The sequence below is a fragment of the Bdellovibrionota bacterium genome (genome assembly GCA_040386775.1).
In the GTDB taxonomy this organism is placed as follows: Bacteria; Bdellovibrionota; Bdellovibrionia; order Bdellovibrionales; family JAEYZS01; genus JAEYZS01.
Window position 1 is genome coordinate 71,472 of record JAZKEU010000016.1, and the last position, 56,772, is coordinate 128,243.

The 56,772-nt window shown below is 38.2% G+C and carries 64 protein-coding genes and 2 tRNA genes (2 of these 66 running past the window's edge); 28 read left to right on the forward strand and 38 right to left on the reverse strand.

Translation table 11 applies throughout. The features are described from left to right. Together uvrA and V4596_09745 are read left to right on the forward strand one after the other, a co-directional pair. Window positions 1–261, forward strand: partial view of an excinuclease ABC subunit UvrA gene (uvrA, locus tag V4596_09740; GenBank protein MES2769414.1) — the 3' end only. 2,553 nt of this gene lie to the left of the window's left edge; 261 of the gene's 2,814 nt are visible here — the last part of the coding sequence; its start codon lies beyond the left edge, outside the window; the stop codon is at window positions 259–261. A 71-nt stretch (window positions 262–332) separates the two neighbouring features. After that, window positions 333–2,051 (forward strand): ATP-binding cassette domain-containing protein, encoded by a 1,719-nt coding sequence (locus V4596_09745; GenBank protein MES2769415.1) that lies wholly within the window; start codon window positions 333–335, stop codon window positions 2,049–2,051. On the opposite strand, the gene V4596_09750 is transcribed toward V4596_09745, so the two are convergent. Next, entirely contained in the window at window positions 2,048–2,716 is a 669-nt protein-coding gene (locus tag V4596_09750; protein ID MES2769416.1) for a transposase, read from the reverse strand. The genes V4596_09745 and V4596_09750 overlap by 4 nt on opposite strands. Before the next feature lie 231 nt (window positions 2,717–2,947). Between V4596_09750 and V4596_09755 the strand changes: the two genes are divergently transcribed. The 4 genes from V4596_09755 (at window position 2,948) to V4596_09770 (ending at window position 7,833) form a co-directional block, all read left to right on the forward strand. Next, window positions 2,948–4,501: a sigma 54-interacting transcriptional regulator gene (locus V4596_09755; GenBank protein ID MES2769417.1), complete on the forward strand. Its 1,554-nt coding sequence runs from the start codon at window positions 2,948–2,950 to the stop codon at window positions 4,499–4,501. Between the two features lie 243 nt (window positions 4,502–4,744). Beyond that, the gene (locus V4596_09760; GenBank protein ID MES2769418.1) at window positions 4,745–5,659 is read left to right on the forward strand and encodes a hypothetical protein; all 915 of its coding nucleotides are present in this window, start codon (window positions 4,745–4,747) and stop codon (window positions 5,657–5,659) included. Between the two features lie 108 nt (window positions 5,660–5,767). Continuing rightward, entirely contained in the window at window positions 5,768–6,811 is a 1,044-nt protein-coding gene (locus V4596_09765) for a phosphotransferase (GenBank protein MES2769419.1), read from the forward strand. Between the two features lie 26 nt (window positions 6,812–6,837). Then, complete coding sequence (locus V4596_09770; protein ID MES2769420.1) at window positions 6,838–7,833, forward strand: NDP-sugar synthase; 996 nt, start codon at window positions 6,838–6,840, stop codon at window positions 7,831–7,833. On the opposite strand, the gene V4596_09775 is transcribed toward V4596_09770, so the two are convergent. The 7 genes from V4596_09775 to V4596_09805 all read right to left on the reverse strand — a co-directional run bounded on the left by V4596_09775 (window position 7,830) and on the right by V4596_09805 (window position 12,091). Next, window positions 7,830–8,852 carry a class I SAM-dependent methyltransferase gene (locus V4596_09775; protein ID MES2769421.1) on the reverse strand — a complete coding sequence of 341 codons (1,023 nt, stop codon included), beginning with the start codon at window positions 8,850–8,852 and terminating at the stop codon, window positions 7,830–7,832. The genes V4596_09770 and V4596_09775 overlap by 4 nt on opposite strands. 146 nt (window positions 8,853–8,998) lie before the next feature. Continuing rightward, the gene (locus V4596_09780; protein MES2769422.1) at window positions 8,999–9,568 is read right to left on the reverse strand and encodes a DUF6036 family nucleotidyltransferase; all 570 of its coding nucleotides are present in this window, start codon (window positions 9,566–9,568) and stop codon (window positions 8,999–9,001) included. Beyond that, complete coding sequence (locus tag V4596_09785) at window positions 9,561–10,175, reverse strand: hypothetical protein (GenBank protein ID MES2769423.1); 615 nt, start codon at window positions 10,173–10,175, stop codon at window positions 9,561–9,563. The genes V4596_09780 and V4596_09785 overlap by 8 nt, the downstream gene beginning before the upstream one ends. 154 nt (window positions 10,176–10,329) lie before the next feature. Then, on the reverse strand, window positions 10,330–10,527 hold the full coding sequence (locus V4596_09790) for a hypothetical protein (GenBank protein MES2769424.1): 198 nt from the start codon (window positions 10,525–10,527) through the stop codon (window positions 10,330–10,332). A gap of 298 nt (window positions 10,528–10,825) precedes the next feature. After that, on the reverse strand, window positions 10,826–11,092 hold the full coding sequence (locus V4596_09795; GenBank protein MES2769425.1) for a hypothetical protein: 267 nt from the start codon (window positions 11,090–11,092) through the stop codon (window positions 10,826–10,828). Between the two features lie 19 nt (window positions 11,093–11,111). Continuing rightward, window positions 11,112–11,432, reverse strand: coding sequence for a hypothetical protein (locus V4596_09800; protein ID MES2769426.1), 321 nt, complete (start codon window positions 11,430–11,432; stop codon window positions 11,112–11,114). Next, window positions 11,423–12,091 carry a hypothetical protein gene (locus V4596_09805; protein MES2769427.1) on the reverse strand — a complete coding sequence of 223 codons (669 nt, stop codon included), beginning with the start codon at window positions 12,089–12,091 and terminating at the stop codon, window positions 11,423–11,425. The genes V4596_09800 and V4596_09805 overlap by 10 nt, the downstream gene beginning before the upstream one ends. A gap of 423 nt (window positions 12,092–12,514) precedes the next feature. Here V4596_09805 and V4596_09810 point away from each other — a divergent pair, with 423 nt between their 5' ends. The 7 genes from V4596_09810 (at window position 12,515) to V4596_09840 (ending at window position 19,733) form a co-directional block, all read left to right on the forward strand. Next, window positions 12,515–12,745, forward strand: a complete 231-nt coding sequence (locus V4596_09810) for a hypothetical protein (GenBank protein MES2769428.1) — start codon at window positions 12,515–12,517, stop codon at window positions 12,743–12,745. A gap of 40 nt (window positions 12,746–12,785) precedes the next feature. Beyond that, window positions 12,786–14,225, forward strand: coding sequence for an ABC transporter substrate-binding protein (locus tag V4596_09815; protein MES2769429.1), 1,440 nt, complete (start codon window positions 12,786–12,788; stop codon window positions 14,223–14,225). Next, entirely contained in the window at window positions 14,218–15,147 is a 930-nt protein-coding gene (locus V4596_09820) for a hypothetical protein (protein MES2769430.1), read from the forward strand. Before V4596_09815 ends, V4596_09820 begins: the two co-directional genes overlap by 8 nt. Before the next feature lie 106 nt (window positions 15,148–15,253). Next, entirely contained in the window at window positions 15,254–16,477 is a 1,224-nt protein-coding gene (locus V4596_09825; protein ID MES2769431.1) for a HAMP domain-containing sensor histidine kinase, read from the forward strand. Between the two features lie 168 nt (window positions 16,478–16,645). Beyond that, window positions 16,646–17,323 (forward strand): hypothetical protein, encoded by a 678-nt coding sequence (locus tag V4596_09830; GenBank protein MES2769432.1) that lies wholly within the window; start codon window positions 16,646–16,648, stop codon window positions 17,321–17,323. Window positions 17,324–17,506: 183 nt separating this feature from the next. Further along, entirely contained in the window at window positions 17,507–18,874 is a 1,368-nt protein-coding gene (locus V4596_09835; protein MES2769433.1) for a hypothetical protein, read from the forward strand. Between the two features lie 10 nt (window positions 18,875–18,884). Beyond that, window positions 18,885–19,733 carry a hypothetical protein gene (locus V4596_09840; protein ID MES2769434.1) on the forward strand — a complete coding sequence of 283 codons (849 nt, stop codon included), beginning with the start codon at window positions 18,885–18,887 and terminating at the stop codon, window positions 19,731–19,733. 11 nt (window positions 19,734–19,744) lie between these two features. Here the strand turns inward: V4596_09840 and V4596_09845 are convergent, their stop codons facing one another. Next, window positions 19,745–21,748 carry a pilus assembly protein TadG-related protein gene (locus V4596_09845; protein MES2769435.1) on the reverse strand — a complete coding sequence of 668 codons (2,004 nt, stop codon included), beginning with the start codon at window positions 21,746–21,748 and terminating at the stop codon, window positions 19,745–19,747. Between the two features lie 202 nt (window positions 21,749–21,950). Here V4596_09845 and V4596_09850 point away from each other — a divergent pair, with 202 nt between their 5' ends. Further along, window positions 21,951–22,937, forward strand: coding sequence for a hypothetical protein (locus V4596_09850; GenBank protein MES2769436.1), 987 nt, complete (start codon window positions 21,951–21,953; stop codon window positions 22,935–22,937). 14 nt (window positions 22,938–22,951) lie between these two features. Here V4596_09850 and V4596_09855 read toward each other — a convergent pair whose 3' ends face one another. Together V4596_09855 and V4596_09860 are read right to left on the reverse strand one after the other, a co-directional pair. Then, window positions 22,952–23,239 (reverse strand): hypothetical protein, encoded by a 288-nt coding sequence (locus tag V4596_09855; protein ID MES2769437.1) that lies wholly within the window; start codon window positions 23,237–23,239, stop codon window positions 22,952–22,954. Then, window positions 23,211–23,507, reverse strand: a complete 297-nt coding sequence (locus tag V4596_09860; GenBank protein ID MES2769438.1) for a BrnT family toxin — start codon at window positions 23,505–23,507, stop codon at window positions 23,211–23,213. The genes V4596_09855 and V4596_09860 overlap by 29 nt, the downstream gene beginning before the upstream one ends. Window positions 23,508–23,681: 174 nt before the next feature. On the opposite strand from V4596_09860, the gene V4596_09865 reads away from it, so the two are divergent. From V4596_09865 to V4596_09905, 9 genes are read left to right on the forward strand one after another with little or no spacing between them, the layout of a single operon-like run. Then, complete coding sequence (locus V4596_09865) at window positions 23,682–24,596, forward strand: hypothetical protein (GenBank protein ID MES2769439.1); 915 nt, start codon at window positions 23,682–23,684, stop codon at window positions 24,594–24,596. Further along, window positions 24,596–25,516, forward strand: a complete 921-nt coding sequence (gene nikB, locus V4596_09870) for a nickel ABC transporter permease (GenBank protein ID MES2769440.1) — start codon at window positions 24,596–24,598, stop codon at window positions 25,514–25,516. Before V4596_09865 ends, nikB begins: the two co-directional genes overlap by 1 nt. Further along, complete coding sequence (locus V4596_09875; GenBank protein ID MES2769441.1) at window positions 25,513–26,349, forward strand: ABC transporter permease; 837 nt, start codon at window positions 25,513–25,515, stop codon at window positions 26,347–26,349. The genes nikB and V4596_09875 overlap by 4 nt, the downstream gene beginning before the upstream one ends. Before the next feature lie 47 nt (window positions 26,350–26,396). Beyond that, window positions 26,397–27,533 carry a beta-N-acetylhexosaminidase gene (nagZ, locus tag V4596_09880; protein MES2769442.1) on the forward strand — a complete coding sequence of 379 codons (1,137 nt, stop codon included), beginning with the start codon at window positions 26,397–26,399 and terminating at the stop codon, window positions 27,531–27,533. 36 nt (window positions 27,534–27,569) lie between these two features. Next, window positions 27,570–29,375, forward strand: coding sequence for a TonB-dependent receptor (locus V4596_09885; protein ID MES2769443.1), 1,806 nt, complete (start codon window positions 27,570–27,572; stop codon window positions 29,373–29,375). Continuing rightward, window positions 29,320–30,168 carry a helical backbone metal receptor gene (locus V4596_09890; protein MES2769444.1) on the forward strand — a complete coding sequence of 283 codons (849 nt, stop codon included), beginning with the start codon at window positions 29,320–29,322 and terminating at the stop codon, window positions 30,166–30,168. Before V4596_09885 ends, V4596_09890 begins: the two co-directional genes overlap by 56 nt. Then, window positions 30,165–31,160, forward strand: coding sequence for an iron ABC transporter permease (locus V4596_09895; GenBank protein MES2769445.1), 996 nt, complete (start codon window positions 30,165–30,167; stop codon window positions 31,158–31,160). Before V4596_09890 ends, V4596_09895 begins: the two co-directional genes overlap by 4 nt. Next, entirely contained in the window at window positions 31,153–31,848 is a 696-nt protein-coding gene (locus V4596_09900) for an ABC transporter ATP-binding protein (protein ID MES2769446.1), read from the forward strand. The genes V4596_09895 and V4596_09900 overlap by 8 nt, the downstream gene beginning before the upstream one ends. 6 nt (window positions 31,849–31,854) lie before the next feature. After that, window positions 31,855–32,715 carry an energy transducer TonB gene (locus V4596_09905; protein ID MES2769447.1) on the forward strand — a complete coding sequence of 287 codons (861 nt, stop codon included), beginning with the start codon at window positions 31,855–31,857 and terminating at the stop codon, window positions 32,713–32,715. Window positions 32,716–32,733: 18 nt separating this feature from the next. On the opposite strand, the gene V4596_09910 is transcribed toward V4596_09905, so the two are convergent. From V4596_09910 to V4596_09950, 9 genes are all read right to left on the reverse strand, one after another. Continuing rightward, window positions 32,734–32,865 (reverse strand): hypothetical protein, encoded by a 132-nt coding sequence (locus tag V4596_09910; GenBank protein ID MES2769448.1) that lies wholly within the window; start codon window positions 32,863–32,865, stop codon window positions 32,734–32,736. A 63-nt stretch (window positions 32,866–32,928) separates the two neighbouring features. Then, a complete protein-coding gene (locus V4596_09915; GenBank protein MES2769449.1) occupies window positions 32,929–33,783 on the reverse strand; it encodes a hypothetical protein in 855 nt (284 codons plus the stop codon). Continuing rightward, a complete protein-coding gene (locus V4596_09920) occupies window positions 33,784–36,366 on the reverse strand; it encodes a ribonucleoside-diphosphate reductase subunit alpha (GenBank protein ID MES2769450.1) in 2,583 nt (860 codons plus the stop codon). After that, the gene (locus V4596_09925; protein MES2769451.1) at window positions 36,367–37,338 is read right to left on the reverse strand and encodes a ribonucleoside-diphosphate reductase small subunit; all 972 of its coding nucleotides are present in this window, start codon (window positions 37,336–37,338) and stop codon (window positions 36,367–36,369) included. It lies immediately after the preceding gene. A gap of 568 nt (window positions 37,339–37,906) precedes the next feature. Further along, entirely contained in the window at window positions 37,907–38,335 is a 429-nt protein-coding gene (locus V4596_09930) for a hypothetical protein (protein ID MES2769452.1), read from the reverse strand. Between the two features lie 13 nt (window positions 38,336–38,348). Beyond that, entirely contained in the window at window positions 38,349–39,329 is a 981-nt protein-coding gene (locus V4596_09935; GenBank protein MES2769453.1) for a hypothetical protein, read from the reverse strand. Window positions 39,330–39,340: 11 nt separating this feature from the next. Continuing rightward, the gene (locus tag V4596_09940) at window positions 39,341–40,132 is read right to left on the reverse strand and encodes a TIGR02147 family protein (protein ID MES2769454.1); all 792 of its coding nucleotides are present in this window, start codon (window positions 40,130–40,132) and stop codon (window positions 39,341–39,343) included. A 93-nt stretch (window positions 40,133–40,225) separates the two neighbouring features. Further along, complete coding sequence (locus V4596_09945) at window positions 40,226–40,417, reverse strand: CPXCG motif-containing cysteine-rich protein (protein MES2769455.1); 192 nt, start codon at window positions 40,415–40,417, stop codon at window positions 40,226–40,228. A gap of 20 nt (window positions 40,418–40,437) precedes the next feature. After that, window positions 40,438–40,857, reverse strand: a complete 420-nt coding sequence (locus V4596_09950) for a GNAT family N-acetyltransferase (protein MES2769456.1) — start codon at window positions 40,855–40,857, stop codon at window positions 40,438–40,440. Window positions 40,858–40,953: 96 nt separating this feature from the next. Between V4596_09950 and V4596_09955 the strand changes: the two genes are divergently transcribed. Next, window positions 40,954–41,382 carry a VOC family protein gene (locus V4596_09955; protein ID MES2769457.1) on the forward strand — a complete coding sequence of 143 codons (429 nt, stop codon included), beginning with the start codon at window positions 40,954–40,956 and terminating at the stop codon, window positions 41,380–41,382. Window position 41,383: 1 nt separating this feature from the next. On the opposite strand, the gene V4596_09960 is transcribed toward V4596_09955, so the two are convergent. From V4596_09960 to V4596_09970, 3 genes are all read right to left on the reverse strand, one after another. Next, on the reverse strand, window positions 41,384–41,905 hold the full coding sequence (locus tag V4596_09960; protein MES2769458.1) for a hemerythrin domain-containing protein: 522 nt from the start codon (window positions 41,903–41,905) through the stop codon (window positions 41,384–41,386). After that, the gene (locus V4596_09965; GenBank protein MES2769459.1) at window positions 41,905–42,570 is read right to left on the reverse strand and encodes a DUF2959 family protein; all 666 of its coding nucleotides are present in this window, start codon (window positions 42,568–42,570) and stop codon (window positions 41,905–41,907) included. The genes V4596_09960 and V4596_09965 overlap by 1 nt, the downstream gene beginning before the upstream one ends. Before the next feature lie 45 nt (window positions 42,571–42,615). After that, window positions 42,616–42,692, reverse strand: a tRNA-Arg gene (locus V4596_09970). 87 nt (window positions 42,693–42,779) lie between these two features. Between V4596_09970 and gmhA the strand changes: the two genes are divergently transcribed. Together gmhA and V4596_09980 are read left to right on the forward strand one after the other, a co-directional pair. Beyond that, on the forward strand, window positions 42,780–43,376 hold the full coding sequence (gene gmhA / locus V4596_09975; protein ID MES2769460.1) for a D-sedoheptulose 7-phosphate isomerase: 597 nt from the start codon (window positions 42,780–42,782) through the stop codon (window positions 43,374–43,376). 80 nt (window positions 43,377–43,456) lie between these two features. Continuing rightward, window positions 43,457–43,549 (forward strand) — tRNA-Ser (locus V4596_09980). A 71-nt stretch (window positions 43,550–43,620) separates the two neighbouring features. Here the strand turns inward: V4596_09980 and V4596_09985 are convergent. The 3 genes from V4596_09985 to V4596_09995 form a co-directional block, all read right to left on the reverse strand. Then, window positions 43,621–43,926: a type II toxin-antitoxin system RelE/ParE family toxin gene (locus tag V4596_09985; protein ID MES2769461.1), complete on the reverse strand. Its 306-nt coding sequence runs from the start codon at window positions 43,924–43,926 to the stop codon at window positions 43,621–43,623. Then, entirely contained in the window at window positions 43,923–44,207 is a 285-nt protein-coding gene (locus V4596_09990; GenBank protein MES2769462.1) for a type II toxin-antitoxin system Phd/YefM family antitoxin, read from the reverse strand. Before V4596_09990 ends, V4596_09985 begins: the two co-directional genes overlap by 4 nt. A gap of 100 nt (window positions 44,208–44,307) precedes the next feature. After that, entirely contained in the window at window positions 44,308–44,613 is a 306-nt protein-coding gene (locus tag V4596_09995; GenBank protein ID MES2769463.1) for a hypothetical protein, read from the reverse strand. A 161-nt stretch (window positions 44,614–44,774) separates the two neighbouring features. Between V4596_09995 and V4596_10000 the strand changes: the two genes are divergently transcribed. Next, window positions 44,775–45,212 (forward strand): hypothetical protein, encoded by a 438-nt coding sequence (locus V4596_10000; protein ID MES2769464.1) that lies wholly within the window; start codon window positions 44,775–44,777, stop codon window positions 45,210–45,212. Between the two features lie 70 nt (window positions 45,213–45,282). Here the strand turns inward: V4596_10000 and V4596_10005 are convergent, their stop codons facing one another. The 7 genes from V4596_10005 to V4596_10035 all read right to left on the reverse strand — a co-directional run bounded on the left by V4596_10005 (window position 45,283) and on the right by V4596_10035 (window position 51,137). Further along, the gene (locus V4596_10005) at window positions 45,283–45,480 is read right to left on the reverse strand and encodes a hypothetical protein (protein ID MES2769465.1); all 198 of its coding nucleotides are present in this window, start codon (window positions 45,478–45,480) and stop codon (window positions 45,283–45,285) included. An 83-nt stretch (window positions 45,481–45,563) separates the two neighbouring features. After that, window positions 45,564–46,055, reverse strand: a complete 492-nt coding sequence (locus tag V4596_10010) for a hypothetical protein (GenBank protein MES2769466.1) — start codon at window positions 46,053–46,055, stop codon at window positions 45,564–45,566. Continuing rightward, window positions 46,052–47,332, reverse strand: a complete 1,281-nt coding sequence (serS, locus tag V4596_10015) for a serine--tRNA ligase (protein ID MES2769467.1) — start codon at window positions 47,330–47,332, stop codon at window positions 46,052–46,054. Before serS ends, V4596_10010 begins: the two co-directional genes overlap by 4 nt. A 56-nt stretch (window positions 47,333–47,388) precedes the next feature. Further along, entirely contained in the window at window positions 47,389–47,685 is a 297-nt protein-coding gene (locus V4596_10020; GenBank protein ID MES2769468.1) for a hypothetical protein, read from the reverse strand. Window position 47,686: 1 nt separating this feature from the next. Next, on the reverse strand, window positions 47,687–50,542 hold the full coding sequence (locus V4596_10025) for a tetratricopeptide repeat protein (GenBank protein MES2769469.1): 2,856 nt from the start codon (window positions 50,540–50,542) through the stop codon (window positions 47,687–47,689). Window positions 50,543–50,545: 3 nt separating this feature from the next. Next, entirely contained in the window at window positions 50,546–50,905 is a 360-nt protein-coding gene (locus V4596_10030; protein ID MES2769470.1) for a histidine triad nucleotide-binding protein, read from the reverse strand. Between the two features lie 106 nt (window positions 50,906–51,011). Then, window positions 51,012–51,137, reverse strand: coding sequence for a hypothetical protein (locus V4596_10035; protein ID MES2769471.1), 126 nt, complete (start codon window positions 51,135–51,137; stop codon window positions 51,012–51,014). Between the two features lie 45 nt (window positions 51,138–51,182). On the opposite strand from V4596_10035, the gene V4596_10040 reads away from it, so the two are divergent. Beyond that, window positions 51,183–51,911 (forward strand): hypothetical protein, encoded by a 729-nt coding sequence (locus V4596_10040; GenBank protein MES2769472.1) that lies wholly within the window; start codon window positions 51,183–51,185, stop codon window positions 51,909–51,911. Window positions 51,912–51,928: 17 nt separating this feature from the next. Here V4596_10040 and murA read toward each other — a convergent pair whose 3' ends face one another. The 5 genes from murA to rho form a co-directional block, all read right to left on the reverse strand. After that, complete coding sequence (gene murA / locus V4596_10045; protein ID MES2769473.1) at window positions 51,929–53,185, reverse strand: UDP-N-acetylglucosamine 1-carboxyvinyltransferase; 1,257 nt, start codon at window positions 53,183–53,185, stop codon at window positions 51,929–51,931. 63 nt (window positions 53,186–53,248) lie between these two features. Beyond that, window positions 53,249–54,157 (reverse strand): peptide chain release factor N(5)-glutamine methyltransferase, encoded by a 909-nt coding sequence (gene prmC, locus V4596_10050; protein MES2769474.1) that lies wholly within the window; start codon window positions 54,155–54,157, stop codon window positions 53,249–53,251. A 2-nt stretch (window positions 54,158–54,159) separates the two neighbouring features. Next, complete coding sequence (gene prfA, locus V4596_10055) at window positions 54,160–55,233, reverse strand: peptide chain release factor 1 (GenBank protein MES2769475.1); 1,074 nt, start codon at window positions 55,231–55,233, stop codon at window positions 54,160–54,162. 38 nt (window positions 55,234–55,271) lie between these two features. Then, window positions 55,272–55,487, reverse strand: coding sequence for a 50S ribosomal protein L31 (gene rpmE / locus V4596_10060; GenBank protein ID MES2769476.1), 216 nt, complete (start codon window positions 55,485–55,487; stop codon window positions 55,272–55,274). A gap of 219 nt (window positions 55,488–55,706) precedes the next feature. Then, window positions 55,707–56,772, reverse strand: the 3' portion of a protein-coding gene (rho, locus tag V4596_10065; protein ID MES2769477.1) for a transcription termination factor Rho. Its footprint extends 212 nt past the window's final position; only the last 1,066 of its 1,278 coding nucleotides appear in the window; the start codon falls outside the window, past its right edge; it ends in the stop codon at window positions 55,707–55,709.

Sequence of the window (56,772 nt, forward strand, 5' to 3'; positions counted from 1 at the left end):
GATGAACCCACAACGGGTTTGCATCCCAGAGAGATTGAATTTTTGCTTCAAGTGTTAAATAAACTCATAGATGCCGGCGGATCAGTCATCGTGATTGAACACAACATTGATGTAATCAAGCAAGCAGACTTTGTAATCGAGATTGGCCCACAAGGCGGAAAAAAAGGTGGAAAAATTCTCTTCGCCGGAGCTCCCGAGGATCTCTCTAAGAAGAAAAACTGCCCAACCGCCCCCTACTTAAAGCCCTACTTCGAAAGGTGAGCCGCACCTTTTCCAAAGGTTTGCGTTATAAGAATGGACTACTTAACATTTATTGAATATTTTGAGGACAGATGAACGAACTCAGGAAAATTTGGCCCTACATTAAACCTTATAGAAACGGTTACATTGTTGTGATCTTGCTCGGACTTATTATGTCTGCTTGTGATACGGCTGTCGCTGCCTTGATCAAGCCCCTTTTTGACGAAGTCTTTACTAATAAAAATAACCAATTAAAACTTTATCTGAGTGCTTCTATTGTTGGTGTTTATTTCGTTCATGGTATTGCAAGATTCTTTCATGCCACGCAGATCAAAATGATCGTGGAATACATTACTGCTAGCCTTAGAATGGCTCTTCAGAAAAAATTCATGCGCTTGAATCTAAATTATCATGCCGCCAATCCTCCAGCAGTTTCTCTGAGCAAAGCTTTTAACGATGTGGGTAACGTTCAATACGGTTTATGGAAGTTGGCGGATTTGGTAAGAGAGCCAATTTCTATTCTTTTCCTGCTTGCGTGGATTTTGTATATCGACTGGCAACTCACGATTATGATCTTTGTCGTAATTCCCATTATGATAAAATTCCTAAAGCAAGTTGGAAGAAGTGCGAGAAAGTACGGACATCTTCAACAAAAAGAATTTGAGAATGTGATGACCGCTTACAAGGAATCCTTGGACGGCTTAAGAATTGTTCAGTCTTATAACCTCGAAAAATTTACTGAAAAAAAACTTCTCACTACGATCACCAAATATTTAGATCTTAGAAAAATCATCTTGAACCGCGAAGAGATCGCAGGTCCTGTGACCGAACTTTTAGGCGCTCTCACTTTTGCAGCGGTACTTTATTATAAGGCTACTCAGGTGATCGAAGGCAAGGGAACCACGGGGGACTTTATGTCTTACCTAGCGGCTCTTGCCTTTATCCAAAAGCCCATCAAAAATTTGCAAGATGCTTATGTTAGATTCCAAAACATGATCGTTGCCGTCGGGCGCGTGGACGAAGTTTTAAGAGATACGAACGAAGTTCCGCAATCAGCAAATCCAAAACCTTTCCCGAAAGATTTTTCTCAAATCCAATTCAAAAACATCAGCTTTAACTACACAAAAGAACAAACGCTTTTAAAGGGCATTAATCTCAGCATTAAAAAGGGCGAGATCGTAGCGCTCGTAGGAGAAAGTGGATCTGGAAAATCAACTCTAGTGAACTTGCTAGAAAGATTTTATGACCCTACACAAGGAGAAATTTTTGTTGGAGATATTCCTCTGAATGAAATTGATCTTTCTGACCTTAGAAAAAACATTGCGCTTGTAACTCAAGATGTATTTCTTTTTGATGATACAGTTTCAGAAAACATTCGCACTGGGAACACCGAAGTTGAAAGCATCAGCGTAGAAGAATCTGCAAAAATGGCCAACGCTTTTGACTTTATTTCTAAATCCAATAACAAATTCGAAAGCAAAGCGGGCGACCGCGGATCAAGGTTTTCGGGTGGCGAAAAGCAAAGGCTCTCCATTGCCAGAGCAATATATAAAAACGCACCCGTCCTTATTCTAGATGAGGCCACTAGCGCTCTGGATTCCAAAAGTGAACAAGAAGTACAAAAAGGCCTAGAGCAACTTATGAAAGGCAGAACCGTATTTGTCATCGCCCATCGCCTTTCCACGATCATCAATGCCGACAGAATCGTAGTCATGAAAAATGGCGAGATCGCCGAAGTCGGAACCCACAGTGAACTCCTCACAAAAAAAGGCGCCTACTACAACTTCTACCAACTCCAAGCCATGTCCTAAAGGTGAGCCGCACCTTTTCCAAAGGTTTGCGTCAAATATGGATCTAAATTTATTAAGAAATCTTTTGAGTCTTTAGGGAATTTAAAGTTTCCGTTCTTTTTTAGACTCTTCCCTATTTTTTCTTCTAGTTCTGCTGGGGATGGTTGGTTTAACCAAGCTATTAGTTCTTTAGAAGTTTCAGGAATATGCTGCTCGTGACTTACCTTCTTTTCCAAGCGGTATTTAAAGTTTACATTTGTGAGCGTGCTCCACTTGTAATCCAAAACATTTTTTGTAATTCCGGCCTTCACTGGATTTCTATATAGATACTTATACAGAATAGCGTAAACATCCGTCCTATCTGCGATTGTCCAGCCGTAGGGCCCACCATAGACGTGGTTTATTCTCTCACTAGCCAGGCCAATTCCCTTACTTGTTTGAGTCATAAAATATCCCATCGCCTTATCTAGATTAGAATTCGGCGTAGAAATCAGCGCATGAAAATGATTATTCATTAATACAAATGAATGAATCTTGATATCGTATCGGATAGTTATCTCATTCAAATAATGATTAAATATATTCCAACAATCTGCGATCGGCAGAGGGAAGGAGTCTTTATTATTAGCTCTCGCCCATACATGATAAGCGTGCACATCTGATTTTATAATTTTTTTTCTAGCCATGCCCCTCTACTAAAGCAAAAATGGAACTTCGCTTAGACCTGCGTAATTTTCATCTGAGCATTTTCTGCTACCGAAATCCGTATTTTTGACTGGATTCTGAAGGAAAGGTGCGGCTCACCTTTTCTTGTCTCAAGGTGAGACGCATTCAAAAAATTTTAAAGTTGTATATTATTTTGACGATAAGTTTTTAGACAGTCTTGTTTACTAATTATTCACTTTGGGAGAGATCGAATGATCAATTGGGATGAGTTTGAACATATACACGTAATTAAAAAACTAAAACACATTCTTAGTGCTTGGTGGAATGTGGATACTGTTTTTACGGATGATCGTGGCGTACTGAGAGGCTTTCAAAATGAAAAAGTCGCTCTAAGAAACCCACTGGTTAAGTTCCTTTTGGAAAAAGAAAATGTAGTTGAGAATTTAACTGAGTTCGTAAACAAAACAATGGAAGAGCTCAGAGCTTCTGGAAATAGATATTCTATCAAAAAATGGGATCTTGCGGGTTTTGATGCAGCTATCGTTCCTATTTATATCGAAAATGATTTTGTTGGAACTGTGGTTTCGGTTGGCTTCTTTAAAGACAACGCAGACACAGATAGACTAAAGGAAGTAAGAGAGAGATTTGCGACATTTGCAGCTCCCTTAGACCTTATTGAAAAATCATTAACATCAATCAAGAGCATCAAAGACGAAGATAGACAGCATTTCTTTGAACTTGTAGAGTTGGTTGCTCAAGAGATCGTGACTCTTCATTTAGAAATTTCATCACGTGAAAATAGAATTACAGAGTTAAACAAAGAATTAGGCGTGAGATACAAATACGACAACATGATTGGTAAGTCTAAGCCTATGCAAGAACTCTACTCTCTTCTTGATAAAATCAAGAGCGCGGAAAGTACAGTTCTCGTACAAGGTGAAAACGGTACTGGTAAGGAATTGATCGCAAAAGCCATTCACTACAATTCTCCTCGTAAAGATAAGTCTTTCGTGATTCAGAACTGTTCTGCTTTCAACGATAACTTATTAGAGTCAGAATTATTCGGTCACGTAAAAGGATCGTTCACTGGCGCGTTTAAAGATAAAAAAGGTTTATTTGAACAAGCCCACAAAGGCACATTCTTCCTGGATGAGATCGGTGACACTTCACCAACGATGCAAGTAAAACTTCTTCGCGTACTTCAAGAAGGTACCTTCACTCCAGTAGGTTCTACGGAACCAAGACGCGTGGATGTTAGAATCATCGCGGCGACGAATAGAGACCTTAAAGAGATGGTAGAAAAAGGAACGTTCAGAGAAGACTTATACTATCGCTTGAACGTTATTAACTTAAGAGTTCCACCTTTAAGAGAAAGAAAAGAAGATATTCCAATCCTTATTGAACACTTCTTGGACAAGTCTCATGTTGAAGGACAAGAAAAGAAAATTATCACCAAGCGTGCATTAGAAAAACTTTATGACCACACTTGGCCAGGTAACATCAGAGAGTTGCAAAACGAAATCGAAAGATTGGTAGTTCTTGCCGGTAGCGAAACAAAGATCGCAGCCGAAATGCTCTCTGGAAGAATTATGGAAGATGCGAACAAGGCAAAGGTTCAAGGCACAAGACTTCAAGGGAAGTTAAAAGATGCCCTTGAAGAACTTGAAATTGAAATGATCAGAGAAGGCTTAAGAAGAACAGGCTGGAACAAGTCAAAACTTGCGAAGGAACTTGGTATCTCAAGAGCAGGTCTCATCATGAAAGTCGAAAAATACGGACTCGATAAGAGAAGATTAGCAAAATAACGCAACCCTTTGGAAAAGGTGCGGCTCACCTTTTCTTGTAATCACTTCAAAAAATATTAAAAGTTCGGCACTTAGAAGGCCGAACTTTCTTTTTTTGTAATTCCAACAAATTCATTATTTCATATTAATATCGATACCTTATAAGATACGCATGTGCCCTTTTTTTACACTTAAAAATAGGCACGGCATTTGTATTATACAGATCCGTTACTAGAAGTAAGATCGCTTAGGGTGGAAAAACGGATGAATATTTTCGAAGCTACTACAAAGGTTTCTAAAATCGCAGAACAAAAATATGGATGCTCTGTAGAGTTTGTTTATTTTGGTCAGAATGCTGATCATAATGATGATTCTTACAACTCCGTCTTTGAAACCATTCAAAGAAATGTAGGCGCACAATTTGTAATTGCCAAAGGCGCGATCCTTGTTCCTGTTTATGTTGATGGAGAAATTTTTGGCTCTATCGTGATCAAAGATGGAATGAACGTTGATCCTCTAAACTTCGAAGACCTACATATTTTTCTCGATACTACTCTTAAAGATTTCATCATTAAAAAAGAAAAATTAAGAAGAATAAAAATCGAAGAATCCATTATCAAAGCAAACAAGATGAAGGAAAGCTCGAGCAACGTCATTCCGCTTTTCAAAAACATGAACGATGATATCGTTCTTTCATTGACTCGAAGTTACGAAGAAAAAACTACAGACATCGAAACTAAAAACGACAAGGTGTGGAGATCCGCACTTTTCTTGACGGGTGGCGATTATACGCAAACAAGAGCCATCGCACACGACATCCATTCACTACTAAATCGAAACGCATTTGTTCCTTATAGTGTTTTAGAAATGAATTCTCCAAGGTTTTCTGAAAATCTGCCAAGTTTGGGGAGAATTTCTATCTACATTCCGGAAATTCTAGATTTATCTCAAAACGAGGCTGCTGAAATCTTCAACTTCATTAAAAATCTCTCAAGTAGAGAACATCCATTCTTTATTATTTCTTCACAAAAATCTTTTGATGAAATTCAGAAAGAAGCCCTTCTAGACCCGGAGCTTATCAGTGCACTTAAGTTGTTCCACTTGGAGTTCCAAGGTAAGTCCAATCTTAAAGACTTTTACAGTCTTTTATTGCTAGACCCAGAAACTCAACATCAGTAATCACGTTCTTGCGGACTCTGTCTGATCACCCATTTTCGTCTTGTTTTTGCTCTCTCCTTCTGTCAGCATAATAACTGGCAAAATATCTTTAGGGAATGAGACGGAAAAATGACTTTAATCACAGACGACAAAGTTCAAGAGCTTAAGTTTTATGGATTTGTTTCCAAGACTCTTGGCAATACTCCATTTCAGATCTTTCAGCTCGCTGGCGACGCTTCTAATCGCAAATATTACCGCGTGGTAACAGAAGACAAGTCTTGGGTTCTGATGGACTGGGAACCCTTTAGCGAGAACGTAGATGACTATCCATTGTTGAGCGTCCTTAAGCATTTTGAAAAACACAACATTCATACTCCAAAGATCGTCGCCAAATCTCCAAAAGAAGGACTTCTTATGCAGGAAGACCTGGGCGATTTGACTTTAGAAAGAAAGTTTTGGGAAAATCAAAATCAAGAAGCCATCATTCCTTTCTACAAGCAGGCTCTGGACGAAATCATAAAGATCCACTACCCCGCATCTCTAGATAAAACAAACTGCCATGCTTTTAAAATTGCCTTTGATACAGAAAAACTTTTGTGGGAAATGAACTACGCTTACAAAAACCTCTTAGAAGGTTTGTGCGAAATCAAATTCACCACAAACGAAAGCAAAGAACTCCAAGCTGACTTTGTTGATATTTGTAAAACTCTCGATAAAGAAGAAAAATTTATTTCACACAGAGATTATCATTCGAGAAATCTTATGATTAAACTTGGAAAAATGAGAGTGATTGATTTCCAGGACGCGAGACTTGGTCCGGTCCAGTATGATTTAGTGAGCTTACTTAAAGACTCTTATGTGGATCTTGACCCTAATATTTCTGAAAAGCTTTTAAAATATTACTTAGAAGAAAGAGCAAAAATTTATAAGCCCATTGAAGATCTTAAGCATTTCAATTACATTTATGAAATTCAAAGCATCCAAAGATGCTTTAAAGCTTGCGGAAGTTTTTCTAGTTTCTTTGTGGCCAGAAAAGATACAAGGTATCTAAAGTACATTCATAATACATTGCTCAAGGTTAAAGATAGTTTAGAAAAAAATCCTAAGTACGAAAACTTCTTAACAATTCTATCTGATCATAAAGTGTTTGATAAACATTTCACTGATAGCTAGGCCAAATACCCAAGAGGGTCTTTAAGATGAACTTACAAATTTTATCCGCAGGACTTGGCACAAGATTAAAGCCTATAACCGAGAAAATTCCAAAGCCAGCTCTTCCGATTTTGAATGTGCCAATGTTTTTTTATTCCCTTCATTATTTTGATAAGAAGAATTTTAATAATATCGTTGTGAATACTTTCCACTTAGAAAATGAATTGCAAAAGACTCTCTCAAAATTCGATCCAGATCTTAAATTCGTAAGTGACGGGAAAGAGGTTCTCGGAACTGGGGGCGGAATAGAGAGTGTGCGCCCAAGCCTTGAGGGTGACGATTACTTCTGGGTTGCGAATGGTGATTGTGTATTCTTGTCGGATGACAATTTTGTTGAGCTTGCGGAAAAGAATCATAAGTTAAAAAAACCGATCGCTACCCTCGTTGTTATGGAACATCCTGATGTTGGAACAAAGTTCGGCGGTGTTTGGGTGGATAACGAGGATCGAGTTCTCGATATCGGCAAAACAAAGCCCGCCAATGCAACAAAGGGCTATCACTTTACTGGCTTTAGAATTTTATCTGATGAAATTTTTAAATTTCTACCGCAAGGTCCTTCTGAGCTTTTTGATTCTCTAAAGACTGCGATGCGAGAAGGTCATCAGGTTCATATCTATAAAACTACCGGGCATTTTTTTGAGACGGGAAATCAAAAAGATTTTCTAGATTGCACTAAGAGCGTGCTGAGGTTCTTAAAAGAAAAAAGATATTCTAATTTCTTAACTTCATTATTAAAAAAATACACTCCTGAAAGCCGTTTGAATGATTTGTCCATTGATCTAAAACTTCCGCCGCACGATAACCTCGAATATCTATTTGTCGATAAAAATTTTACTCTTTTTAATGACTGCACACTTGAAGGGTTTTTAGTTGTCGGAAAGAATGCCGTGATCAAGGAGCGCTGCTCTCTAAAAAACGTTGTCATCCTTGATGATCAAATCATTGCCGAGAATTCCGAAATTTCTGATACGATTATTTTTTAGAGTTTTTTATAAGACAAAGCCTTAGTTAAAAACCCAATTCTTTTGCGAGTAAGCTCGGCGCCCATTGGAACAATATTTTCCATCGGGTTATCGATATAGTTCTTGTAGAATGGTTCGTGGAAGTCTTTTGGAAATTCCTGAATTGTCCAATTTAACTTTGGGTCGTCATTCATCTGCAATGAATCTACAATTCCCATGTATCCATCTTTTTTAAGAACTCTTAGAGACTCTGCAACAACTTTCTCACGCACCTCTTTAGGCAACTCATGGAATAAGTAAACGCTGTAGACAGCATCGAAAGTTTCGTCTTTAAAATGGAGATCTTCACCAAGGCCTTGAACAAAGTTAATACTAGGATACTTTTTTAAATTTTCTTGCGCCGTTTTTAAGTATGTTGGGCTAAGATCAAGGCATGTGATCTTTGCTTCTGGAAAAGTTTTTAAAACAGAGTCGGTTGCACTTCCCGTTCCAACGGCGATTTCGAGAATATTGAGCTTCTTGTTGGATCTCGTACCGAAGTGTCTTTTCATGTCTTTTAAAAAGAGCCTTCTCATCGCATGAGCTGTGCCTTTAAAAAGCAATTCCACCTGATGATCGTAGATTTGCGCAGAGGTTTCGCCGAGATATCCGTCCGTTTGAAAATGGAAATTTCGTTGATAGTATTCTGGAAGATCTTCTGCAAATTTCTGGGCTTCTTTAGAAAAGCTTTTAGTTTTTTTATTGATTCTTCTGTAAGCGACTTTCAACACATCCAAATAAACTTTTTGAAGATTCTTGAAGTGCACAAACGGATTTCCAGGAGCAAGAACGCTGGCAGGATAAATATTTTCTTCGATACACTGAGAATCGTATTCAAAAAGCTTATCTACAGACTTCGTCAGATAATCAATATCAGCCTGAGTAACGGGATAACGATTCTTTTTATTTTTTAAGAGATAATTCACTCCAATTAGCGGAAGTGATTCTACAAAGTAAACGCCAGATCTTAGATGTTGATATGCTTTAAGTATCTTTTCCATAAGGTATTTTTAACTCAAAATATTTTAATTTCCATCATAAATGAGGACTTTTGACTAAATATTAAAGAGCTACCAGGTTGGGTTGTTTCAATTGTAATTAACGCGAATTGGAAGTTTCTGCGGCTAACGCATGCTTTCAATGGGACTTAGCCTTTGCCTCGCTTCTTGTGGCCGATAGAGCTTTCGTGTTTATCAGCAATTTTTGCTCCATAGTTTTCTTCTATGACAAGAAGATAGTCGCTAATTAAAGTATCTCTATCACCCGTAATGTGGTTCATTTCGGTAAGAAATCTATTAAGTAAGTTTTTGTTAGAAATTTTGTTGTGATGAATAAGGTGCTTAATATCATCACGATCTTTACCGAAACAACGAGGAATTTTCATTAGTACAATATCAGAGGGGTCTGGAACTAGAATATTTAAATATTTTAATGAAAGTTCTCGGTATTGAACAAATCGATCCTCCATCCCGTGGGGTCCTTCTGCAACTGTAGATGTTGATAGCGGAACTTGAAATCCTACTTTCTGCTCTGCCTTTTCCCATGCAACTTCCAACTCGCGAGATATAGTTGCGTAGGTATCTACGTCTATAGTCGCCCTCGGGCTAAGATACTTTACAACTACTGCTGCGCCTCCAATTAGAATTAGATCTGTCTTTTGGGTTAAATTTTTATCAGCTTCAATAATTATCTGATCAAGTATTTTTTTATTAAACAAATTTTTCCCACTTTCTAAATCGTGTAAAATAATCTTCTAGCGAGCCAAAAGAAAAAACATTCCATTTTTTTCCTACTAAATTATTCTTTGATTTTAGGACCTCTAAAGCTCTACGAGAAGGTTTTTCCTTGCTCATGTATAAAGGTAAAAAATTCTTTTCGTAAAAAGAATTTGTAAATTCGTTTATATTTTTATTTTTTCTGTATTCAGCTCCTAATTCCAAATAAAAGCCAAGAAGTTGATATAAATACTCTGCATCCATTTGAGCTAACAATCGAGCCCTGTTAAATAGTTTAAAATTCTTCAGCAAAAAGAACGGCATAACTGAGTCGAGCAACCCATCATCTTTAGAAAATTTCAGACCCCACTTTGTGGTTTCTTCTAAGCTCATTGTTACAGGCACTGACTTGTCATATAAAAGAGGTGCTTTATAATAGGCTAGGTGATTACAAACACTTTCGTAATCAGGTGTTTTCCCAACGACCGCCAATTCGACATTCAATACAACGGAAACTTTTTCCAAGGTATTCCCCTCAAAATTTTCTCCATGTAAGAAATTATACAAAGACGTGCGAGAAACCCCAGCCTTCTCTGCAAGGGATTTCATTCCATAAACTTTCATCATGTCTTTTAGCAAATCTAACTTCATAAGTTTCATTATATACTTTATCGGTATTTATGTCCATTATATTGAACATAGTTAAATTATTGATTTTGATTGATATTTTTAATAAAACTAATTTTTATAGAACAAGTTTATGTCAAATAATATTTAATCGCCTCATAAATAATTTTTTTTCTTCCAATAAACAAAAATGAGATTTCTTAAGGCCCTTTTTAAGAAGATCATAATCTTTTGTTATATATAAAGGATCTTTTAAACCATCATGAAAAAATAATTTTAATTGTATCGCTCTTATTCTTTTTAAATTTTCTAACGCAAATATTCTCCCGTTCATTTGGCTTCCATTAGTTATCCAAGAAGTTTTTGAATCAAGCTTAACCTTGAGAATTTTCTAGAGAAAAAATAAAGAGGTATCATTCTCTTCTATAAAATAATGAAATCTGATTCGGTTTTGATTTGGAAATCATTTTTTCTAATTAAATCTTTTAATTCAAATCGTATATTGTCAAACTTTGGACAGGATACTAGATGTGCCCGTCGAATAGAGTGCCTTTTATACATTAAATCTATCGCCATATGGCAGCCAAAAGAGTGTGCCACTATAGTCTCAACTTTAAAAGAATATTTTTTTTCTAGAAGAGAAATAAATTTAAAAATTTTTTCTGACTAGATTTATAATTTAAAATAATTTTTGAATCGACTTTGTAATGATTGGGTAAATCCATTAAAACAACGTTTTTTGATGTTGCTTTAAAAATATTGCGAGATAGATCTATTAGATAATCCGAACTAAGTCCCGGGCCTCCGGGAATAATCAAAATACAATTTTGAGTGGCTTTAGAATTATTTTTCCAAATTCTAGGTCTAATTAAATTTTTTGAATCGTAAATTGATTGCATTGTTAATTTTCTTTACTAATTAAATATAATTTTTATTGAACCTTTTGGCGGCAAACAAGAAAACCATTCCGCAAAACGCACCTCTAATAATTAATTCTGTGGTAATTGATACTTTGCTGAAAACAAAGCCCACTGCAAACTCCCCTAAAGCAATTACCAATAGCATTAAAATGTTTCTTGCGCTCACTACGCCCGCAATAAATTCAGGAGGAGTATTCTTTTGAATTTCTGCTGTGATTAAATGAAAAATACTCCAATAACTAAAATATAAAAGAAAAATACCTACCAGCAAAACGTTTGATCCCACTTGAGTTGATATAAAAGCAAACGCTAGTGCCATGCCCAGCCAATGCAGGTAATTGTACTTTTGAAAAAAACAGTATTTTTAAAAGCACCAGAAAGCCAAACGCATAGACCGTAAATTGCGTAGAAATACGGAATCTTATTGTGATCTGCTCCAACAATTCTAACTGTTAGCATATTTAATCCCGTTACGGATAAAGCCAACAAAAGATCATAGATTTCTGAAGCTTTGGTATATTTAAATAAATAAGTAAATTTTTTGAGAAAGTTTTCTTCGCTTTTCTTAAAAGAACCATCATCTGCAATAAAGAGTAGTAAGATTCCTCCGATTAAAAAGCTAAACATGTCGATGAATATGACTTCTCGAAAACTAAAATTGTTAAGTAAATAAATACTAAGAATAGATGCAATTAAAAAAGAGCCATGAGTAACCTTATTAAGCCAGGCCGCTGTATTTATATTCGATTGCAAACTTTCATTGGAAAATAATTTTGTTAACTTTCCTCTTGGCCCGTTTTGAATAGCAATCAAACTTGCACGCAACGATGAAAAAATAATAAAATACCAAAATAACTCTGGTCCCTTTTTCCATAGAACCAAGATAACATACGAAAGAGTTGCGCATACAATCTCAGTTATAATCAGAAGTTTTTTTGATGAATACCTATCGCCCATATCTCCCCAAAAAACTGGCAAGCAACTGTCGAGAGTCTAGTAAATCCTATGACTAAACTCATATCTAGAATCGGATAGTTATTTTTCATCATGAAACCAATTAAACAAATTTGAAATATCAAGCTCCCAACCGAGCTAAAAAATGTAGATAAATAAAAAAGAGAAATGGCCAAGCTGCCCCCATTATTGTAGAGATTGTTCTTTCGTTGTTTAAAAGTTTTGAAACTCAAACAGAATATCTTGGTATCATAATGCCCTTAATAAGCCCTTATAAACAAATTTTATATAAATATTTCAAATTCGAAAAATGATATTTTTGGCAAAAATCATCGTATTGGATTTGAGCAAAAATTAAAACTTAAAAGCTCTTTTGATTGATTGGCCTCTTTATTGCTATGTTGGCTATATGGAAATTTAACATTGACCAAAGGGAGACAAATGAACGTGAAAAAATTATTAAAAATAACATTGGGGTTTTTGTTTTTTGCAACGAGCTTTAAATCAATACCCGTAAAAGCTGAGCAACCAAAAGATGAAACAAAATATAAACCGCATATGGCAAAAAACAAAATCACGAGCTTAGACAACCTTAAGAAGAATGTGAAGTGCGGGAACTTTAATCAATATTGTGATAATAATCCAATTTTTCAAGGCAATGATCATTCTTCTCATTAACCTACTACTTATTCTTAATGTAACTATTGCTGGAGCAAAAATGGATAAAATCAATTTTTTTCTTGGGTATACAGGCAAGCCACCCTATGACGAAAACGCTCCAGCAGAAGTTTTATCTACGTTTCAACAGGCGGTTTTAGGCTTATTAGTTGATTACGACGAAGATCTTAAGCTCAAGCCATCCCTGTTGGAAAGCTGGTACTGGGATTTCAAATCCTCAAAATACATTCTTACATTAAAAGATAACATTTATTTTCATAATGGAAGGAGAGCAACAAGTGCAGATTTAGAATATTCTTTAATTCGCGGGTTTTTTTCTAAAAATAAATCTTTTTATCAAATTTACCTTAATAATATTGTAGGTGTTGACAAGGTTAAACCTACTGACAAATTTGAATCTGGTATTATCGAGGGTATAAAAATTGAATCCGACAGAAGTGTTAGCGTTAAAATAACAAATTTCAACCCAACTTGGATTTATGTCTTAACTAGACCATATTTTTCTTTAGTCCCTCGCGAGGCACTCCAAAGCAATAACTTGCTTTGGAAAGATCTTCCCGTAGGCGCAGGTCCGTATAAAATTAAGACGCCTTATGCAAATGGCTCTATTGAAATTGAAAAAATCGATAAAAATGTCAACGGCCCTTCACATGTTATTCTTCATACCGAATATAATGAAAAAATTAAATACGATCTCAGCCTTAAAGAACTACCAGATAGAAATACATATGAAGTATTACAATCAAAATATCCATTGGTGATCTGGGGCATATTTTTTAATAATGTTAATGATCTTGGTAGTAATAAGGATTTTAAAAAAGCAGTAATGTATGCAATTGATAGGACAGAAATTATCGCCGGAGATAGTTCTGCAAAGCCTGCGTATGAGCCTTTAACATCTCTAATCTGGGGCCGCAACAATACTAAATATAATCCAGATCTCAAAAAATCATTATCTTATATTGAAAAAATAAAAAATTATCCAAAGAACGAAAAAATAAAAATTCCCGTGTTTAGCGGGACTAAAATCACTGAATCAAGACAAAAGAAGCTAGACATAATTTCTAAACAATTAAAAATGATTGGGTTAAATGTAGAATTTTTTGCAACTTCTGAAAAATTTATTTCTAGAGATGTTGCCAAATCTAGTCCTTTTATTATTTCTGGTAGAGTCGCCAATATGTTGGATCCCTTGTTAATGTTTGCTTCTTACCGTAAAAATTCACCCTACGAGTTTGAAAGTCCAAAAGATGACTCAGCGTTTGAAAATTTATATACACACGCTTTAAATACTAAGGATGAAAAGCCTAGATTAAAAGCGATTCAAAATTTATCGAAACACGTTACAGACGAAGCAATTATGATTCCTATGTTAGAAATTAAATCTGAATTTTTCTATCAAGAAAAATCCATTAAATCTATCGGAAATCAATTTAAAGCTCAAACTTTAGATCTTTCGAAAGTTATATTGAATGACTAAATTCGATGGAAAATATTTATTAGGTGATAATGGTGTTGCAGCTACTAGAGAAATTAGCTCAACATTATTGCAAAGTTTTTTAAAAAATGCTGAAACAGCTTTAAATAAGAAATTTGCAAAATACCGCCCGTGGATGAGTTGTCCAAACGCATATTCTTACTTCTCTCAGTACTCCAAGGATTTGGAATTTGGTGAAGCAGGACATATACATTCTTTAGAAACAGCTAAAATTCTTAGTGAAGCTTTTTATGAAAGCGAAGAGCTGCCTTTTGGCCTAGTACACAAGATTAAAACCCACTTTAAAATTGATACAAAACAAGATTCTCTACACAAATTTAAAAATATAGTAGATGCCTCTTTAAAATTTCTTAATTTATCAGAGTTATTCAAATTGAGACTCGATTTTTTAGCATTGGAATTCATATCCTTGTTCCAACATACAGATAAAGTAAGAATTGATGGCGTCGGCAGAAGCGTACATTGGTATATAGGTGGTATATTTGTAGGATTACCTCAGAAACCAAAATTCTACGCGGAGGAGCTTGCAATCAATATTGCGCATGAGATTGGTCATCAAAGCTTTATGGTTTATCAAAATGCAGATAGAATTATTAACTCCGATTTTAATGAACTTATCTACTCCCCAATACGCAAAGTACCACGCCCTGCGATTCTAAGCTTTCACGCAGTTGTTGCATTAGCATTTATGTGTGAATTCATGTTAAATATTATTCAAAACCAGGCGCTGCGAATAGAACAAAATAATTACTTTTTAAATCGCTTAAAAGAATCTTTATTTGATTTTAAATTGGGCATAAATGCCATCAACAACCTTGAATACACAGATTTTGGTAATGAATTACTAACAGAATTAAAACTATTTGCTGATTACACAGAGAAATTTTATGCCACAGTCTCTTAATATTTTTTTCATTAAAAGTATTCAAAAAATTCATCGTCCTTTAATCCTAATAAGTACTTTTATATTTTTTATTGTTTATATATCGAGTTATGTATCAATTAAAAATATGCAATATCTAAGTTATTTTAATATTTTAAAGAGTAACTTTATACATTTGGTTGAGATGGGAGATATTTACCAACTTGAAAGAGAAATTTACTCTTTGCGAGAAGGTGCGGGCTTAGCTAAAGTTCAGATTATTATTAATGACGATCACTCAATTGCTAGTAGCGACCCTCGGCTCTCATTTGATGTGCCTGATAAAAAAATATATTATTCAAAATATGACTTGTATTTTATTTTTCCAAAAAAATTCCATTTAAAAACAAAAAATAATACATCAATTATTTTTTCTATTTATGACACCATCAGCATTGGTAATATTCTTTTTCTTATATTGTTGTTCTCCTCTCCAATAATTATCTTGTTTAAATACGGATCTAAAAAATATTCATATATCGTCAAAGATATTATCGATTCGGTTAAAAATATATCTATCTCGGACATTTCGACAAATAAAAAAAGCTTGTTAAAATTTTCGGAAATTATAGATCTAGATGAAAGATTAAATTTTTACTTTAAAGAAAATACTGATCGAATAAACGAACTTCATGCTCTTAAATTAAATTTAGAAGATTTAAAATTTAAAGCACGACTTGCTGATTTATCAACTACTGTCGCTCATGATATTAGGGCTCCTGTTTTTGCATTACAAGCTTGCCTGTCTCATATTGAGGATGGCTCCAAGGTAAAAAATTTAATAGCACGGGCCACTCAAAGAATTCAGGACATCGCAGATAATTTACTTTCTGATTATAAAAAACAAATTGCTGTACAGCAAAACGAATTCATCTCTTTAAACTTACCCTTATTTGAACTTCTCGAAGAGAAAATAATATCTAACCCGTCTATTAAATTTAATATGGATATAAAAGAAAGTATATTTATTATATCAAGTGAGCGAGTCAATTTTGAAAGAGTAATTTCAAATATTTTGCAAAATTCAATCGAAGCCGTTGAACATTCGCACGGAATAATTAATATTTCTTGTACAGAAAATAAGTTGATAGTTTCCGACAATGGTAAGGGTATTAGCGCTGAAAACCTTCAAAAAATATTTTCTAAAGGCTTCACCTTTGGTAAACAAAATGGAACCGGAATTGGGCTTAGCAGTACCAAAGAAGTTATTACGAAAATGGGTGGGGATGTTTCAATTCATTCAGTATTAGGTGTGGGTACAGCCGTAACTATAGCTTTACCCACAGTCGCAGCATCTCACAAATCTTGTTAAAATCAGCGCAATTTATCTTAAAATGAAAACACCTTATACAGAGGCGAGCGAAAAGTGTCACAAGGGACCAAAATCACTTAAATAATCGGTAAACCTTTCACCTAGATAAGTTACATATTACTTAAGCCCCTTATTTATGGCATAAGACTTGTACTAGGTAGAATCGATATGAAAAAACTATTTATTATTTTTACTTTATTATTGCAGTCTTCACTTGGGTTAGCTCAAGACTATTCTAATTTTTTAATTGTTCAAAACCCTCCTAAAAATAACTTTGAGAATAACCTGTTAATTGCAAAGAATATGGCCTTAAAATCCATAGATAACTTTATGTCAAATCCAATAAGTGAATATGATAGCAATAGCGAAGTAAAAGAAACGTTAGATAAGATGTTGGAGGGTTTACATGAAGCAGCCTTAGCTGTTGCGAACCCGACCAGAGGCATTTCTAAATCTTGTATCAAAAATGTTATGTATATTCCTTTTCTTCCTGCATTTCAAAATTCAGTTAGAGTTTGTAATTCATCCGAAAAACTAGATTTAAATCAGTTATACCAAAGCATTATCCATGAATCCTTTCATATATCCGAAGGAAAAAGGAAAATCCCTTATGATCCCTCTAGAGAAGGACTTATTAGAAGTGAAGGTCTTGGAACTGTGTATGAGTTTTCAATTATGAATACTCTACATAGATGCATATATTTAGATTCACCTTACTATCCCGATGATGGTGACAAAAAATCAGAATACCATGATGTAAAATCATTTATAATTTCGGAATACGAAACAAAAAAACCAAAAATATGCCCAGGATATAAAAATAAACAAAATATCGTGGATCTATAATAATCAATTTATATTTAAATATTTCTTAAATAGCTAATAAAGGTTGTTGTATCAAGCTGAAGCAACAATCCCGCAACAATTGCTCTTGAAACCAGCTAAAATCGCTATATCTTGATACAAAATCCTTAAATAAAACAGTCTTAAGTCCGATAAGTTTCTTAACTCTAGCTAAGGGGCTTAAGAATGCATACCTCAGCCTTAAAATTTTTATTTGTTGTATTTGTGACTTTATCTTTCAATGCAGCCAATGCTATTGAAACTGTATGTATACGTGATGAATCTGGGAAAGTTGTTAGCTGTAATAATATTCAATTTAATCAAAATCAAATCGATGATTACGATCTCTGCATAAGAGGCGGTGCCTCTCAAGGTCTAACTGCTAGTGACTGCTTTACAGCTGTAACAAGTCCTGAAGTGGCCGGTGAAGAAGAAGGGAGAGGAAGAGCTGGTCCTGGGGGCGCAAGAGCAAGCGCCAGTGAGGACACCCAAGTACAATGCGAAGACGCCCTCAAAAAAACCAAAAAACAATGCACCGGAGCCGAGTGGTCACAATACAGTGCCGCCGCAATTCAAACCGCGACGACAGTGATGTCTTTGATAAATGCCGGCAAAACAAAAGACGCGTGCGAAGCTGCACAAAAACTAAATGGGTTTGGCGCTCTATCCAACGCAGCTGTTTCTGCTTATTGCTACAAGGCGATTAGCTCTTGTAAAAAAACTTGTGATCCTAAGAAAGACAACCCTGAAGCGGCAGGACAATGTGATGCTTTCAATGAGCACGCAGGCCTCGCAGGCAAGCAAGCCGTTGAAAACGCAACTGCCTACGCAGGTTCCGCAGCGTGTGCAAACGCTGCCGCCGGAAAGTGCATCGGGCAAGAAGCTTATAACGATGAAGAGTGTACGCAATTCTGTATGAAGCCTGGTAGACAGGAACATCCGAAGTGTAAGCTCGCGCTCAACAACTGCAGTAACGCTGCCTACGCTGCTCAAAACGTTCAATACTGTACATGTTTAAGTAATCCACTTTCTCCAAGCTGTCGCGCAAATGCGGGAACTCCCGTTCCAGGATCTGGTAATCCAAGTGGGCTGAATTTAGATGATGATGGAATTGGTGGAGCTGATTACGATTTCAATGGTGTCGATGCTCAAGGTAAAGCCGCAAATACAAATTCAGGTGATGGTGGCGGCGGCGGATTTAACGCTGGTGGTGGCGGAAGTTCTGCTTTCGGTGACAGTGGTGGCGGTGGTTCCGGTGATGAACCTCTCAATAAAGAAATTTTAACAGGTACCGGTGGTGCTGCCGGAGCTGGTGGTGGATTTTTTGGTGGTGGCGGATACGGCGAAGGCAACAGCGCTAAAGGTGGCAGCAAAAGCGGCGAAGACAAAGGCATCGACCTCAGCGCTTTCTTGCCAGGTGGAAAACAAGATCCAACAAGAAATCCTGCAAGTGCCGGATATGGTGATCCTACAATTACAAAAGCCAATGGACTTACAAATTGGCAAAAAGTAACTCGCAAACTGAATGAAAAACGTCCTGAACTAATGCCATAAGGATAATAAAATGAAAAAAATCATTTCAATCTTCGTTCTTACAATCTTCGTTAGTTCGCAATCGTACGCGGGTAATGAAAATATCACGAATGCGGCGGCCACTGCAGCAACTGGAGCCCTGGCGGCTCAAACCATTTCCAATACTACTGTCGGAACAACATGGGTAAAAAAATGTACGAGTGCTTGGCCCTACTGTGCAATGGCAGCTCTGGCTTTTGCGCAAGCAGCGATGTCCCTTAAGGGTGCTAAGGATGCAAAAAAAACCAAAGATGCCTCTGAGTGCGTTGGCGCTTATTGCGGCGGTGGCGATGGTGGAAATCTGAACGGCGGAGGAACTCTTCCTAATACGAATGTTGGAACTTTACCAGGTAATACTGATGATGCACTTTTTGGAAATCTTCAAAATACCATCAATGGAAACTTAGAAAATTTGGCCAACCAAGGTTACACTTACGATGCCAACACCAACTCGGTGAACACACCCAACGGAAGTGTTTCATCATCCTCACTAGGTAGCGATGCCGGATTAAAAAGTTTAGGCTTATCCGATGCAGAAATTAGAGACGCAAGAGCCCTTGCTGCAGATGCTTTAAAAGAAGCTTCCAAGTATGCAGACATGGGTGGTGACTTCGGCGGTGGTGGCGGAAGAAAAACCAAAGCAGGCCCAGGTTACGGGAGCGATGACAAAGCCTTCGATATGAATAAATATCTCGCGGGCCTTATGAACAAAGGCGACGCTCGCGGTGTTGCGGGCTTAGAAAAAAAATACGGATCAGATCAAATTGGTGTTGCTCAAGATAATATTTTTAATATGATTCACAGACGTTACGAAGCAAAAAAACCAAGCCTCAATCCTTAAGTTAATCTCTTCTAAAAATTTGCTGGCGGAGGATTCGAAAGACTCCCCACCACTCCGGCTCCTCCCAATGGCAATTTCTCTGACTTTAAATATTCTTCAGAAACAATTTTTACCGAATAGCCCACTCTTCCCCCGCGTGCGCACATTCCGGGTACAGGAACAGATGGTGGGCTATCAAAACAATTTCCAAAAGATTCTTTGGGAAAATCATAAGAAAATGCACCCGATGGTGCCCATGCCGTCAAAAGATGTTTTGGTTCTTTAATCATCCAGAAATTCATGGTGGGATTTTTTGAAGCAAGTGATCTTGAAATTTCCATTTGCTTAGCTACGTTCACAATCGTCGCAATATTGTAACTACCGATATCTAAGGGAGCAGTCTCTTCATTAAAATAATTTCCCGTTATTCCTTTTTTTGTATAGTTACCAAAGGCATTCACTTCCACCGAATAATAAGTAGCATCAAAAAGATCTGGCGCAATCGCGGCCACTTCTATTTCTCGGATCCATGGAGCTTTGTATCCAAGGCTAGGAATAGATTTATTAATTTCCCCATTTGTGGAATCTGTCTCTGATGCCATGGCTAGTCCATCTTCGTTTGCGGGAGTTCCGCTATAAAAAACTGGATTTAAATAATCACCACTCTTAACCACGGAGGTAATCGATTCTTTAAAGAGAGCAAGAGCGGCCTTGGACACTAAGCCAAGAGGGTCTCCCGGAAATCTTGAATAGTTCGGTATTCCCAACTCCAGCACGCCTGAGGAGGATTGCTCCGGAAGCCCCGTATTGGGATCCAAAGGCAGAGGCGCAAGATTATCTACCTTTTGATTTCCAGAAGAAGAATTTTTTCCTTTGGGCCAAGTTGTATAATACCAAGGACCGATTCTTCCGCCGAAGGGTTTTGCAAAGGCTTTTGCCCTCAATACGATGGGGTCACCAAAAGGTAAATAAGGTTTTCTCGGTTTTGTTTCTGCATAGACACCCACGTAGGCCATCATCCATGGATTTTTCTCGAATCCAAAAATAGAATGATAATCATCTGTAATTTGTTGAGGTTCGTTTCTAAAAAAATCATCGACATCATCTTTACCCAAATCATGCACAGGTCGATTTTCTTGATCTCGACCCGTGATGGGCTTCGCTTCACCTCGACAGACCTTGCCTTTACCATCAAGATCTGTATAATAAATCAATGGATAAATCGGTACTTCATTGAGCCAATCCTGACTCTTGCCTGTAGTTCCTAATGAGTTGAAAAATCGAAATTGATCTTCAGATTCATTCAAAGATTTTAAATTTGCCCTCGTCAAATTGTATTTCAAAACTTTAAGCGTTCCGCCCCTTACGCTGTTCTTTTTAATATCTCGAAATTCATAAGGATTTTCAGACATAGATCTCGCATATTCTCTAATGATGCGCTTGGAGCTTGCGACTTGATTTCTATATGCTTTTATCCATCTGATTGCCAATTCAAAGTTCACTGGCCCCGTTGCCGCACAGTCTGCCTTAGCAATGTCTTTAAGCCTTTTAACTGCGGCACCTATGCCAAAATTGGCAGGGAAGAATGGGTTAACAGTGGGGACACTAGGAAGTTCTGGAATTACAGTTTTGCTGTTATAACATAAATTTTGAATGCTACCCCAGATACCATGATTCACGCAGACAGTCGGTCGCCATTTGGATTTTATTAAGCCGTTTCCATTGGAAACTCCGCCATCAAATGCGGACACATCTTGAAATAAATTTCCTGTATCCAATTGCATCGGATGCTCTTTGTATCCTAAATCCCCGAGAACTCGAATTCTCCAGGCCAAAAGTTTCCACGCTTGTCTGATTTGATAATTCTGATGGGCAATGGCGTTGAGCATTTCGGCCTGGCGTTGGGCTGCATAATAAGCTGCGATATCCACCGAGTTTTGCAGATTGATTTTATCATGAACGATCAAACCCACGTTGACGATCATGGCAAAGAAAACAAATAGCACTTGGAAAATCAGCGCAATAAAAATTGCCATCTGCCCCCGTTCAGATTTTAGGGGCGATACTGGTCCTTGATGTCGTATATGTAAGCGTGTCCGGAGCATTCAAAAATTATGACGTATCCGCTCTCATTTTGCGATACGTGCTAGACTAATAATCGACTAGACTTAGGACCAAGAGGCGTAGCCATTTTCTGGTGAGACTATTACAATAGTAACTTACAAGGAGTTCCACGCTATGAAATCTGCTATCGCATTAATTTTTCTTTTCCTACTTTCGAATAATACCTTTGCCCAAGAGTTTACCGTCGAAAAGCCTGCAAGAGTATTTTCTCATCCACTCGGGGCCTCTCCCGCGGATCAATTGATTGTTACAACACTTACAGACGATGAAAATAGGATTGCTATGCAAGAAGAAGAACGCTCTGAAGATTTATTTGAGCTAGAAGAGCAGATCGCCTCACTTAAATCTACGAACGCTGAAACTCTCGAAAGAATTAACAGATTAAAAGAAGAAAGAAGAATCTACAGAAAAAAAGACGGCTGTATAAATACTCTGGGTTTTGACACAAAAGAAATCTGTGCAGGACCATTCAGTGGAGACACTCCAGCTCTCAAGGAAAATTACAATAGAGCAAGACAAGCCAATGCAGAGTTGGCCAGCGCCAAAGCCGCGAGTGACGCCCTTGAAAGAAGAATTAGAGAGCTTGATAAAAAAGCGAAACCTTTTAGAAAAAAGAAAGAAGAGCTAGCAAGAAGACAAGCAGAAGAAGAGGCGAGACTTAAACGCGCCATAGACAAAAGAGCCCAGCAAGAAGCGGCAGACAGAGCGGCAGAAATTAAGAAAGAAGAAGATCTAAGAAGAGGCCAAGAGCTTCTTAGCGAAAGACATGAAAGAAGACACGCGACAGAAATCTCGGATTTACGTTCTAAAATCAAAAGAAGTGATGTTCAGTCTGCAATGACAGATTTAAAACTCCAACAAAGCCAAATGGCCGAAGCCATTCGCATCATCGAAGATGAATACGATAGATCTTTAATGGGCGCTTATATGCAAAGAAAGTTTGTGGCGCTTCTAGAGTCGGATATTCTTTGTAAAAAGACAGCTGAATGCCAATCTGGAAAGAAAACAAAAGTTTCTAACGAAGAAATACTGAAATTGTTCCCGAATGCACCAGCAACTCCAAAAACCTCATCCTCGAGCGGAGCTTCTGGAAATAAATAATCCGAAATAACTTTCTAAGCAGGCTTCTTTTTTCTCAATTGAGAAATTTCTTTTTCAAGCCTGCTCAGTCTATATTCATAAGTATGCTTACTATCACTTCTGTTCAAAATTTCTTTTAAAAGTCTATTGAGTAAGTTTTGATAAGGAATCCCTGTTTCTTCTGATCTTTTTTTTAACTTAAAAATTGTTTCTTCATCAATATTAACGGTAATTTTGACTTTTTTCACTTTAGCCATTGCAGCTCTAATTTTTCTCGTCCCTTCTTCGTCTATTCTAAGATCTTTCAATTTTGGCATTTTCATATAATTTCCTCATTTTGCGCCACTCTGCACATCCAATAATTCTAATTTTGTCATCTCTTTCTACAAACCATGTTGTTAAAACCCTACCATCTGAAGCCTTGCCTACCCAAAAATATCGATCTTCTTTTTCTGAGTGTTTTATGTCTTTTAATTTTATTCCTTGTTCGTCAGAAAAAATCTCTTCCGCTTCTGAAAACGATATTCCATGTTTTAAGAAATTCTGCTTTTCTTTTTCCTTATCCCATTCAAACTGCATATATTTTACCATACTTATATGGCTTTTACCATATTTTTACTTTAGACCAAATCTATGGCGTTTTATACGAAGACATTTGGTTATGCAAGTGTTTGAAATTAATTCGGATTTCGAACAAAATGGACGTTGCCAAGGTGATTTTCTTCTCTTAGAATTATAGCTGCAACATTTGAAAGGGTCTTCAGAATGAAATTCATATCACTTCTCATCATCACATCTTTCCTCAATCTACAATCATCCCACGCTAAAGTTTTACAAGAAGGTTGGTACCAGATTCTTTCTGGTCAACAGCATGTAGGTTACTTAGTTCAAAGATATGATTTCAACGAATCCAAAAAACAATTTAAATTTACATCCTTCATGAAAACAAATGCCTTGGGCGGTGATGTCACAGAGAGCGTGGACGCTACCGCTTCCGATACTTTTGCTCCCGTTTCTTATCAGTACACAACATTAGTTGGTAAATCGAATAAGTTTATCGATGCTAGTTTCAAGGGCGATTCTATGACTGCTAAAATCACTGAGCGCGGAGAAACCAAAACTCTCCAAGAAAAATTAAAATCAAAAGAAGTTTTTCTTTCTTACTTCCTAGTTTATAAAATTCTTCAGCACAAAACAGGATTGAAGAGCGGACTTTCCCTTGAATACGATGCCATTGCCGAAGAAGATGCAAAAACATCTAAAGGTTATGTCGACGTGAAAGAAATGGAATCCATGAACGGCGTTGAGGCCTTCAAAGTTCTTAATAGATTTAAAGATGTAAAATCCATCAGCCATATCACTCCTATTGGGGAGGTCCTTCAGGTAAAACAACCTGTCACTGGCCTACAATTAAAGGCAGCGACTAGAGAAGAGGCCACAAAAGGATTTCCTTCTTCTGATAAAAGCATCAAAGCTTTATTTGTAACAGTTCCTCCGGACAGTCATTTTAGTAAAAGTGTAACCAGTGCAAAGCCAAAAGAACAAGCGGCGCCGACGGATGGAGAAAAGAAAGTGGAGTTTACCGAACCTTCGACAACTCTTCCGAAGGGAACAACAATTCCTCCAGGAAAAGGCTTGCCTCCTAAGAAACAAATTGAAGAAAATAATTCGGAACAATAATGTTTAACTATTTGCTCAGAAGAATTTTATTAATGATCCCGGTGCTCTTAGGAGTGGCGACGTTGACATTTTTTCTGATCCATTTTGTTCCAGGCGATCCAATTGATATCATGCTCGGTGACCAAGCCTCTAACGTCGACAAAGCAGCGCTTCGCACGGAACTCGGGTTGGACCAACCTCTCGGCGTGCAATACAAAAAATTCTTATTGGGTCTTACAAAATTTGATTTAGGAAAATCTCTTTATAGTAAAAAACCTGTCGCAAGCGAGATCGGCGAAAGACTTCCTGCAACTATGGAACTGGCTTTCGCTGCGGTATTTATTTCTATGTTGATTGGAATTCCACTCGGAGTTCTTGCCTCTATCAAGCAGTATGGATTTTTGGACAACTCTGTTCTTGTTGGTGGACTTTTAGGGATGTCCCTTCCTGGTTTCTGGACAGGTCCAATGATGATTTTAATTTTTTCCATTTACTTAGATATTTTTCCAGTGAGCGGGCGCGGCGGTCTCTTTCATGTGATCTTGCCTGCTGTTTGTTTGGGATTATCTTTAAGCGCCATTCTGATGAGAATGACAAGAGCCTCCATGCTAGAGGTGAATAAAGAAGATTATATTAGAACCGCAATTTCAAAAGGCGTTCCAAAATCTCAAGTGTTATTTAAGCACGCACTGAGGAACGCACTCATCCCCATCATAACTATCGTAGGATTGCAATTCGGTGCTTTATTGACCGGAACAGTTATCACCGAAACAATTTTCGACTGGCCTGGGATTGGCTCTTTATTCTATGAAGGAATTCAGCAAAGAAATTATCCCGTAGTTCAAGGTTGTGTGCTTTTTATTTCGTTCACTTACGTTACGGTAAATCTTCTCACGGATTTGGCTTACGCTATCGCCAATCCTAGAGTGAGGCTCTCATGAATAAAAGCAATTCGCAGAAATTTTTTAATAAAAGAAATATTTTGATTTTTGTAGGCGGATCCATTGTTCTTGTTGTGCTCTTGGTGGCGATCTTTGCTCCATTTATTGCCACTCAAGATCCAAATGTTATGTCTCTTGAGCACCGCTATCAGCCGCCGTCGTCACAACATTTATTTGGCCTAGATCAAGATGGTAGCGATGTGTTTTCAAAAGTTGTTTACGGATCCAGAATCAGTTTCTATGTCGCCATCAGCGTGGTAGCGATTTGTTTATTCATTGGATTGATCGTAGGTTCGCTGGCGGGTTATATCGGAGGAAAAACAGACCAATTCTTTATGAGAATTGTGGATATGCTTTATGCATTTCCAGGATTTTTATTGGCGATCTCCTTAGTTGCAGTACTTGGTCCCTCCATTCACAACTTGATTCTTGCAATGTGTATTACTGGCTGGGCAAGTTACGCAAGGCTTGTAAGAGCCGAAGTGCTTCACTTGAAAGCAAAAGAATACGTGCAATCTGCAAAAGCCTTAGGCGCAAATCCATTTCGCGTTGTGATCCTTCATGTATGGCCAAATCTTGTTGGGCCTATTGTCGTGCAATCATCTTTTGCCATGGCTGGAACTATTATTTCTGAATCCTCTCTTAGTTTTCTAGGACTAGGTGCACCGCCAACTACACCAACGTGGGGCGCGCTACTTAATGCCGGTAGAAAAATTCTTATCGAAGCTCCCCATGTGAGCTTTTTCCCTGGTCTAGCTATTGTGTTATTAGTATTAGGATTCAATTTATTCGGAGATGGCCTACGCGACTACCTTGATCCAAAGAAGAACTAGTGGTCTAATAGAGTAGTAGTACAAAGCGGAACGTAAGTAGGTAAATTATGACGAATATAGTCTCAGATAAAATCGGACAGTTGTTATTCATCGGCCTCAAAGGCACTTCATTAACTGCGGAAGAAAAAAAATTCATCATCGATAACAATATCGGCGGCGTAGTTCTGTTTGGTAGAAATATTTCAACAGATGAATCTTCTCGCCTAGAAAACTTAGTTCAACTTACGACAGAACTTCATTCTCTAAAAAATCAACGTCACGACAAATCTCCTCTCTATGTCGGAATCGATATGGAGGGCGGAAGAGTTGCAAGGCTTAAAAATCCTTTTACAATCTGGCCTCCACTAAAAAAATTAGGCGACCTCGATTCTGCATCAACGGCCTTTATGATGGCCGAGAATATGGGCGAAGAATTAAAAGCTGCCGGGATCAACGTGAACTTTGCACCGAGTGCAGATATTTTAACGAATCCAAAAAACGAAGTGATCGGAGATAGATCTTTGGGTGGCGATGCTGAGCATGTGGCAAAGTTATCCTCGGCGCTAGTTCGTGGTTACATTAAATCAGGAATTATTCCGTGCCCAAAACATTTCCCCGGTCATGGCGATACACTTTTAGACAGTCATACCGATTTACCCATTCAGAAAGAAACTGATCTCGAAACTCTTATGAGTCGAGAAATGCTTCCTTTCAAACGCGCATTGAGAGCGCGTGCGCAGATGATTATGACGGCGCATATATTATTTCCTAAGATCGATGCGGATTGGCCAGCAACTTTATCAAAAATTTTCATCACTGATATCTTGAGAAAAGAATTCAGATACAAAGAACTTATCATTACTGATGACCTCGATATGAAGGCCCTTAGAAATAAATATTCTGTTGAGACCATTGCAACAAGAGCACTCGAAGTTGGCGCCAATATGCTTTTATATTGCAACGAACCCGAAAGCCATGTGCTTGGACTTGAAGCCATCAAAAAAGCCGTTAAAGACAAGAAACTTGCCGAGGCCATCATCGACGAGTCTTACTTGAAGGTTTTAAATAACAAAAAAGACAATCTATCACAATTTACGACGCTTCCTTTAGCAGACGCTAAAAAGATCATTGGAAAAGATGCACACAAAACTGTTGCACAGAATATAAAAGATGGCGTTTTACCAAAAAATATCTCAGACGCATAGACAAGAACTAGGTCTTAGTGTTACCTCTCTTCCCACATGAAAGAGCTACTATTCACCGCTGTCATTCTATTCACTTCGTTTGCTGCTCAAGCTCAAGATGTAGAGAAGCAACCTCAAGAAGTGGTAGAGGCAACTCCCATTGAATCTTTCAGCGGAAAATCTGAGGGTTGGCCCAAGGACAACATTTCACAAGATGTTCTCGATGTTCAGGGCTCATCACTTTACGATGCTCTCAATAAGTATCCAGGTATCCAAACTCAAGGTGAAGCTTCAAGCGGATCGCCCTCCATTAGAATCAGAGGATCCGGTGGAGCTACGCGTACCCTTTTACTTTTCAATGGAACTCCCATCAATGCACAAGATGGCTTAGGTGCAAATCCATTGTTACTTCCCACAGAAATTGTGGATAGTGTGGATATCTTAAAAGGACCTTCTTCGCTTTTTTATGGATCCGATGCCGTCGGTGGAGCGATCAATCTAAAGCCAAGAAAATTCACTTCTCCAACCGTAAGGTTGGGATATGAGTCTACATATAAACCTTCTGTTTTTTTAGGATCACCGCTTTTTCAATCTGAAAAACATTCACTACAAGGAAGCGTTTACCTCGATGAGTCCAAAGGAAACTACAAGTACGACGACCCAACTCTTGGAGAAACAAAAAGAATAGATAACGAACGCGGCAAACAAAGATACTCTCTCATCGGCGAAAATAAATTTTCTAAAACAACTTTTTCTCATCACTTCGTCTACGCAAGAGAAAAGGGCAAAAGCCCTGGGCCGGTTCCCTATGATGCTAGTCAGGTTGTCGATTTCGATAGAAATGCATTCTTAGGTGCTGTTCACGTAAATCAAAAAATCAATTCCCTGTGGAATGCAAACTACAAGCTCAGTCATTCAAGAACAGACAATGACAATACTCAAAATGCGGTAAAAACAAATTACTTTGCCTCCAAAAGCACTCATTCTTTAAGCACGGACTATCAAGTTTCAAATTATGCAAATCTCGAGCTATTTACAGATTTTTCAAGAGATGATTTTGAAAGTCTTTATGTCAACGCAAGCAAACTTCATGACGAACATTTTGAACACGGATTAATTTTAAAAGCGCAAATTTCAGAAAGCGAATATTTATTAGCAGGACTCAGATTTTTTCCAGATCAAAATGAATCTGTTAAAAATATTTTACTGAAGCAAGACAAGAAAGACTATGTCATTTGGGCTTCTTACTCTGAGGGTTTAAGAATTCCTGATTTCACACAAAGACTTTCAAATGCACCATTTATGATCGGGAATCCCAATCTCGATGTAGAAAAATCGAATCAGATTGAAATTGGTGCGGAAACCTTGATTAAAAAAACAAAATTAAAAATTTCTGGATACCAGATCGATTACAAAGAATTTATCCAATACTCTGCGACTCCCTCTCCTTATTCTTTTGAAAACGTCCAAGATGTGACAACCAAGGGAATCGAGCTCCAAGCTTCTACGGATTACAAGATTTATCACGGATTGATTTCTTACTCTATTATGGAGTCTAAGAACGGTTTAAATGACGAAAACATGCCTCTAATTCCTAAAAATCAAGTGTATGTTCTCGTGGGCGCACAACTTGCCGCCTTTATCTTTGAACTGCACAACACCTTCTGGAGTGGATATAAACTCAATAGCACAAATGAGACCGGAAGCTGGTCAACCACAGACCTAACAGTAAGAACATCTGGATTTAATGATTGGAAATTCAAAGCAGGTGTTCTAAATTTGTTTGGTAAAGAGAGAGTATTTACCTATGGCTATCCTGAACCAAAAACCCAATATTTCGTTTTTGCAGAACAGTCTTTTTAGTCTGGTTCTACTTTTTTCTATTCCCTCTCAAGCTGACGAGCTTCGCATTGTGAGCCTTAGTCCTGCAATTACTGAAGTGCTGTTTGATTTAGGTTTACAAAAAAATATTGTTGGCACTTCAAGTTTTTCTAATTATCCAGAAGAAGCAAAAAAAATTCCATCCGTCGGTTCTTATCTCAGTCCTTCCATAGAAAAAATCATAAGGCTAAATCCCACACATGTTCTCGCTTTCAAAGAAGGAGATCCGTCAATTGGAGAATCTTTGGATAAGGCCAAGCTCAACACTATTGTTTTGGAATCACGTTCTCTCGATGATTTTGAAAATATGCTCAAAGAACTTGGCGCTTTATTCAAAGTCGAAAAAAAATCCCAAGAAATAATTTCTCTTTGGAAAACTCAATGGTCGAAACTTGAAAATGTACCAAGATCAAAAGAAAAACTTATGATCCAAGTCGACCAGAGCCCAATATATATTGCCGGCAATGATACTTTTATCTCTAGAGCTTTTGAAAAATGTGGATTTAGAAATACATTTGATAATCTTGATGGCTATAAAAAAATTCAACTCGAAGCCGTAATGAACAGGAAGCCAGAAATCATTCTGGTTGTCGGTATGATCGATCAATCCGGAAACTTTAATACCGTAAAAGAATTTTGGAAAAGCAATCCTGTCACAAAGAATGCAAGAATCATCCAAGGAGATGGAGATATATTGAGTCGCCTCTCGCCAAGGTTCCCAAAAGAAGTTATTAAAATTTGTTCCCAACTGAAACCACTAAAGGCCGCGGAATGATTTATGTCCTAATCGCAGTCTTTAACATTCTGTTGATCGTAATTTCTTTGGCAACGGGCGCGGGGCAGATTTCTTTTACAGAATTATTTTCTTTTCTTGGAAACTCTTTAGATAATGAATCCATTCGATATATTTTTTCCGATTTAAGAGTTCCAAGAACTTTTGCTCTTGTATCCATCGGCTTATCGCTCGGTTATTCTGGAATTATTCTTCAAACTATTTTGGATAATCCCCTTTCTGAACCCTACACGCTTGGACTCTCTGGCGGAGCAACTCTCGGTGCCGTGATTGCCTTGCTCATCGGGATTCAGCCTGTGTGGCTCTCACTCCCTGCTGGTTCGATCATTGGTTGTGTGATTATCACTATTTTTGTTCTTGGTTTTTCTCAAAAAAAATATTTATGGAAATCCAATTCCATGATTTTAGTGGGCGTCATGATTTCTTTATTCTGTGGAGCTTTTGTTACGCTGATTATTTCACTTCTTGAACCCTCAAAGATGCAATTGGCAATTTTTTGGATGATGGGCCAAGTCGGGTCGCCCCGCGATCTCTGGTGGATTTATTTATTCCTGCTCTTCACAGCTGCGCTGATTTATGGACTCTGGAATAAAGTCCATCTCGATAGATTTTTAATCGGCGAAGATCTCGCGGTAAATCTTGGAACCAACACAAAAAAAATTCGCACGCGTTTTATAATTTTGGTTTGCTTACTCACTTCGATCAGTGTTTCTATTGCTGGTCTTGTGGGGTTCGTGGGGCTCGTGGCTCCTCATATCACCTATGCAATTCTTAAAACAAAAAGACACGGCAAAACTCTGGTCGTTGCACCCCTTGTTGGATCAGCATTATTTTTAATTTCTGATATTCTCTCTCGTTTGATGAGTAGGGACATTGAGATCCCTGCTGGAAGCTTAATGGCTCTGATTGGTGCGCCGATTTTAATTTATTTCCTGATCAATGGTTTTAAAAACAAGGCGGTTAAAAATGCTTAGCTTTAAAAACCTTGCCGTAGGATTTGATAAAAATATTCTGGAAGAAATTTCCGGAGAATTAGCCAATGGCTCCATCACTTTCCTCATTGGTCCCAATGGCTCCGGAAAGACCTCTTTACTCAAAACTCTTTCGCAAATAATTCCAGCAAAAAAAGGGATTATTTCCACAGAAGATAATCCTATTTATTTATCCTCTGAGGTGAATCTTCAAGTTGGACTCACAGGAAATGATCTACTTGATCTTTACATGAGCAAGAACTCTAAGTGGTTCAATCTAGATCTCTTAGATTTTTTTGAAGTTAAGGAATTATTAACTTCTCCACTTGAGATTCTCTCTGCCGGGGAAAAACAGCGCATTCTTATTTGTGCGGTACTTTCACACAAATCTTCGATTGTGTTTTTGGATGAACCTCTCAATCACTTGGATTGGAATTTTTCTCTTAAATTAAAAAAAGTTATCAAAAATCAGGCATCTCAAGGTCGAACTTTCCTTATTTCTAATCATGATCTCAACTGGGCACTCGATTTGTCAGAAACTCAGACTTGGGTCTTGTTTAAGAAATCAATATTCCTCAAAAACTCTACCGAATCCGTGCTTAATGATATAAAATTACAAGAAGTCTTTCGAATTAAAACCGAAGTTATCGCTTCTCAGAATAGAAAAGTAATTTCTCTTACAGAATTGTAGGTCATCATGAGCGAACAGAAAAAAATGAGTAATGCAAAGGTAGTGGCTCTAGTTATTTCCATCGGCCTGCACGCTGGTGTTGCTTACTACTTGGGAAGCTTAGCCCTAGATTATGCTTTACCAAAAGGCGAAGTATCTTCTATCGAAATGAATATCGATATGCCTAAAGGCGAAACCACGGAAGTGGCCGTAGTTGAGAAAACTCCCCCACCTCCCGCACCAACTCCGGTAGTTCCGCCAAAACCGAAAGTGATTCCTAAACCTGTCGCTACAAAACCTGAATCCAAACCCCTTCCTAAAGATCTTCCTACGAAAGAACCTGTGGTTGAAGACAAACAGGGAGAAATGCCAGTCGCCACCGAAATTCCTGAAACTCCTCCGCAAGTAGAGCCAATCCCTGAAGAACCGGTTCAAGAAGCGGCGGCAGAACCTACACCTGAAGCTGTTCCCGCTCCGCAAGTCGAACCAACTCCTGTTCCTACACAGGCCGTTGCACCAGCAGAGACACAAGCTACCGGTCCTACAGCTACAGAGCAAGGTTATGGAACTCCTGTGGGCAATCCCGAAGCAACGCTTATTCCTCAAGGATCCAACAAAAGTCACACGTATCCCTACATGGCTAGATTGAGAAAATTAGAAGGTGTTTCGATTGTTCAATACACGGTTTCTCCAACAGGAGATGTGACAGAGACAAAAATTTTGCAAAGCTCTGGGCACTCCGTACTTGATGGTGAAGCGGTAGATGCAATTAAGAAATGGAAGTTTAAACCAATGAGTAGCGAAGTGGTTTATGAAAAAGAAGTTGTCTTTAGATTGAAGGGCGAAGCAGAAGCCGCCCCATCGAAACTGCGCAGATTAGAAAAGTAACAAAGAAACAGCTAAAGCCTATTCTTCTCCGAAAAGAGCTTCTTTAGTCTTAGTTGTACCTTGATTGCGGTTTTTTGCTTTTCTTTTTTGACCCATTTTTGTGTTTCTGTTTTTACGGATCAATTCAAGTCTTTTCGTTTTAGATGCCATGGCTTACCTCGTCCTAATTATCGCCTTTAGTTAATGTAAGGCGTTCAAAGATTGGCCAAGCTATCAAAAGTAGATCCTGAGGTCAACAGAATGACCGTATTCGTCCGTTTCCGCGACGTTTTTTTCAAAGGCATAACCAAAAGATATTTTAGGAGCATTCCAAGCAAGCCCTAAAGTCCAATAATTCTGGTTAATTGGCGCATCCCACTTAGCTCCGGCCCGCAAGGCAATTTGCTTAAAGTACATGTGCTCAATCCCAAACATAACGACCGATTCATCGGACTCGTTGTCCTCCATTTGATAAGTGACGTCCAAAGCTGCTCTGAAAAACTGCATAAAAAGATAGTTTACACCCACCTCAACACCTCTTTTGAGATGCTCAAGGTCCGTAACCAAAAGGTTTGTAAACACCAATCCCAACCCTAAGTTATCCATCGGAGCATAAAGAAATCCAACCTTAGCGTCCCATTCGGTTTCCTCTTTTCCACCTTCGGGAGTATCTGTGTATCTTGCCACATCAATACCAAAAGCCACGTTACCAAAAATCTCTTGGCCCGTAGTTAAATGGATATCTTCCCTTACGCCGTAAGCGCCAGAATTGATATCGCGAGTTTTTAAATACGTGATTGCTAATGGGAACATACTGTCCGTTTGATTTTCAGAAGCATGGATCGCAAAATTTCTTGTCGATCCTTTATCAAGAGTTTGAAAATCTCGGTAAGCCGTTGCGAGATTGTATCCACGGACAGAAACAAAAGAAGCTGGGTTCAAAAAAGCCACTTCGTTTGGAATGACCGCGGCTCTTCCGGTTCCGCCCATAGCTTGAGAAGCCACCCCAGTAAACTGAGTGGACGCAATCGACACTTGAGCTATTAAAAGAAAAAATAGGATCAATAATAACCCGATGGTGGATTTCATTTACGATCCGCACATCTCGCATGAATCAGGATTTTCTAATGAGCACGCTTGTTGAGCTGCTAAAAATTCTGCTTCAGTCATTGCGGTACGTTCTTCTAAAAGTTTTTGCTCTCTAGGAGAAAGTTGTCTTTCAGGAGCTGGCGTCGACATTTGCATGGTCGTTGAAACTGGAATTGCGGCAAAGCCTCCAGCGCCTGCTTCCATAGTCGGCTGGAATCTAACCGCCTCTGTGGCTGGATCCCAAGTTGCCGCCTGTTGCGCTTTCATTGCCAAAAGCTCCATTGCTTGCGCGGGAGTCGTAGAAATTTCTGATTTCTTCGTTTCTTGATCTACCGTGAACTTGATGGCGTCTGCCGCTGGTCTTGACCTTAGGTAATACATCCCTGTTTTCAAACCTCTCTTCCATGCATGGAAATGCATAGAGGTTAATTTTGCAAAATTCGGCTGCTCCATAAAGATATTTAAGCTTTGGCTCTGATCAATGAACGCGCCACGGTCTGCTGCCATATCCAGAATCGTTTTTTGCTTAATTTCCCAAGCTGTTTTGTAAATCAATTTCAGGTGATCTGGAATTTCTGGGATATTTTGGACCGAGCCATTGTGTGAAATGATTTTGTTTTTGATTGCTGGATTCCATTGACCCAACTCGATCAAATCCTTCATCAAATGCTTATTCACGATGGCAAACTCACCGGCAAGAACTCTTCTGGTGTAAATGTTCGAAGTGTAGGGTTCAAAACATTCATTGTTCCCAAGAATTTGCGAAGTGGAGGCCGTAGGCATTGGCGCAACCAAAAGAGAGTTTCTTACGCCCGACTTCTTGATGTTTGCTCTAAGAGTTTCCCAATCCCATCTTGGAGAAGCTTTTACGTTCCACATATCGTGTTGTAAAATTCCTTTAGAGATTGGAGATCCTGGATAAGTTTCATAGTGACCAAGCTCTTGAGCAATTTCATTTGAAGCAGATAGCGCCGCAAAGTAAATCGTTTCAAAAATTTCAGAATTCAATTTTGCCGCTTCTTCAGAATCAAAACCCATTCTCAAAAGAATGAACGTGTCTGCTAAACCTTGAACGCCCAAACCAATCGGTCGGTGTCTGAAATTTGATCTTTTCGCTTCTTCTACTGGATAGTAGTTAAGGTCGATAATTTTGTTTAAGTTTTTTGTAGCAACTCTTGTGACCTCAAAAAGTTTTTTGTGATCGAACTGACCGTTGATCACAAACTTTGGAAGAGCGAGTGAAGCTAGGTTACAAACTGCAACTTCATCAGCAGCCGTGTACTCCATGATTTCAGTGCAAAGATTTGATGATTTGATCGTACCAAGATTTTGTTGGTTCGATTTTCTGTTCGCGCTGTCTTTATAGAGCATGTAGGGCGTTCCAGTTTCTGATTGAGATTCTAAAATCTTGAACCATAACTCTTGAGCCTTAATTGTTTTTCTTGCTCTGCCTTCAGCTTCGTATTTTGTATAAAGCGCCTCGAACTCCTCACCCCAACAGTCAGCAAGACCCGGAGCTTCGTTCGGACAAAAGAGTGACCATGTTCCGTTTTCTTCGACTCTCTTCATGAAAAGATCTGGAGTCCACATAGCGAAGAATAGATCGCGAGCTCTCATTTCTTCTTTACCGTGGTTTTTTCTCAAGTCCAAAAATTCAAAAACATCTGAGTGCCATGGTTCAAGATAAATTGCGAAGGCACCTTTGCGTTTTCCGCCTCCTTGATCCACGTATCTTGCTGTATCGTTAAATACTTTCAGCATCGGTACGATACCGTTAGAAGTTCCGTTGGTTCCTTTGATGTAACTTCCTTGAGCTCTAATGTTATGAACACTCAGTCCAATTCCACCTGCCGATTGAGAAATCACCGCGCATTGTTTTAGAGTATCAAAAATTCCCGGAATAGAATCGTCTTTCATTGTTAATAAGAAACAAGAAGACATTTGAGGCTTAGGCGTTCCCGCATTGAATAGTGTTGGTGTCGCGTGCGTGAACCATTTTTGAGAAAGAAGATTATACGTTTCAATAGCTGCCGGAATATCGGTACCATGAATTCCCACGGACACGCGCATGAGCATGTGTTGCGGTCTTTCTACCACTTGGCCTTTTAATTTTAAAAGGTAAGATCTCTCTAGAGTTTTAAATCCGAAATATTCAAAATCAAAATCTCTATCGTAAATGATCGCTGAATCTAATTTTTCCGCGTTATCCATAACAACTTTATAAACTTCGTCAGAGATAAGCGGAGCCTTTTGACCGTTCTTAGGATCGATATATCTATAAAGATCTTCCACCACTTGGGAGAAAGTCTTCTTGGTATTCTTATGCAAATTCGAAACGGCGATTCTTGCCGCCAAGATCGCGTAATCTGGATGCTTGGTTGTTAAGTAGGCTGCTGTTTCTGCGGCCAAGTTATCGAGTTCTGATGTAGTAACCCCATCATAAACTCCGTTGACAACTTTCATTGCTACTTCGGCTGCATCTACGAAATCTGCATCCAATCCGTAACAAAGTTTTTTGATACGTGAGGTGATTTTATCGAATTGTACAGTTTCTTTTCTGCCATCTCTTTTTAATACGAACATTTAAAACTCCGCTTCTAGTGTAAAGATTTGATCGGCTTTGTCGTTCATGACGCCGGCTTTTTGATAGTCACCCACTCTCTTCTCAAAGAAGTTTGTTTTCCCTTGAAGCGAGATCAACTCCATCCAATCGAAAGGATTTTTTGTGTTATAAAGTTTTGCGTAACCCAGTGACGTCAATGATCTGTCTGCTACGAACTCGATGTATTTAGACATCATATCTGCATTCATTCCAATAAGGTTTACAGGAAGAGCTTCCGTGATGAATTCTTTTTCAATCGCAACGGCATCGCTAATTATTTTGTGAATTGTGTCTTCAGAAAGTTTGTCTTGTAACATGCTATAGAGAAGACATGCAAAATCACAATGTAGCCCTTCATCTCTAGAGATCAATTCATTAGAGAACGTAAGCCCAGGCATTAGTCCGCGCTTCTTTAACCAGAAGATAGAGCAAAAGCTACCCGAGAAGAAAATTCCTTCCACAGCCGCAAACGCCACTAATCTTTCAGCAAAAGAGTTTGTGTTGTTGATCCACTTCAATGCCCAGTCCGCTTTTTTCTTTACCGCAGGTACTGTCTCGAAAGCGTTGAAGAGTTTATCTTTCATTGCAGGATCTTTAATATAAGTATCAATCAATAATGAATAGGTTTCGGAGTGAATGTTCTCCATAGCGATTTGGAATCCGTAGAAACATCTCGCTTCAGGAATTTGCACTTCATTTGAGAATCTCACTGCGAGATTTTCATTTACAATGCCGTCGCTGGCAGCAAAAAACGCTAGCACGTGCGAAATGAAGTGTCGCTCGTTGTCCGTTAATTTTTCCCAGTCATTTTGATCATGACTCAAATCGATTTCCTCAGCGGTCCAAAACGACGCCTCGGCTTTTTTGTACATTTCCCAAACTTCCTTGTGTTTGATTGGGAAGAGAACAAATCTTTGTTTATTTTCTTGTAGTAGAAATTCTGAAGTAGACATCGTCGTTACCTTGCCACTCTCATTCTTTGAAAGTGTTAAATTTTAATTTGTTAATAGAGAGTGATCTCTCGATTGGATCGATCATCAGTCAACGATTCCTGAGCCCCCTCTGAATCGTTGGAACCAATCAAATCACGAAACATGAAATTTGCAATAGCCTTTTAAAAAAAACAATTAAAAATCTAGACAGAGCTCTGGGACCACTACCGCTAGTTTTTGTAATCAATTTCTAATCCCTACAATTCATTCAGAATTTTAAAAACCACTGATTGTTTTGAGAAAAATTTAAGCAAATTTTTTGACAAATAAAATGCAAAGCAAAATAGTTTTAAGCACTTGACAGCCTTTCTTCAAAAAAACTGCTGCTTAAATCCCCAACAAAACTAGACCTAGACTAGACCACTACTGATAGTGAATACGCCGCAACATAACCACTATATCTACTGCCTTATGCCATGTATTTGCGCAAAATTAGCTGAAATGAAAATTTCTGGAGGTTTTTTTATCAACGCCTTTAGAAAATAAAAAAGGCCGCAAGGGCCCTTCTGTATACATAGTAGAAATTAACTCAGTTACAAAAATCGTAAGTTTTGCGCCACACTTCTTGTTCTGATTTACAGGCTGCGAGCGCATAAGATTTTTCGTCTCTCACTTTGTTTTTTGAATCACCGTTAGCAACATCTGCGTTTTCAGTTTTCAATTCTACAAGATCAACAAATGTTCCTGTATTTTCTGTGCCTCTCGCGGTGTAACGACTTTGTTTTCCATTTGAAAAAATCATTACACGATTTTCTTTGTATCCATATTTAAATTGATAAAAGAAAGAAGCACCACTTTGTTTCACCGAGCAGACAGAAATTTCGGTGATGCAGCGACTTTCTACTTTATCTGCTAGAATGTAAGGATGTGCCTGATAACACTTTCCACATTTTTTTCCACCGTGAGCTTGAGCGCTCATCCCGATCATCATCAGCATTACTATAATTAATTTTTTCATTTTATTTCCTTTGTTAAAATTGAATTGAAAAATTGTTAGCATTATATCCTGTCCATATTACCCTCTCTCCAATTATAAATTTTGCATCTGCCGGTATAAATCTCACGTTTATATACTGGAGAGTAGAGCTGTAGGAATAAATTAATTTAAAAAAGGTAACATCCGGACATTTGTTGATTGCTTTATAAAGATCATAGGACAAGTTATCTTTGCTCCATATAGAGTATTGATCTGGGAGCAAATCATACAAATCGTATGCGCCTCTTCTAATTTTTATTCCACATTTTTTTAATCTCCCCATTTTGATGTCTTGGATAAGTGCTGTTGCCGATACATAAGACTCCAAACCAAGAATTTCTCCAATCATTGATACAAATTCTGGGTCATAACTCCACTGGGAACCGTGAACCTCTAATTGTTTTTGCATAATCATTTCTGCATTTACCAACTCAGCATATTGAATCTCTGGTTTAACTATCCAAAGAGCTTCATGAAACAGAATGGCTCCTTGTTCTGCAGGTTTTAATTCAAAAAATGGGGGTAATAAATACGTATCATCAGCAATCGTAATAGCTGCTAATCCTAAACTGTTAGGGCTGGCTTGATCTTTAAAAAGTTTTATGTATTCGGCAATTAGTCTTTCATACGTTCCTTGTTCAAGCTGACTCTTTTCAATCTTAAAATAACGCCTAGTCGGACTTGGCGCTAACGCTTTAATAAACTTTCCAATGTAATTTTTTGTTAAATCTTCATTGCTATAAAACAACGAAACAAGCATGGATAAACCTGGAATTTCCTGTAGGCCTTGAGGAATGCTCAACTTCACCATTTCTATTTTCATTCCCGCAGAACCAAACGTAAGATACATTCCATTACGCTTAATCACTCCCCCGCCGCCACCATCTTGGCCTTTCAATGTGGGTTTTGGTTCCGCTGGCCCTGCGAAGCTTTGAAAGCTTGCGAGCAACATCAATATTAAAATTATTTTCTTCATTTTTACTCCTCTTAGTTACTTTTCTTTTTATTCTTTAAGTTTTTTGTTTTATTTCCCGTGAGCGGGAAAAACCCTAGCTGCAACTGATAGACTTCATCTGGCCGAGGTGAAGCTTCCATCAGTTCACATAGTTTTTTTCTGAACGCTTGAATTTCTTTTTTTGCTTTAAGTATATCTTTCGTATTGATCGCTATCGTAATGCTGGAGTGATCACGAATTGCGTAATCATCCTTTGCTAAGGATTCTAAGGATTTTTCAAGAAGTTGCTTTTGATATCTCTTTTTGGCTTCAGAGGTCTGTTGGGGATTGTAGTGAGTGGTAAAACCATCCGTTTTATCCAACCAAACATTTCCGTTGATTTCTAGAATTCCCACTCTTTGCAATCGATCAAGAGCGATTTTAATTTGATTGGAATTCACGTTGAGTCTTTTGGAAATCCAATTCGCGTCCGGTTTAAAATCCGAAAGTTTCATCAGTTCCAATATCGTGAGGTGGTACCACTCGGATACGATCACAAACATTTCTTGCGAAAGCTGTTTGAATTCGGCGTGCTTAGAATCCTCGGTGTGACCCAATGCTTGTCTTTGATAATTCCAAACTTCTTCCGAAGTGAGGTTTAAAGCAAAGCCAATCTTGCCCATCATCTCGGCCGTCAATGCGCGCTTACCGGATAATATTCCAGATAAGGTCGCAGCACTTACGCCAAGCTGTTTCGCAAAAGCTCTTAATGAGAAGCTAGGATTCTTCCTGATCTTTTCTTCTAAGCCCATTTTAATTTTTAATGTGAAATTTTCTGTTTGCATTTGGAGCAAACTACACAAGGATTTATTTTATTGCCATGTTTTGTGAAACAAAGTGTTTCATGAAAGAAACGCTATGAAAAGTTTATAGAAAGCCTAACCCGGCTCAGCACTCACCGTAAACTCTTCGGTTTCCAAATCTTCAACATTCACTTTGATCATGATGGGCTTACAGCAGACCTGGCAGTCTTCTATATACTCCGTATTTCCCTGACTCAGGTCCAAGAAAGTCGTAAAAAATTCTCCACAATGTGGACATTCAATTTCAGCTGCTGGTTCGAACTGCATTACTTACCTCTTTAAAAAACTCAATTATAGACAAACAAATAAAAGGGGCCCATCTCATCATTTCCAGTTTCTTCTATTTTCCAACCGTGGGATTTATAAAAACGAACTGCCTTATCATTCTTTACTACGCACTTTAAGCTTGCCGGTCTGCCTATAGTCTTTAATGCATATTGCAGAAGGGTTTTCCCGTAGCCTTTGTTTTGATATTTAGAATCTATGTAGAGATGGTGGATAAAATTATCCGCCTTCCAAATAGAAATAAAGCCCGCAATATTATTGCCATCTAGAATAACGTGAATCTCCTCACCCAAAGTATCTGCAAAGAAATCCCTCAACTTGAAAGTCCCATCCGGCATCCAGTTGAAGGTCTCGCTCCTCGAATAAAAATAAATATTCGCAAGCGTTGGAATATCTGTGGTCTCGTATTTCCGTATTTTCATATATATTAATTTTTAATCCAATTTGCAGAATGTGCAAGACTGTTCTTGGGAATGTGTCGTAACCTACTAATGCCAACAAACTTGAAAGGAACGTCTATGGAAGTTCAAGAAATTCATCGAGGTCGCTTAATTGATCATTTGCATTTAGTAGTCAAAGATCTTGGAGCCAGCAAGAAATTCTACGAAGCAATCTTCACCGCATTGAAAATTCCTTGGGGTGGTGATGGAAAAGATTTTTTTTGGGTGGATGAACTTTTTGTTTCAACAAAATCCAGTGAGGCCGCGCAAGGGCATCTCACCGGTCGATCTCACTTTGCTTTTCAAGCACACGACGAAAAAATGGTGCAGGCTTTTCACCAGGCAGGTTTGGCGGCTGGCGGAAAAGACAACGGAAAACCCGGGATTCGACCTTACCATCCAGGATACTACGCCGCTTTTTTGATTGATCCTGATGGGAATAATGTCGAAGCCGTCTTTCACGGAAAAGCCAAAAGAAGTTCTTCTTCCGTTAAAATTAATTTTTGAATCAGTCGCTGTATCTTGCAGCGCCTCTTTTGTCAGATGAAGTTTTCTTTCTAACTTTTACGTAGTTCTTGCCAATTTTTCTTTTGGTTTGCAGGGCCGCGTATTTTTTAAAGCGAGGAAAAAGATTTTCTTCTTCTTCGTCAAGATGGTGCTCAAGAAATTCACAATAAATCTTCATTTGCTCGAGACGACGATCTTTATCCGAAACTTTTTTTAGGCCACGAATCACATTCTCATGCACCCGATGCTCTTCGTAACCTTCCATAGTTGCGTCCTTAAATTTAGGATGGTTCCGAATGAGCGTAAAAAATGTATTTTCTTCGGCCTTCACGTGGGAGTTGACGGATTTTTCTAGTTCTTTAAAGGCTTTCATTTGTTTGGCCGGAGTTGATCTACTGGATTTAACTTGCGCCATCAGTTTGCGCAGTAGACGATGATCGGCCAACAACAGTTTAATGATCCCCAAATGATGTTCTTTGGTTGGACTTAGCGATACTTTTTTAAGTTTGGATTTTTTAGCCATTATTCTTTCTCCATATCCGCAATGACTTCGTTGGCAGCAGAGATCGAAGCCTTCATATCCACCATCAGATTTTCGATATCTTTTTCAATGCGCACGTGTTCCTTCTTAAGAGAGGCAATCGCCTTTGCATTTAGATTGTGCTTTAGAAAAAGAACTTGGTCTTTTAGCTTTGCCAAAACGGGTTTTATTTTTATTTCAGATTTACCAAGATTTGTTTTTAGAAGTGCATATTTCTTTTTTGTAGCACTCAAGGATGCAGAACTCTTTGCTCTTAGATCTGCCGAGGTGATTTCTTTAATTTCTTTATCCCATTCTTCAAAAAGATCCGCGGCGGTGGTGTTGACTCTCTTGATGCTGTCATGAACTTCATTCGCGCGAGATTGCGCATCTTCGTAGGATGAATTTAGATCTTTATATTTGCTTTCTAAATTTCCTCCATCAAAGTTATAAACTTCTTTTAGTTTATCTAAAGCGGATTGCAAAGATTCTTTCGTCTCTTCTTGTCCGTCTTTGGTTTGTTCTAGATATTTTTTAAATAAATCTCTTTTTTCGACGCCAACAATTTCCCAGGCAGAGTACTTAGTGTTTCTAGCCGCCTTTTCAATCGCCGTTTGGCAGCCAAATAAAAATAGCGAACTGATAAGAACGACTTTAAAAAAATGCATAAACTCCCCTTTAACAAAATGATATGGAATGGACTTGGAAAAAATTGGCGCGGTCGGCAGGAGTCGAACCTGCGACCACCAGATTCGTAGTCTGGTACTCTATCCAGCTGAGCTACGACCGCACTCTTGGTAAATTAGAAACGTTAGGAATATAGAGAACTTGCAAATAAATCAAGATATTCATAGATTAACAGGCAGGAGAATCAATTATGATTATAGAAAAGATACCAGAAACATGGAAAAAGTCTCTAGTTGAAGCTCAAGAAACTTTACAGAAATTCTTGGCTGATCCTGAACTGCTTAAAAAATGCGAAGAGTTTTCAAATATTCTGATCAATTCTTTCAAATCTGGAGGAAAACTCCTAACTTGTGGAAATGGGGGCTCACACTGTGACGCTATGCATTTTGCCGAAGAATTCACCGGCAGGTATAGGAAGGATCGTCGCCCTTTAGGAGCTTTAGCTTTGGGCGATGCCAGTCACACAACTTGTGTAAGCAATGATTATGGTTTTGAGTACGTTTTCTCGAGGCAAGTTCAAGGCCTCGGCAGAAAAGGCGATGTTCTCGTCGGCCTTTCAACAAGTGGCAATTCTAAGAATGTGATCTTAGCGGTTCAAGAAGCTAAAAAACTGGGCATTAAAACCGTGGCACTTTTAGGAAAAGACGGTGGTGAACTTAAAGGATTGGCAGATCTATCTATTGTGATCCCCGCTCAAACATCTGATCGTATTCAGGAAATGCATATCAAGATCATTCATACTGTAATTGAAACAGTGGAGCGCGAAATATTCCCTGAAAACTACTGAGTCTGCTAAGAAGGGTTGCTTAGAGCTCTTCGATGTGGCAGAAATAGAGCCCTGGTAATTTGTACTTCAGCAATCTATACGGAAAAGTGGGTGAGTGGCTGAAACCAACAGTTTGCTAAACTGTCGTACGGGGTCAACCCGTACCGAGGGTTCAAATCCCTCCTTTTCCGCCATTTTTTCTTAACTTAATCATTTCAATAATTTGAGAATCAAAATTATTTTGCGTGACCACTAATTAAAAAAATTATTTTCTAATATCGCTTTTCTTTAGTTTACGATGACTTTCAAAAACCGTAAGAATTTCTATCGATGTTTTTTTGATTCTATAAACTAGACGGTAATTTTCAATTATAAGTTCTTTTATGTTTTCTTTATTAAACTCAGGTACAACTCTGCCGCGACCCGGAAGACTTTCCAAGCTTTCGCCAGCATCAAATAACTCTTGTACCCAAGCTTCAGCTCTTTCAAATGAGTCTCTAGAAATATATTCTTTTATTAAAAGTAGGTCTTGGACAGATTTCTCAGTCCATACAATTTTAAAACCACTCATTTCTTTTTAAGGCCCAATTTTTTTTTTGCTTCTTTTGAAGTTAGCACTCTACCATTATCAGCATCTTCTAAGCCCTGATTAACAGACGCCATAAATCTCGCCGTTTCCTGCTCTTGAATGCGATCAAATTCCGCTGGCGACAAAAGCACTCCCGCTGGCTTACCATTTTGTGTGATAAGCAGAGGTTGAGCCGATGAATTAATTTTTTCCAATAATGCTGGAGCCTGATTTTTAAACTCAGCTAGAGTAACTACATCTTGGGATATCTTTATTGCCTTCATAAACACCTCTTTATAGGACTATTATAAGTCTTTTATCGGTCTTTTAAAAGACTTTTTTAACATGTTAAAGCCCGCTTAAGCTAACAGAGCTTTTAATGTCTCAAATTGAGAATTTCGTAACCACAAGGACGCCAAAATAGACTAAAAAAGCAGTTCCAACACTATAACCTACTGTACAACTGTCTACTCCTTTGTATGAACTATTGGGTCTAACATATGTAATTGCAGTAAAGCTTGGTTCAACTACACAATCTCCATGAGCTGCATTTGTTACGATAGTAGCGTCATTTGGCAAAGGGCTTCCGAGCATCAACGTGTAATACTGAGCTCTTTGATCACCGAGCAAATTTTCTGCAAAAGCTGAGCTACCAAAAATAGTAACACCAATAGCAAGACATAAAATCATTTTATTTTTTAGCATAGACATCCAACTCAAAACAAATATCCACAAAATGAAAAATGTGTATATTGTTGAATGAAGTTTGCATAAAGCTTTACCTATATACTGTTGACAAACATTTTCCTCCGATTAGACTTTTTTTAAATTATATTTCCAAAGGGGGAAAAATGAAAATTTTTATGGTTCTATTTGTTTCTTTATTTGCTACGGCAGCGATGAGCTGTCCACCTATCAACTCGAAATTCCAATGCGAGAAAAATCCAGATGATCCATCTGATACCGGCGCTATCTCGGTTGAGAGTGTGCAATCTGGAGCAAACACTTTTTATAAATGGACAGACATGGATACTGGAGAGTCTTCAATGTATCCAACGGATGGACAAAAATACGCGATGGAGAATGGCGGAACATACGTGGGCACATGCGCGGGAAATAACTTCCAAATGATGCTGACAGGAACAGATGCTACGGTTGGACCTTACACTGTAGACATGTACTACACTTTAGATTCTGCCCAAAATCTTTTTAACAAAGGTACAATTCAATTCACGTATCAAGGCCAAAACCATACTGAAGAATTTGAAAATACTTGCACTAAACTTTAATTTTTTAAGTAAGAATTTTTTAAATTAAAAAACAAAAAGGACATTTTATGAATGTCCTTTTTGTCTTTATTTAAGCATCTCTTTGAACTTGGGCCTTACGGCCTATAGATTTTGAGAATCCCTTTACTCTTTGAGCTTCACTTTCATCAAAATGATGTTGATTTCTTACTCCCTGAGAGTCTTTTGATGCCTTGATCATTTTTTTTTGATCTTCTGGAACTTTTTTAATTTCAGATCTCTTTTCGGATCTCTTGGTTTGATTTTTCATTATAAATTACCCCTTTCGGTTCACCATGATACATTTCATGTACTTACAGGATAACAATCAATGAAACTAAAATATTTTTTTGATTATGATTTTTTTATGTACAAATTAACAAAGTAACCATTTACGATCACCAAAAGAGTACTTAAAGCCAACATCCATTTTGCAGGGGTCAAAAACATCAGTGTGTACTCGAGTCCATTGTGAATCTCGGGGAAAATTCTTAAAAGATAATGGATGCTTGATGTCTCTATAAAGTCTGCAATCAAAAGAAGAGCTGGAATAAGGATTAAAGTGGTCGCCAGGTTTTTAAAAAAAGCAAAGTACATTCCAAAAAAGAAAAGCGTGTATGTCGTCATAAACATATAATCAAGGTAATTGATTCTGATATAATTAGCTCTTCCCTCTTCACCCAAAGAAATAAGAAGTGGCTGAATCTCACTCTTTAAATAAAAAAATTTTGAATCCAAAATATCATATTCACCTTTGGTGTAACCAATCGCCACCACAAGAAGAAGGCTGATTCCTCCGAGCACATAAAGCGTTTTATTTTTTGCTAAGATTTCAAAAAATTTCATCTGATCTCTTTGAATTCTGTATACGGTTGCAGTGCTCTGGGAATTTCCACTGAACCATCTTCTCGTTGGTAGTTTTCTAAAATGGCTACCAATGTTCTTCCTACGGCAAGCCCTGATCCATTCAGCGTATGTGCAAACTGAGGCTTATTTGTGCCTGATTTAAATCTAATATTTGCTCTTCTCGCTTGGAAATCTTCGCAGTTTGAACAAGATGAGATCTCACGATAAGAATTCTGACCTGGTAGCCAAACTTCTAGATCGTAAGTCTTAGAGGATCCAAAACCCATATCGCCGGTACAAAGAAGTGATACTCTATACGGAAGCTCTAATCTTTTTAGAATTTCTTCAGCATTCAAAACCATTTTTTCGTGCTCTTCATAAGATCTATCAGGATGAGTGATCTTTACTAACTCGACTTTATTGAATTGATGCTGACGAATAAGGCCTTTCGTATCCTTACCGTAACTGCCCGCTTCAGATCTAAAGCACGGAGTGTATGCCGTTAAATAAATCGGAAGCTTGGCCTCATCTAAAATTTCATCTCTATAATAATTCGTTACAGGAACTTCCGCCGTTGGAATCAAATGGTAATCTGTACCTTGTACGTGAAAGACATCTTCTGTGAACTTAGGAAATTGTCCCGTACCAAAGAAGCTCGCACTATTCGCCATGAACGGAGGATTTGTTTCTTGATAATGATGCTCTTTGGTTTGGATATCTAGCATGAAGTTGATTAAAGCCCTTTCAAGTCTTGCCGCCGCTCCATTCAAAATCGTAAATCTAGCACCTGCAACTTTTGTTGCTCTTTCGAAATCCAAAATTCCTAATTTTTCCCCAATTTCAAAATGCTCTTTTGCTTTAAATGAAAAGACTTTTGGCTCTCCCCATTTTCTGACAATCTTATTGTCAGTTTCCGCTTGACCCACCGGAACATCTTTATGCGCTTTGTTTGGGAGAATGCTGCAAAGTTCTTGAACTTTTTGATCCGCAGCTTCTGCCTCCGCATATAATTTTTTAATTTCATCGCTTAAAGATTTTAAGGACTCAAGCTGTGCGCTTGCATCCTTACCCTCTTTTTTAAGTTTAGCGATTTCTTGAGATTGTTTGTTTTGGTTCGCCTTTTGCGTCTCGGCTTGCGCGATCATTTTCTTTCTTTCCTGATTCAGAGAGAGAAGTTGATCTACGAGCGCAGGGTCACCTTTTCTATTCTTTAAAGATGCTTTATATTCAGCAAGGTAATTGGAATCTGATTTTTCTAGTAATTTAATGTCGATCATATTGTGTAGCCTTGTCTTGTTTGTGCTTGTCGTATTCTTTCTGCTTTATAGCTATCTCATCCGCCAGGAGCAATTAAAATGTACATTTTTAGCAGTAGACCAATTAAAACCAGAATGAAATCCAGCACAATGATTCCAACCCATTTCCAACCTTTTGTGATTTTCAAAAATACAGCTGTTGTTAATACTATTATAAACCAGAAAAGGAATTGTCCATATCCCAAAATCTGCTGTCCCACCAATGTGAGTGTCACACCCAAAAATAAACCTGAAAACAATCTCACCGCAAACAATCCAATATTTTGTGAGTTCTTCTTCAGCGTATGCTGCATGTTTTCTATAAATTCGCCCATCTTAGTTTCCTCCTCCCAATGTCATGATTCTTGATTGCACCTCTGCTCTGTCATCTGCATTGGGCTTTAATTCTAAATACCTTAAATATGCGGAAAGCGCCTGATCACTCAGACCTTGCTTTTCAAAAACTGCGCCTTGTTCTCTGTATATATCTGGGTTACCGCTTTCTTTAGAGGCAGCAACTCTCAACATGCTGGCGGCCGTGTCCAGTTGCCCGGATAATCTGTGGCTCTTCGCTAATTGAATGTACAAGTTAGAGTCATCTGGTCTGAGCTGAACAGCTCTTCTTAATTCATTCGCGGATTGAGAATACTTTTCTTGCGAAAAATAAATATCTGCAAGCAAGATATATGGATCAGCAATTTTAGGATTAATTTTCTTTTCCATTTCTGCGTAATCTGTAGCTTGTTTTGTAAGATTTAATTGTAAAGCCGCTTGACCCGCATAGTAATAGGCTTTCGGATAACGAGGATTTGTTTCGATTACTTTTTGGAAACTCTTCATCGCTTTAGCAGCCGTGGCAGGATTTTTTAAATAAACTTGCCCAATTTGAAATATTGGTTCAGCTCCAGAAGGGTCCAAGCTAGCTGCTCTGAAATATGTTTTCAAAGCTTCGTTCAAATCATTAGCTCTTATGTATGCTTCACCCAAAAGCATTTGCGCCTTCATATGGCTTGGATTGTTATCGATCACTTGTTTTAAAACCGGAATGGCCTCGGAATATCTTTCATCTTTAATTAAAATTAAACCCAAAGATGTCCGGTAATCTAAATTATCTGGGTAAGTATTCACAAGTTGCGCAAGATACTGTTGAGCGGCTCCGATTCCACGTAGACCCAAAAGACTTTCCGCGTAGACCTCTTGAGCTCTAGCATTGTTTGCTTCCAGCGAAATGGCCTTAGCAGAATACTGATAAGCTTTTTCATATTGATTTTGCATCATCAGAGATTCAGATAAAATATTTAATGATTCCACATCACCATCGTAAAGTTTTAATGCATCTCCTGCGTATTTTTCTGCTGTTTTTGCACTTTTTCGTCTTAGCTCGAGTTGAGCAAAGGCTCTCATTAGTTGATAGTTCAGTTTGTTCTCACTTCTTGCCTTGGCTAAGAAATCTGCCGCTGCTTTGAAATCGTATTTCTGAGAATAATAATCAGAAAGTTGAACATATGCTTCCATCAATTTTGGATCGGCTCTCAAAGCTTTTAAACTCCAATCAATCGCGTCTTTAGTTTGATTGAGATTCCACAAGCTTTCTCCAGCCTTCAGTGCCGCCATTGCGTTTTTTGGATTTATTTCAAAAGCTGTTTTAAATTCTGCCTGTGCCGCCAAGTAATTTTTATTTCTTAAGTAGCCCTCTCCCAAAACAATAAGCTGACTGTCTTCTGATTTAATTGTCGCAAGTGCCGCTTCACCACCAAGGCTTATAATTGTGCTTCTAAGTGATGAGTTTCTTGGATCCAGCATAAATGCTTTTTGTGCGTATTCTAAAGCTTTTTCTGGTTGGGTCGAGATATAGAAATTGGTCAGCGCTGTATAGCCCCTCACTAAGATATCATTTGGAACTTTTGATTCATCCATTCCCAATTGAATACGATCCAAACCTTTTGAATTTTTAAATTGCGTTAGCTCAAGAATTCCTAATTCCACTTGAGATTTTGCATGTCCAGGATTTTTATCCAAGATGTCTTTATAAATTTTTGCAGCATTATAATAATCCTGAATATCTGCTCTCATTTGAGCTTCTAAAAAAAATGGCTTTATCCATTGAGGCCATAAACTTTGTGTTTTTTGAACAAACGCTATCGCTGTTGAAGATTGCTTTTCTGATGAAAGAACCTGTGCCTTCATTTCATAAAGAATCGCTGCCGTCGGGTAATCCGACAACAAAGATTGTAAAACTGCATTCATTGCTGAATTTTCTGCCGTTATGCTTGCCTGCACTGCTCTGCAGGTTGCTCCATGAACCCCCAGAGAATTTTCGGCCTGCGCTATCTGAACTAACTTAGTGAGATTTTGTAAGTCTTTAGAATCCTGGAAAGCAAAGGGCCAAAGCTCTCTATACGTTAAACAAAGTAAAGAGATCGCATCTAAATTTTTAGGATTTGATTCAAGCAAACCAACTAAAATTTGTAGAGTTTTATAGTATCCTTTAAAATCATCTTCTTGAAATTCACTTAAACTTTGTTTTAAGAGTTCTTGAGTTTCACTTAAAGAAAGAGGTGATTTCTTTTGCATTGGAAATAGCAAATGAATTTTTCCCTCGTCCAAAGGAACACGGTTTTCAAAACTACTAAAGATAATAAAAATTAAAATGATCGCCACGATTCCGATAACAATGTTTACAATTTTATTGATTTTATATTGTTTCTTCAAAAAACTTACTGATTCTCTTAAATCTATAATTGGCGGTTTAAACTGTGGACCTGTTGAAGTTGTATGCTCGGTCTTTTCTATCTTCTCGGCTTTGTTTTGTCCTGAGCTAACTTTCTTGTCTCTTGTGGGAGCCTCTCGCTGTCCTTCGATAATGACCTTCCCTCTTTTGAGAGGCGCCTCCGGCTGAGGCTGTTCTTCTTGGTCTGAGGTCGAAACTTTATCTATGTATTGAGACATCGTGAGCTCGGCTGAAATATCTTTTTCAGCTATCGTTCTGTGTTCCGTTTTTAGTGCTTCCATGATGACATCATAGAACTCAGGATATTTTGAAATCTCAACCCAACGTTCGGCATTCTTAGGAGTAATTAATTCTTGCCCATCCAAAAAGCCTCTCTCAATAAGATTCATAATCTTATTGGTGGTGAAGGGACCAAAGATTCTTCCCTTTTTATCTTTTAGATTCCACATTGCATCAGTCATGAGTTATGTGTTGCTCCCAAACTTTGCACTCATCTTTTCATCGCTCATAACATGGAGATGAAGATGGAATACGGTTTGACCGCCGTTTTTACCTGTGTTGATAACGCTGCGGTAACCCTTACTCTTGAATCCTTCGGTTTCTGAAATTTGATTTGCTGCCCGAAATAGATCATTTACGATGCTCGTATTCGAATCTTCAAGATGCGCGAGAGACTCTACATGAAACTTTGGAATGACCAAGTAATGCTGCTCAGCCTGTGGATGAATGTCTTTGAACGCAAAAACCTTTTCATTTTCAAAAATTTTTGCTGCTGGAATTTGGCCTTTTATGATTTTACAAAACAGGCAATCGTCTTTGAGCATCGTTCTTCATCCTTGTTGTACGATTCATCTACTTAATTTTTGGTTCCATACTGGAATTGAGCACCAAGATGGAACTGCTAAACAAAAAATTAGGTAACTATTTGATTTATTTACCTAAAAATATTTTTCCATTCTTTCTCTGAAGATTCAAAGTTTCAATTTGGCCATTCTGCTTTGCGTAAATTCCTATCAGTTCGTACACAGAGCTATAAATTTTACTTAGTTCTGGCATCGCTTTTGCTTATTAGAGCCGTGTCAACTCACGGGGAGAATGAAAATGATCAAAATAATTATTTCTGTTTATATCGCGGCAATTCTTTTAATTGCAGGATTCGCAGAAGCGAACCAATTTCCAGTCGCAGAAGCGAAACCTCTTCCTCTTGCTAAACACACAATCTCTACCGACCTGACTGCACTTAACAATCAAAGAATCAGACATGCTACAAAAGTTGGATTAAATATCGCTGACGCAAGATTTGACTCTAGAAGAGAAATTCTAACTCTTTCTGGTAATGTAGCTTCAGAATGCCTAAATACTATTCAGCCTGAATTGAACTTCGATCCAAGATCTAACTCCGTATTGGTTTCTGTCACAGCTGAAAATGCAAATTGCCTTAACGATTCAAGAAATTTTTATGAAATCGTAATCGACATCAAAGCTTTCTTTGCTGAACACACTTTAAATAAAGACGCAATGATCAGTTTCCACATGGATAACTTTACCGGCGGGGACGCCTACTCTTTTAAGTATTTCGCCAAACAACAAATGAAATATTCTTTCGATACAGCTGCGCACGGTACAGTTGAGATTGACCACAGAACTGGAAAGTTCTATTTGATCGGTCGCGGTTCTAAGATCGAAATCATGTCTAGAATCGATCTTCATAATTTTGTAAACAGATTCGTTCAACTTAAAGGACTTGTACCAAGCGCATTCACCATCGGTGAAGAAGCTAGCCCCATCTATTCTCAACTTATCGTTGGTCAATTGACTGTAATGAGATAGTTTTAGCTTAAAAGTAATTATTCTTTTGCGCGGATTGCGTCCGCGCCTAGTTTTTGTAGTTTTTCTTCTAACTTTTCGTAGCCGCGATCAAGATGGTAGACTCTCAAAACTTGAGTTTCTCCCTGAGAAGCAAGACCCGCTAATATGAGAGACGCTGATGCCCTTAAGTCTGTTGCCATAACAGGAGCACCTGTTAATTTTCCTTTTTTTCCTCTGACAATTGCGACTTGAGTTCTTGATGTTATGTCTGCATTCATTCTTACTAATTCTTGAACGTGCATGAATCTGTTTTCAAAAATATTTTCCGAGATGATACTTGTACCCTCTGCTACAGTCATGAGTGCCATAAACTGCGCCTGAAGATCTGTTGCAAATCCTGGATATGGAGTTGTTTGCACATCTACTCCTTTCCATGAAGAACATTTTCTTACAGTAATAAAGTCTTTTCCAGTATCAATTTTAAATCCACTCTCTTTCATTTTTGCGATTAAAGCATCAAGATGAGTTGGAACGCATTTAGTGACTGTCACTTCACCACCTGTGATTGCACCTGCGATAAGTAAAGTTCCTGCCTCGATACGATCTGGAATTACTGTGTGTTCTGCTGCTTTTAATTTTTCTACTCCAGTGATTTTAAGAATGCTTGATCCAATACCCTCGATCTTTGCGCCCATCTTTACCAGATAATTTGCAAGATCGTCCACTTCCGGTTCTTTTGCGGCATTTTCAATTGTAGTTACACCATCTGCAAGAACTGCGGCCATCAATGCATTCTCAGTTCCGCCCACGGTCACACCATCGAATACGATGGTTGCACCTTTTAATTTTTTAGAGCGAGCAATAACATAACCTTCTTGGATTTCAATTTCTGCGCCGAGAGTTTTCATCGCATCCAAATGTTTATCGATGGGACGAGTTCCAATGGCACAACCACCTGGTAAGCTTACAACTGCTTCTCCATATCTTGCCAGGATCGGACCTAAGCAAAGAATCGAAGCTCTCATTTTACGAACAAGCTCATAAGGAGCTTTCTTGATGAGTTCGCCTTTGCATTCAACAATAAAGTTATCGCCTTCCCAGCTTACCTTGGCTCCCAAGTGCTCAAGCAACAGTTGAGTTGAGTTGATATCTTGAAGCTTTGGAACATTTTTAAAAACATGCTTCCCATCTGCGAGGAGTGTAGAAAATAAAAGTGGGAGCGCAGAATTTTTTGCTCCACCTGTGTGTATTTCACCATTGAGCTGCTTTAAACCTTTTACGACGATTTTATCCATGATGTTCCTAGTTGGCCATTTGGCGCGATTATAATGGCGGATTCTGATATCTATAAGGGTGACTTAATTAGAGGTATTTGTCAAAAGGCTCTTTTTTGTGGCGATCACAAAGCGATCATAGCCTGCATAATCTTGAGCCAGCTGGACATTCTCAAAAAATCCACTTTCAGTGACAATTTTTTTTGCTGCCTCGCCTTGTGAAGCTCCAATCTCAAAGATCCACAACCCTTTTTCTCTTAAAACAGATCCTCCAAGGTTAGTCCATTTAGATATTTTTTCTAGACCGCTGTCTTCGCAGTATAAAGCTTCTTGAGGCTCAAATTTCTTAACATTTTTTTCTACGAGCTGGTCATCTTTTGCAATGTAAGGAGGATTTGAAACCACCACATCAAAAAGTCCTGAAAATCCTTTTAGCTTTAGAAATTCAAAATCTTTGTAACTTAAGTGATCTGCATCTTTTTGTAGAATATCAATTTTATCTGAAACTTCTAAGTTCTTAGCATTTTCTCTTGTGGTTTCTACTGCCTTATCAGAAATATCAATGGCTACAACTTTCATTTTGAAAACTTCTTTGAGAAGCGAAATACCAATGCATCCAGATCCACAACCGATGTCTAAAGCCCAAATTTCTTTTTCCATTTTTTCTTCTTCAATCCAATGAAGAATGTATTCCACCAAAAGCTCTGTTTCGGGTCTTGGAATCAAGACTCCCTCTTGAACATAAAAAGTGTAGTTTAAAAAATCTTTTTTATTTGTGATGTAAGAAACGGGTTCACCTTGGATTCTTCGCTCAATCTTTTGTAAACACTCTTGAAGATCTTGCGGCGCCAATTCCTTTTTAGAATGAATATAAAGATCTGTTCGTGGACACTTTAAAACGTCAGCAATAATAACTTCGGCATCAAGTCTTGCTGAAGGACTTTTGTCTTTTAGAAAGTTTGATGCTGTTAAAATTAAATCTTGGATTTTAATACTTACGTTCCTTGAGAATTTTTTAAAGCCTCAGTTTGGTAATGTGTAATGAGTGGCTCGATCATCAGATCAATTCCGCCTTCCATTAAGGTGTCGATTTGGTAAACTGTGTGGTTGATTCTATGATCCGTCACTCTCGACTGAGGGAAGTTATACGTTCTAATGCGCTCTGATCTATCGCCTGTTCCAATTTGCGCAAGTCGCTTATCAGATGCATCTTTGATTTGTTTTTGTTCTTCGGCATCTTGAATTCTGGCTGCCAAGATTTTAATCGCTTTATTTTTATTTTTTAACTGTGATTTTTCATCCTGACAAATTACCACGGTGTTTGTTGGAAGATGGGTAACACGCACTGCCGAGTCTGTGGTATTCACCGACTGACCGCCAGATCCACCTGCTCTGAACACATCAATCTTTAAATCATTGGGATGTATATTGATCTCAACTTCATCCACTTCGGGAAGTACCGCTACGGTGATGGTAGAAGTATGAACACGACCTTGAGTTTCAGTCTTTGGAACTCTTTGCACCCGGTGAACGCCTGATTCATATTTTAGACGGCTAAATACTTTATCTCCGTTAATACTGGCAATAACTTCTTTAAAGCCGCCCACGGGTGATGCAGAAGTCGAAAGGACTTCTACGCTCCATCTATATTTTTGCGCGTAATGCGTGTAGGCTCTGAAAAGTTCCTCTGAGAAAAGAGAGGCCTCGTCACCACCGGCACCAGCTCTAATTTCTAGAATGATATTCTTGTCGTCGTTAGGATCTTTGGGAAGTAAGAGAATTTTTAATTTTGCCGAGAGCTCTTCAACAGATTTTTCCAAAACGGGCAATTCTTCTTTTGCCATTGCTCTAAGATCTGCGTCTTTTTCTGTTTCTAAAATGTTTTTGGCTTCTTTGCGTTCTTGTTCGATCTTTTTGTATTCACGATACACGTCCACAATCTCTTTGAGAGTAGAATACTCTTTCATAATGAGGGCGTACTTTTTATTATCGTTGATTACGTTGGGATCTAAAATCTGCTGGGCTACACCCTCATATTTTTTTTCAACGTCGTCGAGTCTTTTAAACATATGAAGGTTTACCGAATGTTCCTAAATGGAAGTTAGGATTATTTGCTTTTAGAAGAAAAATTAGCGTAACGTTTTTTGAACTTATCTACGCGTCCTTCTGTATCTACAAGTTTTTGTTTTCCTGTGTAGAACGGATGACAGTTGCTGCAAATATCAACACGAAGTTCTTTCTTCGTAGACTTTGTCATGTATGTATTTCCGCAAACGCAAACTACGCTTGAGTCAAAATATTCTGGATGGATTGCTGGTTTCATGGTTTTTCCTTTGTTCATTGCCGGTTTCAATTCGGCATGAGTTGGAGTTTCTCTCATTTTTCTAGAGTAAAATCAAGTTATTGGGAGAATATTTCAGACCTAGACCCCCCCTCTTGTTCCTACACAGAGTTATCCACAGGAAGGCCGGAGCTCTGCGACGATTATTAGTTGTCACAGCGCTTCTTTAAATTTGCCTAATTATTAAGTTATTTCGAGGGTTTACTTTCCGCCCATATTCGCAAGGAACTCTGTATTGGACTTCGTTTCCGAAAGTTTGCCCAAAATAAACTCCATACTATCCACAACGTTCATTGGTGCTAAAACCTTTCTGAGGATCCAGATTCGGTTCAAATCAGCCTTATCTATGAGTAAATCCTCTTTACGAGTACCAGATTTGTTGATGTCCATGCATGGGAAAATACGTTTTTCCATGAGTTTTCTATCCAAGTGGATCTCTGAGTTACCAGTACCTTTGAATTCCTCAAAAATAACTTCATCCATTCTTGAGCCTGTATCGATAAGCGCAGTTGCGATAATTGTTAAGCTTCCGCCCTCTTCGATATTTCTTGCGGCACCAAAGAATCTTTTTGGTTTATGAAGAGCGTTTGAATCTACACCACCAGAAAGAATTTTTCCCGAAGGAGGAACTACCGTGTTGTAAGCTCTTGCTAAGCGGGTAATAGAATCTAGAAGAATAACGACGTCATGTTTGTGCTCAACTAAACGCTTTGCTTTTTCGATGACCATCTCGGCAACTTGAACGTGACGAGTAGGTGGTTCATCAAAAGTGGATGAAACAACTTCGCCCTTCACAGATCTCAACATATCTGTTACTTCCTCTGGTCTTTCATCAATCAGAAGTACGATTAATTTTACCTCTGGGTGATTCGTAGAAATTGCATTCGCAATCTCTTGCATCAAAACTGTTTTACCAGTTCTTGGAGGAGCAACGATCAGTGCTCTTTGGCCTTTTCCAAGTGGAGACATAAGATCAACCACTCTTGTTGTGTAGTTGTTGGGAGCATATTCAAGTTTTAGTCTTTCTTCTGGATAAAGCGGGGTTAAGTTATCGAATAAGATTTTATCTTTCGCTTTTTCAGGAGACTCATGATTGAGAGTTTCTACTTTTTGAAGAGCAAAATATCTTTCGCCGTCTTTTGGCGGACGAACTGTTCCGCTCACAGTGTCACCAGTTCTCAAGCCAATTCTTCTAATTTGTGATGGACTCACATAAATATCATCTGGACCCGGAAGATAGTTGTAATCCGGAGATCTTAAAAATCCG

Bases quoted from the DNA above. Each gene is read 5' to 3' on its own strand.
- V4596_09745 (MES2769415.1), top strand. From the start codon at position 333: ATGAACGAACTCAGGAAAATTTGGCCCTACATTAAACCTTATAGAAAC.
- V4596_09750 (MES2769416.1), bottom strand. From the start codon at position 2,716: ATGGCTAGAAAAAAAATTATAAAATCAGATGTGCACGCTTATCATGTA.
- V4596_09755 (MES2769417.1), top strand. From the start codon at position 2,948: ATGATCAATTGGGATGAGTTTGAACATATACACGTAATTAAAAAACTA.
- V4596_09760 (MES2769418.1), top strand. From the start codon at position 4,745: ATGAATATTTTCGAAGCTACTACAAAGGTTTCTAAAATCGCAGAACAA.
- V4596_09765 (MES2769419.1), top strand. From the start codon at position 5,768: ATGACTTTAATCACAGACGACAAAGTTCAAGAGCTTAAGTTTTATGGA.
- V4596_09770 (MES2769420.1), top strand. From the start codon at position 6,838: ATGAACTTACAAATTTTATCCGCAGGACTTGGCACAAGATTAAAGCCT.
- V4596_09775 (MES2769421.1), bottom strand. From the start codon at position 8,852: ATGGAAAAGATACTTAAAGCATATCAACATCTAAGATCTGGCGTTTAC.
- V4596_09785 (MES2769423.1), bottom strand. From the start codon at position 10,175: ATGAAATCCCTTGCAGAGAAGGCTGGGGTTTCTCGCACGTCTTTGTAT.
- V4596_09790 (MES2769424.1), bottom strand. From the start codon at position 10,527: ATGAACGGGAGAATATTTGCGTTAGAAAATTTAAAAAGAATAAGAGCG.
- V4596_09795 (MES2769425.1), bottom strand. From the start codon at position 11,092: ATGCAATCAATTTACGATTCAAAAAATTTAATTAGACCTAGAATTTGG.
- V4596_09800 (MES2769426.1), bottom strand. From the start codon at position 11,432: ATGGCACTAGCGTTTGCTTTTATATCAACTCAAGTGGGATCAAACGTT.
- V4596_09815 (MES2769429.1), top strand. From the start codon at position 12,786: ATGGATAAAATCAATTTTTTTCTTGGGTATACAGGCAAGCCACCCTAT.
- V4596_09820 (MES2769430.1), top strand. From the start codon at position 14,218: ATGACTAAATTCGATGGAAAATATTTATTAGGTGATAATGGTGTTGCA.
- V4596_09825 (MES2769431.1), top strand. From the start codon at position 15,254: ATGCAATATCTAAGTTATTTTAATATTTTAAAGAGTAACTTTATACAT.
- V4596_09830 (MES2769432.1), top strand. From the start codon at position 16,646: ATGAAAAAACTATTTATTATTTTTACTTTATTATTGCAGTCTTCACTT.
- V4596_09835 (MES2769433.1), top strand. From the start codon at position 17,507: ATGCATACCTCAGCCTTAAAATTTTTATTTGTTGTATTTGTGACTTTA.
- V4596_09840 (MES2769434.1), top strand. From the start codon at position 18,885: ATGAAAAAAATCATTTCAATCTTCGTTCTTACAATCTTCGTTAGTTCG.
- V4596_09845 (MES2769435.1), bottom strand. From the start codon at position 21,748: ATGGCAATTTTTATTGCGCTGATTTTCCAAGTGCTATTTGTTTTCTTT.
- V4596_09850 (MES2769436.1), top strand. From the start codon at position 21,951: ATGAAATCTGCTATCGCATTAATTTTTCTTTTCCTACTTTCGAATAAT.
- V4596_09855 (MES2769437.1), bottom strand. From the start codon at position 23,239: ATGAAAATGCCAAAATTGAAAGATCTTAGAATAGACGAAGAAGGGACG.
- V4596_09860 (MES2769438.1), bottom strand. From the start codon at position 23,507: ATGGTAAAATATATGCAGTTTGAATGGGATAAGGAAAAAGAAAAGCAG.
- V4596_09865 (MES2769439.1), top strand. From the start codon at position 23,682: ATGAAATTCATATCACTTCTCATCATCACATCTTTCCTCAATCTACAA.
- nikB (MES2769440.1), top strand. From the start codon at position 24,596: ATGTTTAACTATTTGCTCAGAAGAATTTTATTAATGATCCCGGTGCTC.
- V4596_09875 (MES2769441.1), top strand. From the start codon at position 25,513: ATGAATAAAAGCAATTCGCAGAAATTTTTTAATAAAAGAAATATTTTG.
- nagZ (MES2769442.1), top strand. From the start codon at position 26,397: ATGACGAATATAGTCTCAGATAAAATCGGACAGTTGTTATTCATCGGC.
- V4596_09885 (MES2769443.1), top strand. From the start codon at position 27,570: ATGAAAGAGCTACTATTCACCGCTGTCATTCTATTCACTTCGTTTGCT.
- V4596_09890 (MES2769444.1), top strand. From the start codon at position 29,320: ATGGCTATCCTGAACCAAAAACCCAATATTTCGTTTTTGCAGAACAGT.
- V4596_09895 (MES2769445.1), top strand. From the start codon at position 30,165: ATGATTTATGTCCTAATCGCAGTCTTTAACATTCTGTTGATCGTAATT.
- V4596_09900 (MES2769446.1), top strand. From the start codon at position 31,153: ATGCTTAGCTTTAAAAACCTTGCCGTAGGATTTGATAAAAATATTCTG.
- V4596_09905 (MES2769447.1), top strand. From the start codon at position 31,855: ATGAGCGAACAGAAAAAAATGAGTAATGCAAAGGTAGTGGCTCTAGTT.
- V4596_09910 (MES2769448.1), bottom strand. From the start codon at position 32,865: ATGGCATCTAAAACGAAAAGACTTGAATTGATCCGTAAAAACAGAAAC.
- V4596_09915 (MES2769449.1), bottom strand. From the start codon at position 33,783: ATGAAATCCACCATCGGGTTATTATTGATCCTATTTTTTCTTTTAATA.
- V4596_09920 (MES2769450.1), bottom strand. From the start codon at position 36,366: ATGTTCGTATTAAAAAGAGATGGCAGAAAAGAAACTGTACAATTCGAT.
- V4596_09925 (MES2769451.1), bottom strand. From the start codon at position 37,338: ATGTCTACTTCAGAATTTCTACTACAAGAAAATAAACAAAGATTTGTT.
- V4596_09930 (MES2769452.1), bottom strand. From the start codon at position 38,335: ATGAAAAAATTAATTATAGTAATGCTGATGATGATCGGGATGAGCGCT.
- V4596_09935 (MES2769453.1), bottom strand. From the start codon at position 39,329: ATGAAGAAAATAATTTTAATATTGATGTTGCTCGCAAGCTTTCAAAGC.
- V4596_09940 (MES2769454.1), bottom strand. From the start codon at position 40,132: ATGCAAACAGAAAATTTCACATTAAAAATTAAAATGGGCTTAGAAGAA.
- V4596_09945 (MES2769455.1), bottom strand. From the start codon at position 40,417: ATGCAGTTCGAACCAGCAGCTGAAATTGAATGTCCACATTGTGGAGAA.
- V4596_09950 (MES2769456.1), bottom strand. From the start codon at position 40,857: ATGAAAATACGGAAATACGAGACCACAGATATTCCAACGCTTGCGAAT.
- V4596_09955 (MES2769457.1), top strand. From the start codon at position 40,954: ATGGAAGTTCAAGAAATTCATCGAGGTCGCTTAATTGATCATTTGCAT.
- V4596_09960 (MES2769458.1), bottom strand. From the start codon at position 41,905: ATGGCTAAAAAATCCAAACTTAAAAAAGTATCGCTAAGTCCAACCAAA.
- V4596_09965 (MES2769459.1), bottom strand. From the start codon at position 42,570: ATGCATTTTTTTAAAGTCGTTCTTATCAGTTCGCTATTTTTATTTGGC.
- gmhA (MES2769460.1), top strand. From the start codon at position 42,780: ATGATTATAGAAAAGATACCAGAAACATGGAAAAAGTCTCTAGTTGAA.
- V4596_09985 (MES2769461.1), bottom strand. From the start codon at position 43,926: ATGAGTGGTTTTAAAATTGTATGGACTGAGAAATCTGTCCAAGACCTA.
- V4596_09990 (MES2769462.1), bottom strand. From the start codon at position 44,207: ATGAAGGCAATAAAGATATCCCAAGATGTAGTTACTCTAGCTGAGTTT.
- V4596_09995 (MES2769463.1), bottom strand. From the start codon at position 44,613: ATGATTTTATGTCTTGCTATTGGTGTTACTATTTTTGGTAGCTCAGCT.
- V4596_10000 (MES2769464.1), top strand. From the start codon at position 44,775: ATGAAAATTTTTATGGTTCTATTTGTTTCTTTATTTGCTACGGCAGCG.
- V4596_10005 (MES2769465.1), bottom strand. From the start codon at position 45,480: ATGAAAAATCAAACCAAGAGATCCGAAAAGAGATCTGAAATTAAAAAA.
- V4596_10010 (MES2769466.1), bottom strand. From the start codon at position 46,055: ATGAAATTTTTTGAAATCTTAGCAAAAAATAAAACGCTTTATGTGCTC.
- serS (MES2769467.1), bottom strand. From the start codon at position 47,332: ATGATCGACATTAAATTACTAGAAAAATCAGATTCCAATTACCTTGCT.
- V4596_10020 (MES2769468.1), bottom strand. From the start codon at position 47,685: ATGGGCGAATTTATAGAAAACATGCAGCATACGCTGAAGAAGAACTCA.
- V4596_10025 (MES2769469.1), bottom strand. From the start codon at position 50,542: ATGACTGATGCAATGTGGAATCTAAAAGATAAAAAGGGAAGAATCTTT.
- V4596_10030 (MES2769470.1), bottom strand. From the start codon at position 50,905: ATGCTCAAAGACGATTGCCTGTTTTGTAAAATCATAAAAGGCCAAATT.
- V4596_10035 (MES2769471.1), bottom strand. From the start codon at position 51,137: ATGCCAGAACTAAGTAAAATTTATAGCTCTGTGTACGAACTGATAGGA.
- V4596_10040 (MES2769472.1), top strand. From the start codon at position 51,183: ATGATCAAAATAATTATTTCTGTTTATATCGCGGCAATTCTTTTAATT.
- murA (MES2769473.1), bottom strand. From the start codon at position 53,185: ATGGATAAAATCGTCGTAAAAGGTTTAAAGCAGCTCAATGGTGAAATA.
- prfA (MES2769475.1), bottom strand. From the start codon at position 55,233: ATGTTTAAAAGACTCGACGACGTTGAAAAAAAATATGAGGGTGTAGCC.
- rpmE (MES2769476.1), bottom strand. From the start codon at position 55,487: ATGAAACCAGCAATCCATCCAGAATATTTTGACTCAAGCGTAGTTTGC.